This window comes from Gemmatimonadota bacterium (assembly GCA_040388535.1).
In the GTDB taxonomy this organism is placed as follows: domain Bacteria; phylum Gemmatimonadota; class Gemmatimonadetes; order Gemmatimonadales; family GWC2-71-9; genus Palsa-1233.
Genome location: JAZKBR010000002.1, coordinates 56,316 through 113,986, shown reverse-complemented (window position 1 = coordinate 113,986; position 57,671 = coordinate 56,316). Strand labels below are relative to the sequence as shown.

Annotated in this window: 42 protein-coding genes (2 of these 42 cut by a window edge); 32 read left to right on the top strand and 10 right to left on the bottom strand. The window is 63.3% G+C overall.

The genetic code is table 11. The features are described 5' to 3' along the window. From V4558_04085 to V4558_04065, 5 genes are all read left to right on the top strand, one after another. Positions 1–346: the 3' portion of a hypothetical protein gene (locus V4558_04085; protein MES2304658.1), read on the top strand. The gene continues 227 nt to the left of window position 1, outside the view; the window shows 346 of its 573 coding nt (coding positions 228–573); its start codon lies beyond the left edge, outside the window; it ends in the stop codon at positions 344–346. Positions 347–411: 65 nt separating this feature from the next. Then, on the top strand, positions 412–1,011 hold the full coding sequence (locus V4558_04080; GenBank protein ID MES2304657.1) for a hypothetical protein: 600 nt from the start codon (positions 412–414) through the stop codon (positions 1,009–1,011). 154 nt (positions 1,012–1,165) lie between these two features. Next, on the top strand, positions 1,166–1,891 hold the full coding sequence (locus V4558_04075; protein ID MES2304656.1) for a hypothetical protein: 726 nt from the start codon (positions 1,166–1,168) through the stop codon (positions 1,889–1,891). 92 nt (positions 1,892–1,983) lie between these two features. Next, positions 1,984–2,835, top strand: a complete 852-nt coding sequence (locus V4558_04070) for a hypothetical protein (protein MES2304655.1) — start codon at positions 1,984–1,986, stop codon at positions 2,833–2,835. 288 nt (positions 2,836–3,123) lie between these two features. Continuing rightward, entirely contained in the window at positions 3,124–6,636 is a 3,513-nt protein-coding gene (locus V4558_04065) for an SIR2 family protein (protein MES2304654.1), read from the top strand. Positions 6,637–6,750: 114 nt separating this feature from the next. Here the strand turns inward: V4558_04065 and V4558_04060 are convergent, their stop codons facing one another. Beyond that, the gene (locus tag V4558_04060) at positions 6,751–6,960 is read right to left on the bottom strand and encodes a helix-turn-helix transcriptional regulator (protein MES2304653.1); all 210 of its coding nucleotides are present in this window, start codon (positions 6,958–6,960) and stop codon (positions 6,751–6,753) included. 102 nt (positions 6,961–7,062) lie between these two features. Here V4558_04060 and V4558_04055 point away from each other — a divergent pair, with 102 nt between their 5' ends. Beyond that, positions 7,063–7,560 (top strand): hypothetical protein, encoded by a 498-nt coding sequence (locus tag V4558_04055; GenBank protein MES2304652.1) that lies wholly within the window; start codon positions 7,063–7,065, stop codon positions 7,558–7,560. A gap of 325 nt (positions 7,561–7,885) precedes the next feature. Here V4558_04055 and V4558_04050 read toward each other — a convergent pair whose 3' ends face one another. Further along, a complete protein-coding gene (locus tag V4558_04050; GenBank protein ID MES2304651.1) occupies positions 7,886–8,515 on the bottom strand; it encodes a cation transporter in 630 nt (209 codons plus the stop codon). A 94-nt stretch (positions 8,516–8,609) separates the two neighbouring features. On the opposite strand from V4558_04050, the gene V4558_04045 reads away from it, so the two are divergent. The 11 genes from V4558_04045 to V4558_03995 all read left to right on the top strand — a co-directional run bounded on the left by V4558_04045 (position 8,610) and on the right by V4558_03995 (position 24,353). Beyond that, entirely contained in the window at positions 8,610–8,981 is a 372-nt protein-coding gene (locus V4558_04045; protein ID MES2304650.1) for a hypothetical protein, read from the top strand. Positions 8,982–9,105: 124 nt separating this feature from the next. After that, complete coding sequence (locus tag V4558_04040) at positions 9,106–10,440, top strand: TolC family protein (GenBank protein ID MES2304649.1); 1,335 nt, start codon at positions 9,106–9,108, stop codon at positions 10,438–10,440. A gap of 13 nt (positions 10,441–10,453) precedes the next feature. Continuing rightward, positions 10,454–11,713 carry an efflux RND transporter periplasmic adaptor subunit gene (locus tag V4558_04035; protein MES2304648.1) on the top strand — a complete coding sequence of 420 codons (1,260 nt, stop codon included), beginning with the start codon at positions 10,454–10,456 and terminating at the stop codon, positions 11,711–11,713. 2 nt (positions 11,714–11,715) lie between these two features. After that, positions 11,716–14,871, top strand: coding sequence for a CusA/CzcA family heavy metal efflux RND transporter (locus V4558_04030; GenBank protein MES2304647.1), 3,156 nt, complete (start codon positions 11,716–11,718; stop codon positions 14,869–14,871). Next, positions 14,858–15,439: a cation transporter gene (locus V4558_04025; protein ID MES2304646.1), complete on the top strand. Its 582-nt coding sequence runs from the start codon at positions 14,858–14,860 to the stop codon at positions 15,437–15,439. The genes V4558_04030 and V4558_04025 overlap by 14 nt, the downstream gene beginning before the upstream one ends. A 77-nt stretch (positions 15,440–15,516) precedes the next feature. Continuing rightward, the gene (locus V4558_04020) at positions 15,517–15,846 is read left to right on the top strand and encodes a hypothetical protein (protein ID MES2304645.1); all 330 of its coding nucleotides are present in this window, start codon (positions 15,517–15,519) and stop codon (positions 15,844–15,846) included. Between the two features lie 56 nt (positions 15,847–15,902). Continuing rightward, a complete protein-coding gene (locus tag V4558_04015) occupies positions 15,903–17,258 on the top strand; it encodes a TolC family protein (GenBank protein ID MES2304644.1) in 1,356 nt (451 codons plus the stop codon). Continuing rightward, a complete protein-coding gene (locus tag V4558_04010) occupies positions 17,258–18,445 on the top strand; it encodes an efflux RND transporter periplasmic adaptor subunit (GenBank protein MES2304643.1) in 1,188 nt (395 codons plus the stop codon). Before V4558_04015 ends, V4558_04010 begins: the two co-directional genes overlap by 1 nt. A 1-nt stretch (position 18,446) precedes the next feature. Then, complete coding sequence (locus V4558_04005) at positions 18,447–21,572, top strand: efflux RND transporter permease subunit (protein ID MES2304642.1); 3,126 nt, start codon at positions 18,447–18,449, stop codon at positions 21,570–21,572. Beyond that, the gene (locus tag V4558_04000; protein ID MES2304641.1) at positions 21,562–21,927 is read left to right on the top strand and encodes a P-II family nitrogen regulator; all 366 of its coding nucleotides are present in this window, start codon (positions 21,562–21,564) and stop codon (positions 21,925–21,927) included. Before V4558_04005 ends, V4558_04000 begins: the two co-directional genes overlap by 11 nt. Then, positions 21,924–24,353 (top strand): heavy metal translocating P-type ATPase, encoded by a 2,430-nt coding sequence (locus V4558_03995; protein ID MES2304640.1) that lies wholly within the window; start codon positions 21,924–21,926, stop codon positions 24,351–24,353. Before V4558_04000 ends, V4558_03995 begins: the two co-directional genes overlap by 4 nt. A gap of 61 nt (positions 24,354–24,414) precedes the next feature. On the opposite strand, the gene V4558_03990 is transcribed toward V4558_03995, so the two are convergent. Continuing rightward, positions 24,415–26,391, bottom strand: a complete 1,977-nt coding sequence (locus V4558_03990; protein MES2304639.1) for a copper-translocating P-type ATPase — start codon at positions 26,389–26,391, stop codon at positions 24,415–24,417. Positions 26,392–26,905: 514 nt separating this feature from the next. Here V4558_03990 and V4558_03985 point away from each other — a divergent pair. The 5 genes from V4558_03985 to V4558_03965 all read left to right on the top strand — a co-directional run bounded on the left by V4558_03985 (position 26,906) and on the right by V4558_03965 (position 34,721). After that, positions 26,906–28,225, top strand: a complete 1,320-nt coding sequence (locus V4558_03985) for a TolC family protein (protein ID MES2304638.1) — start codon at positions 26,906–26,908, stop codon at positions 28,223–28,225. Continuing rightward, on the top strand, positions 28,222–29,559 hold the full coding sequence (locus tag V4558_03980) for an efflux RND transporter periplasmic adaptor subunit (protein ID MES2304637.1): 1,338 nt from the start codon (positions 28,222–28,224) through the stop codon (positions 29,557–29,559). Before V4558_03985 ends, V4558_03980 begins: the two co-directional genes overlap by 4 nt. Before the next feature lie 6 nt (positions 29,560–29,565). Further along, the gene (locus V4558_03975; GenBank protein MES2304636.1) at positions 29,566–32,841 is read left to right on the top strand and encodes a CusA/CzcA family heavy metal efflux RND transporter; all 3,276 of its coding nucleotides are present in this window, start codon (positions 29,566–29,568) and stop codon (positions 32,839–32,841) included. Continuing rightward, positions 32,838–33,362 carry an SRPBCC family protein gene (locus tag V4558_03970; GenBank protein MES2304635.1) on the top strand — a complete coding sequence of 175 codons (525 nt, stop codon included), beginning with the start codon at positions 32,838–32,840 and terminating at the stop codon, positions 33,360–33,362. The genes V4558_03975 and V4558_03970 overlap by 4 nt, the downstream gene beginning before the upstream one ends. Before the next feature lie 318 nt (positions 33,363–33,680). Then, positions 33,681–34,721 (top strand): zinc-dependent alcohol dehydrogenase family protein, encoded by a 1,041-nt coding sequence (locus tag V4558_03965; protein MES2304634.1) that lies wholly within the window; start codon positions 33,681–33,683, stop codon positions 34,719–34,721. A gap of 45 nt (positions 34,722–34,766) precedes the next feature. On the opposite strand, the gene V4558_03960 is transcribed toward V4558_03965, so the two are convergent. Both V4558_03960 and V4558_03955 read right to left on the bottom strand, forming a co-directional pair. Beyond that, positions 34,767–36,182 (bottom strand): ATP-binding protein, encoded by a 1,416-nt coding sequence (locus tag V4558_03960; GenBank protein ID MES2304633.1) that lies wholly within the window; start codon positions 36,180–36,182, stop codon positions 34,767–34,769. A 1-nt stretch (position 36,183) separates the two neighbouring features. Continuing rightward, complete coding sequence (locus V4558_03955) at positions 36,184–36,861, bottom strand: response regulator transcription factor (protein MES2304632.1); 678 nt, start codon at positions 36,859–36,861, stop codon at positions 36,184–36,186. 250 nt (positions 36,862–37,111) lie between these two features. Between V4558_03955 and V4558_03950 the strand changes: the two genes are divergently transcribed. The 5 genes from V4558_03950 to V4558_03930 all read left to right on the top strand — a co-directional run bounded on the left by V4558_03950 (position 37,112) and on the right by V4558_03930 (position 42,584). Beyond that, a complete protein-coding gene (locus V4558_03950; protein ID MES2304631.1) occupies positions 37,112–37,930 on the top strand; it encodes a hypothetical protein in 819 nt (272 codons plus the stop codon). A gap of 22 nt (positions 37,931–37,952) precedes the next feature. Continuing rightward, on the top strand, positions 37,953–39,371 hold the full coding sequence (locus V4558_03945; protein ID MES2304630.1) for a hypothetical protein: 1,419 nt from the start codon (positions 37,953–37,955) through the stop codon (positions 39,369–39,371). 35 nt (positions 39,372–39,406) lie between these two features. After that, complete coding sequence (locus V4558_03940; GenBank protein MES2304629.1) at positions 39,407–40,786, top strand: copper resistance protein CopC; 1,380 nt, start codon at positions 39,407–39,409, stop codon at positions 40,784–40,786. Between the two features lie 88 nt (positions 40,787–40,874). Next, a complete protein-coding gene (locus tag V4558_03935; protein ID MES2304628.1) occupies positions 40,875–41,468 on the top strand; it encodes a DUF305 domain-containing protein in 594 nt (197 codons plus the stop codon). Positions 41,469–42,458: 990 nt separating this feature from the next. Continuing rightward, positions 42,459–42,584, top strand: coding sequence for a hypothetical protein (locus V4558_03930; GenBank protein ID MES2304627.1), 126 nt, complete (start codon positions 42,459–42,461; stop codon positions 42,582–42,584). A gap of 1,005 nt (positions 42,585–43,589) precedes the next feature. On the opposite strand, the gene V4558_03925 is transcribed toward V4558_03930, so the two are convergent. The 4 genes from V4558_03925 to V4558_03910 all read right to left on the bottom strand — a co-directional run bounded on the left by V4558_03925 (position 43,590) and on the right by V4558_03910 (position 47,989). Next, positions 43,590–43,802, bottom strand: a complete 213-nt coding sequence (locus tag V4558_03925) for a helix-turn-helix domain-containing protein (protein ID MES2304626.1) — start codon at positions 43,800–43,802, stop codon at positions 43,590–43,592. A 101-nt stretch (positions 43,803–43,903) separates the two neighbouring features. Further along, positions 43,904–44,341, bottom strand: coding sequence for a hypothetical protein (locus V4558_03920; protein ID MES2304625.1), 438 nt, complete (start codon positions 44,339–44,341; stop codon positions 43,904–43,906). Continuing rightward, positions 44,341–45,576 carry a site-specific integrase gene (locus tag V4558_03915; GenBank protein MES2304624.1) on the bottom strand — a complete coding sequence of 412 codons (1,236 nt, stop codon included), beginning with the start codon at positions 45,574–45,576 and terminating at the stop codon, positions 44,341–44,343. The genes V4558_03920 and V4558_03915 overlap by 1 nt, the downstream gene beginning before the upstream one ends. A gap of 289 nt (positions 45,577–45,865) precedes the next feature. After that, a complete protein-coding gene (locus tag V4558_03910) occupies positions 45,866–47,989 on the bottom strand; it encodes a prolyl oligopeptidase family serine peptidase (GenBank protein ID MES2304623.1) in 2,124 nt (707 codons plus the stop codon). 223 nt (positions 47,990–48,212) lie between these two features. On the opposite strand from V4558_03910, the gene V4558_03905 reads away from it, so the two are divergent. Beyond that, positions 48,213–51,782 carry an ADOP family duplicated permease gene (locus V4558_03905; protein MES2304622.1) on the top strand — a complete coding sequence of 1,190 codons (3,570 nt, stop codon included), beginning with the start codon at positions 48,213–48,215 and terminating at the stop codon, positions 51,780–51,782. 36 nt (positions 51,783–51,818) lie between these two features. Here the strand turns inward: V4558_03905 and V4558_03900 are convergent, their stop codons facing one another. Continuing rightward, positions 51,819–52,799 (bottom strand): diguanylate cyclase, encoded by a 981-nt coding sequence (locus tag V4558_03900; protein MES2304621.1) that lies wholly within the window; start codon positions 52,797–52,799, stop codon positions 51,819–51,821. Between the two features lie 202 nt (positions 52,800–53,001). On the opposite strand from V4558_03900, the gene V4558_03895 reads away from it, so the two are divergent. The 4 genes in view from V4558_03895 to V4558_03880 are tightly spaced (at most 30 nt apart) and all read left to right on the top strand, a layout consistent with a single transcriptional unit that may run on beyond the window. Continuing rightward, positions 53,002–53,391 (top strand): hypothetical protein, encoded by a 390-nt coding sequence (locus V4558_03895; GenBank protein ID MES2304620.1) that lies wholly within the window; start codon positions 53,002–53,004, stop codon positions 53,389–53,391. 3 nt (positions 53,392–53,394) lie between these two features. Then, complete coding sequence (locus V4558_03890; protein ID MES2304619.1) at positions 53,395–55,830, top strand: ABC transporter permease; 2,436 nt, start codon at positions 53,395–53,397, stop codon at positions 55,828–55,830. A gap of 30 nt (positions 55,831–55,860) precedes the next feature. Beyond that, positions 55,861–57,000 carry a histidine kinase gene (locus V4558_03885; GenBank protein ID MES2304618.1) on the top strand — a complete coding sequence of 380 codons (1,140 nt, stop codon included), beginning with the start codon at positions 55,861–55,863 and terminating at the stop codon, positions 56,998–57,000. Further along, positions 56,997–57,671: the 5' portion of a LytTR family DNA-binding domain-containing protein gene (locus tag V4558_03880; GenBank protein ID MES2304617.1), read on the top strand. Its footprint extends 108 nt past the window's final position; the window shows 675 of its 783 coding nt (coding positions 1–675); its start codon is at positions 56,997–56,999; the stop codon falls past the right edge of the window. The genes V4558_03885 and V4558_03880 overlap by 4 nt, the downstream gene beginning before the upstream one ends.

Genomic DNA, 57,671 nt, shown 5'->3' with positions numbered 1-57,671 from the left:
GTCCGACCGCGCAGTCGATCTGTTTTTGTACCTTACGGAGGTCGAGGAGACTGACCGTGCCCCAGATGGGGCAGTGGAATCTCCTGTGTATTTTTTCGACGCGATAAGAGCACGCAAGCCAGAAATCAGCACTCTCGCGCCTTCGCTAGCTGTTCAGATCGCGTTGATTGACGACCTGCAAAATCGCGGACTTTTGCTCCGAGAGCACACAATGCGATGGGGCGGTGCTGGGAGTACTGGAGTCACGTACATTGTCGGGGACTTCACTCAGGTCATGCGTCGACTTCTGCTGCGCGCGCGTAGTGTGCTTCCAGACATTCCACCGATTGAGGGTGAGTCAACCTGAGCGAGAGCTTCAACGGCCAGCAGGTTTGAAAAGAGGTGCGAGTATCCCCCTAGCGAGACGTTCCGATGCCCAAAGTCATTCCACTGCGATCAACTGACCATCAAGGCAGAGAGTTGGCTGTGCCTCACGGAGAGGCGTACCGGGCGATGCGTGGGTTCTTGTTCGACGTAGAGCGGGCCGAGGCAGAGTACCGGCAGGAGGTCGAAGCAATCAAGGCGAAGCTTGGCGTTCATGCCACCTACTCTGACACGCCGGCAGTTATGCGGTATTCCGCCGCAACACAGCTCTTTGCTGCAATCACCGTGGATGCCCTTATCAGTCTCTACGTCGTACTTAAGTATGGCGGCGAGAACCACGACAAGGTGCTCCGCATGGGTAGCACTGAGAAGCGCCTGAAGGCAGTGTTCGCTGGCGTAGGCAAGGTCCTGCCTGAGGATGCGGAGATCTTTCGTCTGTTGCGTGATATTGCGACTTCGCGGCATCGGATCGCCCATCCTCACAGCGCGGAGTACGTACAGGGCCGCGCCGGAAAGTCGCCCCAGCCTGACCGGCCATGGTCCGACGACAGCGGTGCTGCAGCACGGGAGGCAGTTCAGCGCGTCGATCGGGTCATCCAGCTGCTCATGTCACTCGATGAAGAGTGTGCGGTCTTCTTCTCCGCCTAGCCATGGCACACGGACCGTTGCGAACCTTGGCGAACTACCTGACCCAACTGCCGCTGGGTCGAGCCCGGCTCGCGTCACAAACGATGCCCAACATGCGAGATTGTGCAGGGGCGGTGCGATGATTGGAGAGTGTGTGCTGTGTCACGCAGTCACGGTGCTGCGCAAGTCACATATCATACCTGAGTTTCTCTACCGACTTACATACGATGAGAAGCACCGATTCGTCTTGGTCAATCGCGATCCTGACACACACCCGAAGGTATTTCAACAAGGTTTGCGTGAGGATCTGCTCTGCGACGGCTGTGAGGTCCGCCTCAGCCGGTACGAGGGACATGCGAGTCGCGTCATAGGCGGCGACAAGAGGTATACCGTCTGCACTTATCAAGACCGGTATGTCATCCAAGGGGTCGACTACGCGAGGATGAAGCTTTTCTGGATGTCGGTGTTGTGGCGTATGAGCATTTCTGCGCTTGAGATGTTCAGGGCGGTGCGACTTGGGCCGCACGAAGACACAATCCGGAGGTGCCTCGATGCTGAAGACCCTGGAGGTCCCCTCGACTATCCGGCGCTTTTCCTAGCGCCTACCGTTGTACCTGGTCTGGTCCTCCGATCTCTTCAGTCCCCCGAGCCGTTCCGCATTTTGGGCCACAAGGGCTATCGCTGGGTAGTTGGGGGAATCGTGGTTGTGTTCGTGGTCGACCGCAGGCGGCTCGACGCTTCGCTGGAGGAACTAGTGCTCGGGCGTGAAGGAGAACTCGTTATTATCCGAGATCGTGATGGTTCAGCCGCGAAAGTATTCAATCAGTTGATTCACGGCATGGAGTCGCTCGCTAGAGTGCACCGACCGGACTCGAGGCCTGCCGGCACCCAGCGGCGTTGAGTGAAGCGAGCTCAACGCTCTTCAGGGCAGCTGGACAGGAATCGTCGAGCGCCCGACAGGTTGCCGACGGCTTCCTTTACCCGGAGTGGAGCATGTGGGGCGAAATCCTGGCGTCAGATGAAGTGGAGTACTGCGCTTCTCTGCTGAGCCGACTTGGCGATGTGCCGTGGTGCAAACCGTTGGTTCAGCGTGTCGAAGCGCTCTGGCCACCCAAGTACACAGACAAGAGCTTCCTCTTTGAGCTCCGATTCGCAGCAGAGATCCATGACGCAGGATTGGAAGCGGAGTACGAATTTGCGGCAGGAGTCGGAGACTCAACTGTTGACTTTCGAATGGTGCACGAAGGAACGGAGTGGCTCATTGAACTCGTAAGCGTGATGACGAGCGATGCTGTTCGTGAGGCGACGGTGGAGGACGGACTTAAGTTTTCAGTGTCGCTGGGCTCTGGTGCTCAAGACCCTCGCCAGAGTCTAGCGGGCGAGATGATTCTCGTACAACAGAAGATCGGCGGGAAGGTCCACGCGAACGGCGGCCCAACAAAATTTCCGCCACCAAGAATGGGGACCCGACAGCTAGTGTATGCGGATGTTCGAGGATATGGGATAACTGGTGGCGATGTCTGGGACTATCGCCAGATCGCCTACGGCCCCGAAGGTCTGATCGGGTCTGGAGTACCCTTCGGTGCTCAGTGGAAGTCTCCGACAGGGGAAGGTGGCGGTGTGCGCGGCTTGTTCCAACAGGAGAATACGAGCCAACGATCGGCCCAACTGGTTCGGGAGCGACTGCATTTTATCGGATTTTCGGCGAATGATGTCTACGCACCGGGTGCACTCAGGGCCGACACCCTGCTGCTCGCCAATCCCGGTCTGCTTCTCGGTGAAGGGGAGGTCAGGGCTGCCTACGAAGCCTATCCACTTCGTCGAGGATGGGGTGAACGGCTTTGATGGCGTTCGGCGGGACTCGCACCTCTAGCATCATGGCCGCCGCGGGTGGATGGAGACTTGGCCTTCTTGTTTGGAAGAGTGACAGTCTCACCGCGATCACCCGGAGCTAGAACGAGCGAGCCCGCCCTGGGTGAGATGCGGGGTGATGCCGGAGTTGGATCAGCGATTATCTAGTTCCTCTACGCCAGAGAATCCATGCGAGTAGCTCCGTCGCTCACTCTCCCTGATGAGCTAGAACGGGCTCGAGCGGCGGGCGAGCTTGTGGTCTTCGCAGGCGCTGGAGTGTCGATGGGCCCGCCTGCACTCATGCCGAGCTTCAAGGCCCTCGCAAAGGAGATCGCCGATCCACCGATCCCACTGGAGCCTAAGGATGAGGGTGCCCTTGATCGGTACCTGATGCGCGCTGAGCGAGCATCGGTCATGGTGCACGCGCGGGCGCGGGCGAACCTGCTAGCTCGGCAGGGCGGCCATACTTCGATTCACGAACACCTCGTGGCGATCTTCGGCAACCCCCACGATCTCAAGTTGATCACAACGAACTTTGACGGGCACTTCACGACGGCTGCCGCAAAGGTGTTTGCAGGGGCGTCGATTCCCCACTACATCGGACCGGCACTCCCTCCCGGCAGAGGCTTTCGCGGGATTGTACACCTTCACGGTTCCCTCGGCCGACCAGAAGATCGTCTCGTCTTAACCCAGCAGGATTTCGCAGCAGCCTATATGACCGACGGCTGGGCTGCGCGTTTTCTAGTGGGAGTATTCGCGGAACGAACAGTCCTCTTCGTGGGTTACAGTTTGGGCGACCCGGTCATGCGCTACCTACTTAGCGCTCTACCCAGCACGCAGAGGTGGTATGTCCTTGTGCCGGAGCACGAGGTGTCGAACTGGGCCGACCATGACATCACAAGGATTGCCTTTGGCACACGCGCGGATGGCGACGCGTTCGGCGACTTAAGGGATGGATTGAAGCAGTGGGCTTGGATCGCGAGTGGCTCAGTTGTCGACCATGACCGCGAACTGCGGCAGTTCATCGTGGCTGGACCATCGGCATCACCAATCGACTCAGACTACGTGTTGGTTCGCCTCTCCACTGCCCAGGGCGGGCTCACCTTCTGGGAGAGTGCGACCGATCCCGCATGGTTCGCTTGGGCTGCAACGCACAATTTGCTCTCATGTCTGATCGATCGCTCGGCGGAAGGTCCAGACGCCGCGAACTGGTCGCGCTGGGCTCTGCGAAATTTTTGTAAAGGCTCCAACCCGCCACTGCTGGACTTCTTCCGCCGCAAGTCGCTCACGATTGGCAAGCAGTTTGCCCGTGAACTCCTGTTTCACCTGATCGGACAGCTACCGTCGCTTGAGAAGACTACTACACGTCAGCTGGTCGCATTGCTAGTCAACCATTCAATCTTCCAGGATCTCCAAGGGGAAAACGCAGAGGAGTTGTTTAAGCGCCTTGTAGAACAAAGAATGGCCGACGAAGCGCTGGCAGTGTTGGCGTGGATCACGCAGGTTCGGCTCGCGCCGTTGAGCTCACTTGACTTCGCGTTCGAGGACAAACGCACCGACGACGAGAAGCTAGCACTTCAGCCGCTGAGTGTTGAGGTCGCTACTTGTTCGGAGCCGGATGATATACGCAGGGCCATTGAGGTTGTTGGAGACACCTTGGCAGCGCTCGAGCCAAGCCGACTGGTTGCACTCGGGGTACAGCGCATTGTCGATACCTATGCGCTTCTCGGGCTGGCAAGTGGAGAGCGGGGTGGCTTCGATGGACCGAGTTACGGCAGAACCGCAATTGAGGACTCGGACCAAGATGCGGTCGCGCAAGTGGAGGACGTATTTGTCGAGATCGTCCGGGCGGGCCTTCACCACTGGGGGACAACCGATTCCCCCCTGCTCTTGGAGTTTGGGAATCTTCACATTCGAGACGATCGACGACTTTTGAAGCGTTTGGCACTCTACGCCCTCACGGACAGCGGCTATTCCTCGGACGAACTCCTCGATCGAGCGGCTACCGACGGCTGGGCGAAAGACGAATGGATTCGACCGGAGTTCGCACGCTTCCTGCGACTCAGGTATCCGGAAGGAAGCGAAGAAGTGAAAGTACGCTTCCTACAGACGTTTCGTGAGGGAATTTCTGGTGAGGGTGTTGACGACACCACCGACCGCCGAACGTTCAATCTGAGTCGAATCCTGCTTCACCTCGCTGGTGATAGCCCTTCAACCCAGGAATTCGCGAGGATTCAGCGCGAAGCCCACCCTGATTGGGAAGAACCGGAGTACGACGGCTATCTGCGGCGTATCTCTATGTCGTGGGGAAGCGATGTGCCATCACCCATAAGCGCTGCCCAGATGTTGCAGCTTACCCCTGCGGAAGCTGTGCGGGCAATCGAAGTGGCGTTTTCAGAGGCGCAGGAAACGCCCGGAGTTTCCGGGAAAGGCGAACCCTTGCGTGGCGCGATTCAGGAGGCTGTGAAAGGCAATCCCTCGTGGGGCGTCGACCTCATGGTGTTTATCACTGAGGGGACGGCCTTACCGCTGATCTCAACGGCGATTCTCTGGGGGCTATTCGACGCACCAATCACAGTCGACAAGCAAATCGAAATGCTGCGCGCAGCTATCAGCTGGGTATGGCCAGAAGGCGTCATACGGCCATTGAGTGCCCTTGTCGATCATTGGGCTAGGGCAATTCCAGGTGAATCGGACGTCGCGCTTCTTGATGCTCTCGATGAGATAGCTGACCTAATTTACGCCAGGGCCGGGAACCTCGACTCCGCAGTTCCCAACGAAAGGGGGTGGGTCGATCGCGCAATCAATCATCCTGGCGGTCACGCAGCTTCAGTGTGGCTGACTGTCGCGCACTGCCGTGACAAGGTTGATGGCCGATATGTGTTGTCGATCGACCACGCCGAACGCGTGCGGTGGGAGAAGGTGGTCGCTGAACGCAATACTGCGGCCGCATACGCCCGTGTATTTCTTGGTATGGCAACTGATCGGCTGAGCGAGGGGGACAAACCGTGGGCCGTGGCCACCATCTTCCCAGCTTTCGATCCCGTGACCGGCGAGGACGTCGCTGGCCCTATGTGGGATGGGCGCTTGTCACAGCACCGTTGGTCGTGGACAACGGTGGAAGGGCTGCGGCCCTATAGGAAGGCGATGTTCGCCGCGAGTGAGTCCTTGCTCCCTTGGCGGTCTCGGCAAATTGGGGAGTGGGTTGCTTTCCTGGTTGCTGAGCCACTGAAGTCTGAGTTTGGGCTTACTGACTTGCAGTTCTTCATTCAGCACGCCGGGCAAAACAACCGGGATGCCTTCACGATCGCGATGCCCGTGCAGCTCGATCGACTTGAGCCGAAGGCCCGTGAGTCGCTCTGGTATGAAGCATTGAGGCCGTATTGGCGAGACCGGAGGACGAACGTCCCGGTCGCTTTCACCCCCGCCGAGGTGGCCGCAATGATCGGGTGGGTCACAAGTCTCCCCGAGGTCGCACCGGATGCGGTCGCCGAATTGCTCCAGACACCTGGTCAGTCGCTTCGGAAGGTGGATCGATACTTGAGACAATGGAAACTAGACCCCGCTTGGATCGAGGCTCATCCCGAGGAAACTGTGGCAATAGTTGGCTGGTTGGCGTCGCGGGACTCGATTTCGACATGGTTTGCAGACGACTGCGTGGCATTTCTTGAAGTGTCGCTTGCGGCGGGCGCTAAGCAGGAGGCGGTGCTGCGGGCGGCTGACGCCCTAGCTCAACTGCCGTGCGCCGCCGCCGTGACACTCTTGACGAAGGTGCGCCAAGATGCGGAACAGTAGCGAGTGATGTTCCACTACCCCTGCAGCACGGCGGATTCTCCATCGGCGTGTGGTCACCGGGTGCCATAGGGAGCTCTCGGCCCGTAGCGATCGGGAGTAGGGCGAAGTAGACCTTTAAGGAACGAAAAACTTAAGAGATTTGCGGTATAGCTTCGCGAACGCATCCAGCTCAATCACATCAATCCGCCGTTCCCCCGACTCCATTCGAGACACCCGTGACTGCGGTATCCGCAGGGCCTTGGCCACGTCCGCCTGGGTCAGGCCGGCGGCTTGCCGGGCCTTGATCAGCCGCAGCAGGAACTCGCGGTAGGCGGGGGTATGCACACTTTGCATACCGTTGACGGACGCACTGGCGATTGGTTATGCAAACATTGCATATTCGATCGCCTCCCTGAGGGAAGGCACCAACCCCCTAGGAGGCTTCCGATGCGATTCGCCCTCACCACCTCGCTACTGATCACCCTGCTGACCTCCCAGGCCTCGGCCCAGACGAGAGTCTTCGAAGTGCCGGTGCCCGCACTCGACAGCGCCCGGTTTGAGCTGACGGTGGCCACCGATGGGGAAGTGTGGCTCCTTGGGCGGGGCGCTACCTCCGCCGTGCTCGTCAGAACCTCAGGGGCTCTCATTCGCGCATGGGTCGCCGCCACTGACAGCAGCTTCGCTCGACGTTTCACTGCGGCCATCGGGGAGCGGGTCACGACTGGAGCACCGGACCTCCGGAGCCTTGATGGCCTCTCTCGCCTGGGATGGGAGCGGTACACCCGACAGTCGGGCGATACCTATCGGATGTTTCTTTCCAGCGACGTGCGTACCTCGGGTGGTCCGGTCCTATCTCCCGTCACGTCGCAGCAATTCACCGAATTCATGAGGTCCATGCGACGGGCCCTCGCGATCAGCGATTCAGTCGTGGCGGCGCGTCGCTGAGGCGCGGTATGTGATTGGCGTTGTTCGTCATTGATCGAGGAAGGGCGCGATAGACTCTCGCGAGTGTCGTTGATTTGGCCGTTTCGGTGAGAAATCGATCAAATACCGAGGAAAACGCTACGAAAGTCGCCCTCAGAGCGCTCCAAGTCACAAGTATTTTGTCGATAACTTCCTCGCGATAAGTCCCGGAAATGGCGCAGGAAGTGGGTTTTGCTTTTAGAACGGGGTAATTCTTTTACGCAGTATAAAAGGCGCGAGCGCGAGGAACCGATTACCTACACTCGGGCGAAAGCGGTGGGGTGCATCGAGGACGCTCTTGGGCTGATCAGGCGCAGTCTTGGCACCCGTCCTTGCCACGCAAGCCCTCGAAACCTTCCTTGAACATGATCGGTGTCATTGCAAGCGCAGATACTGGATCGGCCCACCACCACCCCAGGAGTGCGTTCAGCCCGACGCCGACCAGGGCGATTGCTGACAGGTAGGCGCAAAGCGCGGTCTGAGTTGCGTCGGCCTGCAAGGCTTTGCTGGACAAGGCGCTCGCTACGGCGCGCTTCTGCCCGGTGAGCCAAGGCATCACGATCACAGAAACAGTCAAGAGCAGGAGCCCTACTGTGCTCCGGTCCGGTTCCTCGCGTGTGAGCAAGGCCGCGACAGCCTCGTATCCCACGTAGAGGGCCAGGGCGAGGAAACTGCTCCCGATAATCTTTCGGGTACGAAGCTCGACGTGCGCACGGCGAGACTCGTCGTGATCAATCCGGAGCCGCCACTGCGCCGCGCCGCTGGCGGTCACCTCTATGACACTATCGATTCCGAACCCGACGAGCGCAACGCTCCCGGCGATCACTCCGGCTGCGATAGCCACAACCGCCTCGACAGCGTTGTAGCCAAGGGTCAGGTAGTTGAGCGCTAGACCACGGCGCACGAGCGCAGGGCGATCCGGGGCGAGGTCGGACATACCGGAAGCTAGCCGGAACCGATGCCCGACTATGGCAGTCGAGCCCGGCGCGATCGGCCCAACCCCAATAGTGCGGTTGGTGTTAGAGTTCAGGATGCGCCGCCTCGCCGCCCTCGCCCTTTTGACCCTGCAGCTCTGGTCCCTCGCCGGGACTGCGCTCTGCTCGGCCGGCTGCGTGTCTGCGACGTCTGGTGGAGACCCGGACTGTCCCGATGCGGCCACCATGCATTCGCCGGCGACAAGCGCGGTTGGTGCAGGTAGCACGGTCGTGATGGCGGAGGCGAAAGTCACCGGGGTAACCGATTGTGCCCTTGGTGCCGGTTGCTCCAGCCTCGTGGTGAATGCCACAGCGATCTCGGCACTCGAGTTCAACGTCAGCCCATCCCAAGGCCTGGCTCGATGGACCCTCATCCTCCCGGTCAGCATCGAACGCTCCGCGCCACCCCTCCCACCTCCCAACGCCTGACCCTCTCCCAACAGTCCTGACCCTGCGGTAGCCGCTCAATTCACTGAGTTTGCTCACCGAGGGCTCCCTGCCGTCGCGGAGCGTTTGCTTCGCCGACGCACGACGCCGTTGTGATGAGGTCATTGTGCCCAAGATCCCGCGATTCCGATCGCAACGCCTGCTCCATGGTTCGCTGATCGTAACTCTCGCCTCGCTCCCTTGCGACGCCCTGCTGGCGCAGTCGTCGAGCGCGCCATCCGTCACCCTGCTCGATGTGGTGAACGCGGCGCTCTCGGACCACCCGACGCTCGCCGCCTCGCAGGCTCGACTGCGCGCGGCGGTGGGAGCTCGGTCAACAGCTGGGGCCCTCGGCAATCCTATGCTGATGGTTCAGCGCGAAAGCGGCCTTCAGCCGTCATCAGCCCTGAGCGGTGGGCGAGATGGAGAGACGATGGCCACGGCCACGCTGCCGCTGGATTTCCTCTATCAGCGCTCTTCACGCGTGGCGCAGGCGAACGCGGAGACTCGATCGCGCGAGGCCGGGGTCGCGACAACCCGAAACACACTACTGCTCAGCGCCGCTGGGGCCTATTACCGATCGGCGCTTGCCGAGGTCGATCTCACAGCCACACAGGCCCTCGGATCGTGGCTGGACTCCTTGGTGGGCTATCAGCGGTCGCGCGTCGCGGAGGGGGCAGCAGCAGGCGTCGACCTGCTTCGGTCCGAACTCGAGCGCGATCGCGTGCGTGTCGATATCGCGATGCTCAGCGCAGACGCAGCTCGCGCGCGTATCGAGCTGGGCAATTACCTCCGGGATGGGGCAGCTGCACAGGTAGCCCGGGTCGCCAACCCACCTGAGCATCCCTTTGACAGTGGCCTCCTTGGCCCCCCGACTTGGCAGGCACGACCGGAAATCACGGCGGCGCGTGAAAGACTCGCTGCTGCTGAAGCCGGAGTCTCGATTCAGCGGCGGCAGGTGATTCCGCAAGTCGATGCAACCGTGGGGCTCAAGCGGATTGTTGGAGTGAATTCCCTTGTCTCCGGCTTCTCGTTGCCGCTGCCACTCCTCAATCGCAACGGTGGCGAGATCGCCCGGGCACGAGCCGATCGTGATGAGATGGCCGCCGAACTTGCGTTGGCGGCTCGGGGCGCTGAAGTGGAGGCCGCTAGTGCAGCGGCATCAGCCCGCATTCTCTCCGAGCAGGTCGAGGCGTTCCTGCCACGGCCATCGATCGACTCGCTCGGCTATCTCGGGCGAGCCGAACAGGCGCGTCGGATTGCAATGGCGGCCTATCGGGAGGGTGGGACGTCCCTCGTGCAGCTTCTGGACGCCGCTCACGCCTGGACCGATGCCCGGATGGCCTTCTACCGCACGCTCTACGCTCAACACCTGAGCGTCATCGCACTGGTTGTGGCTCAGGGCGGCGACCTCTCTCTCACGATTCCCGGTCTGATTGCGCCTGCTGGCGCTCAGCGATAGGCGAGAACCCCTCATGCGATCTTCGATTGCCTGCCGTGCATTCCCCGCGATCCTCGCGACGCTCTCGCTCTCCTGCGGCTCAGCTGAGCGCAAACCCGATCCGGCTGTTTCGGACTCGGCGGCTGCGAAGGCCGCCGCTGAAATGGCGGCGATGCCCGGGATGGGCGCACAGGACAGTGGCGCTGCGACATCGGACACCGTGAGCCTCACAGCTGCGCAGGTTGCCCACGGCAATGTGCGTTGGGGGCAGGCCACCCCTGCAACCATTGTGGGGAGCGTCACAATTCCGGGTGAGGTGGTCCCCAATGAGGATCGCACGGCGCGACTCGGCGCGCCGGCGCGTGGCCGAGTGGTCACCGTCCACGTTACCCAAGGGGATCGGGTGCGGCGTGGGTCGCCTCTCGTCACCCTTGAGAGCGCAGAGGCCGGTGCAGCACAATCCGACCTCGCGAAGGCCAAGGCACAGCTGAGTTCTGCACAGGCGCAGGCCTCGTATGCTGCCAGCGCTCGCGCGCGAGCAGAGCGACTGCTTTCGCTAACTGCCATCCCTCGACAGGAGCTGGAGCGTGCGGTGGCCGACGATTCGTTGGCCCAGGCAATGTTGCACCAGGCAGAGTCCGAACTGCTCCGCGCGCAATCGGCCGCCCGAGCCATCGGGGCAGATGAAGCGTCCCCGGGCAGGATGGTGCTCCGATCGCCAGTCGATGGCGTGGTGCTGCTGCGGACGGCGGTGCCGGGCTCCGTTGTTGAGGCGGGAGCTCCGCTTGCAGCGGTCTCCGACCTGACGACCCTTTGGGTGACGGCTTCAGCTCCTGAGGGGCTGAGCGACATCCGTCGGGGTGCTGCGATTCGCTTTTCTGTCCCGGCGATTCCAGGCGAGAGCTTCAACGGGAAGATAGAAGCAGTCGGCCCCGGGCTTGATGCTGCGACGCGAACGCTTCCCTTGCGCGCCTCCGTCAACAATCGGGATGGTCGCTTGCGACCCGAGATGCTCGCCACCATCACAGTCGACGGTACCAGCCACGGCGAAGGAGTCTCGCTCCCGGATGATGCTGTTCAACTCCTTGCCGGGCGGACGGCTGTCTTCGTCGTGACGCCCGACGGTAAGGGAGGCGCGCAGTTCGCTGCCCGAACGGTGGTGGTGGCATCACGAAGCGGCGGCAAGGCGGTGGTTGCGACTGGGCTCGCGGCGAGTGACATCGTGGTGCTGCACGGCGCGTTTGCCGTGAAGGCGCAGCTCCAGAAGGGCAGCATGCCCGACATGGAGATGTGATCATGGGATCACTGATCGATCGGCTCATCCACCTCTCGCTGCGACATCGGGTCGGCGTGGCGATAGCTGCTGCCGTCGTGGTCGTCGCAGGTGGCTGGGCCTTCGCCACGCTGAATACCGACGCCTTCCCTGATCTGACTCCGAATCAGGTTCTGGTCATGACGACGGTGCCGGGACTCTCGCCGGTCGAGGTGGAGCAGCAGGTCACCTACCCGATGGAAATCGCGATGCTCGGCCTCCCGCGTACCCTAGGGGTGCGATCCGAGTCAAAGGTGGGGCTCTCGGTGGTCACGGTGACCTTCGAGGACAAGGTCGATTTCTACTTCGCGCGCGCGCAGGTCCAACAGCGGATGCAGGATGCGCGAATGTCGTTGCCTGAAGCCGCCGAGCCGATGCTGGGGCCCCCAGCCACCGCGATGGGCGAAGTGTTCCAGTACCTGGTTGAGGCCGATTCCACCGGAAGTCCAGCCGCCGACAGTCTTCGGCTGCTGCAACTGACGAATGTGCAGGAGTACATCATCCGGCCGCTGCTCCGGACAGTCCCTGGGGTGGCGGACGTCAACAGCTGGGGCGGAATGACCCAGCAGTTCGAAGTGCTTGCGGACCCCACCAGGCTTGCCGGATACAACGTCACGCTGGCCGACCTCGAGCGGGCACTTGCCGACAACAATGCCAACTTCGGCGGCGGCTATGTCGAGGACCGTGGTGAGCGGTTCACACTGCGGGGGCTCGGGCGCATTGCCGATACGACTGACATTGGCAACGTGGTGTTGAGGACAGGAGTGAGTGCGACACCAGTTTATGTGCGAGATGTCGCGCGGGTGGTTGTTGGGCCAGGCAGGCGATACGGTGCGGTCACTCGCGATGGCCACGGCGAAGCCCTCTCGGCGGCGATCCTGATGCTCAAGGGATCGAACGGACGCGAGGTCGTTCAGCGAGTGCGCGCTCGTCTGGAGGAGATCAAGCCTCTCCTCCCCGAGGGAGCGCGGATTCGGCCGTTCTACAGCCAGGGCGATGTCGTCGATCGAACGACGCAGACAGTGTTCCGGAACCTGCTGGAAGGCGCACTCCTGGTGGTGCTGGTGTTGTTGCTATTCCTTCGCAACCTGCGCGCGTCCCTCTTGACGGCATCCGTCATTCCGTTGTCGCTGCTGATCGCCTTCCTTGCGATGCGTTACGGCGGGATGACTGCCAATTTGATGAGTCTCGGCGCGCTCGATTTCGGGCTCCTCGTCGATGCCTCGGTAGTCGTTATCGAGAATATCGTCCGACGGTTGCGGAGCGAACCCGGAGCTTCGGAGGCTCGCCGTGCCGAACTGGTCGCGGAAGCCACGACTGAGGTGGGTCGGCCGGTGGTGTTCGGAGTGATGATCATCCTCGCGGTGTATCTCCCGGTTGGTGCGCTCGAGGGACTCGAGCGCAAGATGTTCATCCCGATGGCGTTCACCGTCTGCGCCGCCGTACTAGGTTCGCTGTTTCTCGCACTTACCTACGTGCCGGCGATCGCCGCGTCGATCCTGACTCCGGAGCGCCTTGGCCTTGGCGCATCATCCTCGCACGCTGAGGATACCGGCTGGTTCCTGACACTCCGAAGCCGCTATCAGCGCGTGCTCGACCAGGCGCTGGCCCGTCCGAAGCGCGTAGTGGCCGGTGCGGTATGCCTCCTCGCGATAGCGCTCGCCTCGGTTCCGTTCCTCGGGTCCGAGTTCATGCCCAAGCTCGATGAAGGGTCGCTCCTGATCGAAACGCGGCGCATTCCGAGTACGTCGTTGCCACAGGGAGTAGCGATCTCGGGTGAGGTGGAGCGAGTTCTCAGGAAGTTTCCAGAAGTCGCGAGCGTGGTCACGAACCTCGGGCGTCCCCACGAGGCCACAGAAACGATGGCGCTCTTCCAGGGCGACGTATATCTCCTCTTGAAGCCCCGGCGCGATTGGCAGGTGGCATCGCTCGACGATCTCATTGCCGCAATGGATTCTGCGCTCGCCGATGTGCCTGGGCTGGAGTACGAATTCAGCGCACCGATGCGAATGCGGCTTGCCGAGGTAGTCTCCGGGGTGAAGACCGACCTGGGTGTCAAGCTTTTCGGCGATTCATTGCCACTGCTGGAGGCCAAGGCCGAGGAGGTTCGTGCCGTGGTGGAAGGCATCCGTGGTGCGGAGGATGTCTCGGTGGGCGTCGGGGCAGGGGCAATGCAACTCGAGGTGGAGCTCGATCGTTCGGCCATCGCACGGTACAGCCTCAATGTCTCCGATGTGCAGCAAGCAGTGGAAACTGGTGTCGGAGGTGCCGAGGCTTCGGAGGTGATCGACGGCCGCCGTCGCTTTCCAATAGTCGTGCGGCTGGACGCCCCCTTCAGGGGAACGCCGGAGGCGGTCGGGCAGACGCTGGTGCGGACTCCAGCGGGCGGGACGGTCACACTTTCCCAGGTCGCCAAGGTGCGGACGGTCGAGGGCCCTGAAGCCATCAACCACGAAGGTGGGCAGCGCTTTGTCGTGGTTCAGGCGAACGTACGCGGTCGCGACCTGGGCTCGTTTGTGACGGAGGTTCAGCAGGTCATCGGCAACAGAGTGAAGCTGCCGGCCGGCTATTACGCGGAATACGGCGGGCAATTCGAGAACCAGGCACGCGCGACCAAGCGGCTGGCCCTGATCGTGCCGATCGTGCTGCTTGTGATCGCTGCTCTTCTCTACGCTTCGTTCGGCTCGCTCAGGCCGGCGCTGCTCGTGATGCTGAACGTGCCCTTCGCGCTCGTGGGAGGGATCGCAGCGCTCTGGTTGCGTGGTTTGCACCTGAATCTCAGCGCACTCGTGGGGATGATCGCGGTGTTCGGGGTGGCAATTCTGAATGGTCTGGTTCTGGTGAGCTATGCCAACCAGTTGCGGTCAGCGGGCGCGTCGGCGCTCACCGCGATGCGGGAGGCTGCGTCGGTGCGGCTTCGACCCGTCCTGGCCACGGCAACGGTGGCATCGGTAGGCTTCTTGCCGATGGCGCTCTCTCACGCGTCGGGGGCGGAGGTGCAGAGGCCGTTGGCGACGGTGGTCATCGGCGGCGTGGTGTCATCAACGCTGTTGACCTTGCTGGTCCTACCCACCGTGTACGGCTGGCTAGCCCGCGCTGAAGGCGCGGCTGGCAGGAGCGCAATGAGTGACTCGGAGTGAAGTGATCCAGCGGCGCATTCTCCTGACTCTGCTGGCGCTGAATGGGGGAATGTTCGTGCTGGAGATCCTCGTTGGCTGGGCCGCGGAGTCGATGGGGCTTGTTGCCGATGGGCTCGATATGGGTGCAGATGCCGCGGTCTATCTTCTTGCACTCCTCGCGATCGGTGCATCTCCAATGAAGAAAATACGCGCTGCACGATTCGCGGGGCGCGTCCAACTTCTGCTTGGCGGCATAGCGATACTGGAAGTGGGGCGACGATGGCTCGTTGGTAGTGCACCCGAGCCTCGGGTAATGATCGGTGTCTCCCTATTGGCGCTCGCGGTTAATGCCGTATGTCTCGTCCTTCTCCACAAGCACCGCGAGGGCGAAGTCCATCTGCAAGCGGCCTGGCTCTTCTCGGCCACTGATATTCAGGCAAACCTTGGCGTTCTGGTCGCGGGAATCCTCGTATCGCTTCTTGACTCGGCGGTTCCTGACCTTCTCATCGGCCTGGTTGTCTGCTGGCTCGTCTTCCGGGGGGCGCTCCGCATCCGGAAGCGGGTTCGGCTTGCTGAGGCCGATTCCTGAGCAGCCGGCCGGGCCGCAGGTGGTTGAAACACGCAGCATTTCTTGACTTCGCCCGGCAGGGCCGGTAGGTATCCCTGATGCGTGACCGCCTGCTCTTCTTCCTGATGCTCTGCCTCCTCACGCCGATCGGGCCTGAGCTGGGGGAGTGGGCGTTCCATTTCGCGGGTGAAGGCGATTTCGTTCACGCCAGCGCCCCGAGCCACCCTGGCTCGATGCCAGAACCGGAGCACGGCTGCTCCACTACGCAGCACGTCTGCGGTTGCCACTCCGGGCTGTCGATCGTGCCCGATCGTCGCCTCATTGTGAGTTCGCCGACGACCCCACCAGCAACGCCTCCCGAAGCGCTCCCCTGTTCCATCGCCCCACAGGCTCATCCCGAGCCCGGACTGCGGCCTCCCATCATCTGATCTCCAGTACCTCGCGCCGAATCGTTCAGACCCACGCGTTGTATTAAGGAGATGCTATGCAGACCGGCACCCGGTATCGGTGCCTGCTGCGTGTTGTCCTGCTCCAGCTCTGCTGGATCGGGGTAGCCCGCGCAGCGCCATACCGCCGCACCCTCCCACCCGCTGTACCGGGTGGGCCAACGTACGTATCCGACACGCTTCGACTGACCCTCGAGGGCGCTCTCGCCCGAGCGCGTCGCGACAATCTCGAGCTGCGCTCCGCGCGGCTCGACACGGCGATCGCGCTCGGGGTAGAACGCCAAGCCCGCCTCTGGCCTTTCAATCCAGTGGTCGACGCGCTCTCGGCAGGTGCCGCGGGCGGAGTGGACTATGGAGTGAGTCAAGAGGTTGAGTTTCCGGGAAAGGCCGGCCCGCGTCGTACGGCTGCCCGTGAGGGTGTCGCGCGCGCTCGTGCTGCCAGCGCCAACGCGGAACGACTGACCCTTGGAAATGCGGCGCGCGGGTTCTATCGACTGGTCGCTGCCGGCCGTCGTCGCGAGGTCGCTGCCGAAGTACTCCAGCTGAACCAGCGGCTCGCGGACGCAGTCACGCGACAGCTTGCCGAAGGTGAAGTCAACCGAATCACCTACAACCTCGCGGCCATCGAGCTCGGTCGGTCACGTTCCAACCTGCTGAGCGCGCAGCGCGAGGAACGGATCGCTCGACTCGCTCTCGGTCACTTGCTCGGCATTTCTCCTACCGTTGAGATAGTGCCTGACGTGAACAACGAGTCGGACCTGAATCTCGACCTGCTGCCACCGGACTCCTTGGCCCAGGTCGTCACACCTGCGGACACCTTCGATGTAGTACAGCTAATCGCCGTTGCACTCAGCCGTCGCCCCGACCTGACTGAACGCACGGCCGCCGCTCGGCAGGCGAGTGCCAACGCCGCTGGCAGCCGGCGTGCGGCGCTGCCGAACCTCCTGCTTCGACTAACATCGGAAGAGATCGGTCCTGGAGAACGGACCCTGCGGCCCGGTGTCGGAATAGCCGTTCCGCTCTTCAATCGGAACCAGGGCGATGCGAGCGCCTTTGCGGCTGCTGCGACGCAGGCCGAACAGGACAGCAGGGCCATTGCAGCACGGGTGGCGGTGGAAATCGAGGGAGCTGTGGCTGACTATGTGGCGGCGGCCGCCGAGGTGGCCACACTACGCAGCACGGTGCTTCGCGCTGGCCGCCAGAATCGCGAGTTGTCGGAAACCGCCTATCGCGAAGGTAAAATCGGACTCCCCGAAATCCTCCTCATTCGCAATCAGGCGATCAGTGCTGAACTCGACTACTGGTCGGCGTGGCTCGCCGAGCGCGAAGCGCGTGTCACGCTCGCCGAGGCCACCGGCCAAGACCTATTCCCCAGCAGTGCAGGAGTTCCATGATGCAGGACTCTACCGAGAAGGGAACCACTTCGGCGCGCCTGCTCTGGGGTGCTGGAAGCGTGACGGTACTCATTGCGGGATACCTGTTGCTCCGAAAGCCTGCGGCACCTCCTGTGGTACCAGAACCCCAGGCCCCCGCACTGGATAGCGCTGTAGTGCTCGACACCACAGCACAGCGGCTCGCCGGAATCGTCATCGACAGCGTAAGGCTCATCGCCGGGACTGCACTCTCAGCGAATGGTGTCATCACCTTCGATGCGAACCGGGTGTCGGCGGTTGGATCGCGAGTCGAGGGGAGGGTGGCCACAATCAATGCCGATCTGGGGAGTGAAGTTCGCTCAGGGACGGTGTTGGCCACGATTGAAAGTTCGGAGATCGGTGAGATGCGGGGTGACGTCGAGCGCGCGCGAGTGCGGCGTTCGGTCGCGCAGCGCAACTTCGAGCGTGAGGAGCGACTCTTCAAGCAGCAGATTTCTTCGCAGAAGGAGATGCTCGAGGCGGAAGGGGAATTTCGGACGGCCGAGGCCGACTACAACAGTGCCGTCGTTCGACTTGAGGCAGTCGGTGCGGATGTCAACGGGAAGGGCTCTTCCTTCGGATTGCGGACACCCGTCGCTGGCGTGGTGGTCGAGCGCAACGCGACGCCTGGACAACTGACCGGCCCATCTTCCAACCTCTTCACCGTTGCCGATCTTCGGCACGTCTGGATCACGGTGGATGTGTATGAGCGTGACTATGCTCGCATCAAGCAACGGGCTGCCGTCACGGTCACTCCGAGCGCACTCCCCGACGACACGTTCGAAGGACGTGTCACCTACTCCGGCGGGGTGATGGATCCGACCAGCCGCACGTTCAAAGTGCGGGTGGAGGTCGAAAACCCGAAGCATCGATTGCGCCCCGGGATGTTCGCTTCGGTCGTGATTGCTACCCCCAATAATGCGCAGGGAGCGGAGATGCTCGCGGTGCCGGAAGCCGCGATTCAGGACCTGAATGGCCAGCCGGTAGTATTCGTCGTCGGCAGCCAGCCCGGTCGCTTCATGGTCCGGCGCGTCCTCCCCGGAAAATCGGTCGGCGGTGGGTTGATCACTGTGACGCAAGGTCTCGAGCGCGGTGACCGCATCGTCACCACGGGTGCATTCCAGTTGAAGTCGGAACTGCTCAAGTCGACTTTCGCCGGAGACGAGTGAGATGATTGACCGGATCATTTCTTTCTCGTTGCACAACCGGCTGCTCATCGTTCTGATGATGCTCGGAATCATCGGGGGTGGGTACGTCGCCCTCCGTGGGCTGCCGATCGATGCTTTCCCTGACGTTTCGCCGGTTCTCGTGCAAATCAGCACCGAGTCCCCTGGGCTGGCTCCAGAGGAGGTCGAGCGCCTTATCACCTATCCGGTCGAGGTCGCGATGAACGGCCTGCCGGGGGTGGAGCAGGTGAAATCGATCTCCGCGTTCGGAATCTCCCAAGTGAGCGTGTACTTCCGCGACAACGTCGACATCTACTTCGCCCGGCAGTTGGCGCTCGAGCGGCTCACAGCGGCTCGAGAGCAGATCCCGCCTGGCTTGGGCGACCCGGCGCTCGGCGCAATTACCACCGGCCTCGGTCAGGTGTACCAGTACGTGCTTCGTGGTGACGGCCGGTCGACGGTCGACCTAAGGAGCGATCAGGACTGGATCGTGAAGTACAACCTTCGCGGCGTGCCGGGCGTGACCGATGTGCTCTCATTCGGTGGTGATGTCAAGCAATATCAGGTTCGCATTGACCCGCGTGCGCTCCTGCAGCATCGACTCACCCTGTCGGACGTTCGCCAGGCTGTATCAGCGAACAACCGGAACGTCGGCGGCGGCTACATCACGCGTGGGCCGGAGGAACTGCTGATCCGGGGCGTCGGCCTTGTGGAAGACCTCACTGATCTCGGCAATATCATCGTGGCAGAGCGGGGCGGCAGTCCGGTGTATCTCCGCGATCTCGGAGAGCTCGTCCTTGGCCCGGAGGTCAGGCGCGGCGCGGTGACGTCCGATGGAAAGGGCGAGGTGGTAACCGGCATCGTCCTGAAGCGAATCTACGAGAACACATCCGATGTGATTCGCGCCGTCAAAGCCAAGGTTGAACAAATCAACAAGTCGTTGCCAAAGGGAACCCGGATCGAGCCGTACTATGACCAGTCGGAGCTGGTCGAGCGCGCAGTGAGCACCGTGCGGGATGCTCTCCTGGAAGGCGCGGTCCTGATCGTCGTCATTCTCTTTCTCTTTCTTGGCAACGTCCGGAGCGCGCTCATTGTCGCCTCGATGCTGCCGCTTTCGTTGCTGCTGGCCTTCGCCTTGATGCGGTACGCAGGAATAAGTGCAAACCTGATGAGCCTGGGTGGGCTCGCCATCGCGATCGGTATGATGGTCGACGGCGGAGTCGTGATGGTCGAAAATATCTACCGTCATCTCTCCGAGGAGGCGGCCCACCCTACCGCCTGGTCGGGTGCTGGCCCGGATCGCCCGCCCCAGGCCGCTGGGGAGTCAAAGGGACACCAGATCTTGCGGGCCGCTCGGGAAGTGGGCCGACCGGTGGTGTTCGCCATTGCGATCATCATTCTGGTGTTTCTCCCGCTCTTCACTCTGGAAGGCGTGGAAGGAAAGATGTTTCGGCCGATGGCATTTTCGATCGCGTTCGCAATGCTCGCGTCGATGATTCTCTCGCTCACCGTGATCCCAGTGCTGTCAGCGTTCTTCCTCAAGGGGGGAAGTGAGGAGGACACCTGGATCATGCGGGTCCTCAAACGCCCTTACCTGCCGATGCTCGGCTGGGCGCTCGACAATCGCAAACGCCTGCTGTTTGGTGCTGTTGCGGCCCTCGGGATCAGTCTGGCCGCCGTGCCGTTCATCGGTACCGAGTTCGTACCCGCCCTCGAGGAGGGCTCAATTCTCTATCGGGCCACATTGGCACCCTCGGCCGGACTTGATGAGGGCATCCGCACAGCGTCGACATTGGAGACACTTGCGAAAGGCTTCTCGGAGGTCGACCGGGTTGTCTCCAAGATCGGCCGGGCGGAAGCTGGAGGCGATCCCGAGCCGGTGAACAACATCGAGGCGATCGTGACACTTCGGCCCGAAGCGGAATGGAAGTCGGGTCGCAGCAAGGCCGAACTGGTTGAGGCGATGGAAGCCAGCTTTGCCAAGCTGCCTGGCGTCGCAATGAACTTTACCCAGCCGATCGCGAACCGCGTTGATGAACTGCTCAGCGGCGTCAAGGCGCAGCTGGCGATTCAGCTCTTTGGCGATGACCTGGACAAGCTCGTGAACACGGCGCAAGCAATCGAGCGCACCGTCAAGGGTGTCCCCGGTGCAGCCGACGTCCAGACCGAGCAGGTCACCGGCCAGCCGCAAGTCCAGATCCGGATCGACCGAGGGGCAATTTCGCGGCACGGAATAAACGTCGACGACGTGCAGGAGGCGCTGGAGCTTGCGGTGGGCGGGGAGAACGTTGGGCAGGTCTTCGAAGGAGTCCGGCGCTTCGATATCACGGTCCGACTCAAGGAGGAGTTCCGCCTCGACGTCGAGGCGATTTCGAATCTCCTGGTGCCGACGCCCAGCGGCGAGGCACACATCCCGTTGCGGCAACTCGCCGATATCCGGACAGTCACTGGGCCCAAGCAGATCAGTCACCAGGACGGGCAGCGACGGATCGTCATTCAGCTGAATGTCCGGGGCCGGGATATGGGTGGCTTTGTTGCCGAGGCGCAGCAGCGAATCGCGTCAGGCGTCACCCTCCCGACCGGTTACTTCCTGAGCTGGGGTGGTCAATTCGAGAATCAGCAGCGGGCGATGAAGCGGTTGGCGATCATCGTTCCCATCACGATCGGACTGATCTACCTGCTTCTCTTCGCCAGTTTTGGTTCCTTGAGACAAGCGGCGCTGATCATCCTGAACGTCCCTTTCGCGCTTATCGGAGGGATCGGCGGACTGATTGTCTCCCGTCAGTACCTCTCCGTTCCGGCTTCAGTTGGTTTCATCGCGCTCTTCGGTGTCGCGGTCCTGAACGGCGTCGTGTTGGTGTCCTATATCAACTCTCTTCGAGCTGAGGGACGCAGCATTCGAGATGCGGTTTACACCGGAACCGTCCTGCGATTCCGTCCCGTGCTGATGACGGCCACGGTGGCAATCCTCGGATTGCTCCCGCTGCTATTCTCGAGCGGGGCAGGGTCCGAGGTCCAGCGACCGCTTGCTGCGGTGGTGGTCGGTGGGCTGTTGACGTCAACAGTGCTGACGCTATTGCTTCTCCCGGCACTCTACGGCTGGTTCGAGGGATCAACCAATGACAACTGAAACCCCCAGCAGGGATCTCTGGCTCGTGGTGGCGATGGTGCAACCGTTCAAGGTTGACGTCATCGTGCTCACGCTAGCTCGGCACCCGGCCTACGATGGGATGACGCTGACTGATTGCCGTGGACTCCCTACCATTGCCGGTCGCGGGAGTGCAGCCCGCGGGGAAGAGGATGAGCCTCAGCCGCGAACGAGGCTTGAGCTTCTTGTGACTGGCCGTGTGCAGGCGGAGGCAATCGCGGATGCCATCGCCCACGCGGCCCACACGGGCCGCTACGGTGATGGAAAAGTGCTGATCCTGCCGGTACAGGAGAGCATCTCGATTCGTGAATTCCTCCCCGGAGTGGATGCTGTATGAGCACAACCCTCAAGGTACGAATCGACATCCCGGTGCTACTCCCGGACCTCCCCGATGCCCGCGACGCGTGTGTTGAACGACTGACGACGATGTTGGCGTCGTATCAGGGCGTGTCACAGGCGCACGTCGGTTCGGTCGACTCGGAGGATGAATCGACGCCGGGAAATGTGCTCTGTCTGCACTATGACCCGGACGTCATTACGCTGGCCAGACTTCACGACCTCGCTCGCTCCACTGGAGCAGTCCTGACCGCGCGTTTCGGTCACGAGGTATTCTCGGTTCGCGTCATCGGCAGCGAAGATAGCGGGCGAGGTATGGAGCAGAAGCTCCGTTCGCTCACCGGTGTGGTCAGCGCCTCGGTCAATTTGCCCGCGCAGCGCGTCCAGGTGGAATGGGATCGAGAGCTCGTAACTGACGAGGTGGTGCAGCAGGCGGTTGAGTCACTTGGTACAGGCGCGCCGACGCCGGTCGCGGGCAACAGCTGTTGTGGGCCTCGTGACCCGGCTCCACCTGCCGCCTCGTGGTATCGTCGCAATCAGGAGCTGGTCTGGAGTCTGATCGCGCTTTCGGCCCTTGCATTGGCCTGGGGAGGGGAGCGGTGGCTCGCCTTGCCGCGTACCGCAGCTCTCGCTCTCTACCTGACAGCCTACGCCTTTGGTGCGTGGGACCTCACGCGACACTGGGTGACTGCTCTGCGACGCGGGCAGCTGTCCTTTGATATCGACCTGTTGATGCTGGTGGCGGCCCTTGGTGCTGCTGTTCTGGGGCAATGGGCTGAAGGTGCCTTCCTGCTTGGGCTCTTCTCCCTGGCACACGCATTAGAGCACTACGCTAACGATCGTGCTCGCCGGGCAATCTCGGCCCTCGCCGACTTGGCTCCATCGACGGCCCGCGTTCGGCGCGGTGACTCGATCGCCGAGGTAGCGGTGGAATCCGTTGCCGTCGGCGAAATTGTGCTAGTGCGTCCCGGGGAGCGAATTCCGGTTGACGGCGATGTGGCCAGCGGTTCCTCGGCCGTGAATCAGGCACCAATAACCGGTGAATCAGTGCCGGTTGAGAAGGCGGCCGGCGATCCCGTGTATGCAGGCACGGTGAATGGCGACGGGGCGATGGAAGTTGCCACCTCCAGGCGTGCTGGAGATCGCACACTCGATCGTGTGATCAAGTTGGTCGAGGAGGCGCAGACCCAGAAGGCACCGACCCAGAGATTTACCGAGCGCTTCGAGCGGGTCTTCGTGCCGGTGGTACTGATCGCTGACGTGCTCCTCATCGTGGTTCCAGCGCTCTTCGGCTGGTGGACATGGTCCGAGTCACTCTACCGCGGAATGTCATTGCTGGTCGCAGCGTCGCCGTGCGCCTTGGCTCTCGGCACCCCATCGGCGGTGCTCGCTGGCATTGCTCAGGCTGCACGTCACGGCGTGCTGGTCAAAGGCGGAATGCATCTCGAGAATCTCGGGATCATCCGGGCCTTGGCCTTCGACAAGACCGGTACTCTCACCGAGGGGAGGCCGGAGGTCACTGACGTACTCCCTTCCACTGGAGTCACCGCAGAGGAGTTGCTCGCGATCGCGGGGAGCGTCGAGACCGAGTCACAGCACCCCCTCGCCGCAGCAGTCGTGCGGCGCGCCTCCAAGGACGGGATTGCCCTCCAACAAGCCGGCGCGCTGGAGAGCGTCACCGGCCGGGGAGTTCGATCGTCGGTGGCGGGCGAGCGGGTCGAGATCGGCACCCTGAAACTGTGGCAGGACGGCGGCGTCACCGTGCCAGGAGAAATCGTCGAGAAAGTTGCTACGCTGCAGGCCGGCGGCCGCAGCATTGTCGTGATCCGAAAGGCTGAGAAGTGGCTAGGGGTGCTCGGGATCGCCGACCAACCTCGCAAGGGCGTTCGCGCCGTCCTCGACCGGCTTCGCGGACTCGGCGTTTCGCCGTTGGTGATGCTCACGGGTGACAACAAGGGCGTCGGCGACGCGATCGCTCGTGAGGTAGGCGTGGACGAGGTGCGCTCCGAACTGCTCCCGGAGGACAAGGTGGTCGCGGTCAAGGCGTTGCTCGCGACACACCGCTACGTCGCGATGATCGGCGACGGAGTGAACGATGCGCCCGCCCTGGCCCACGCCACCGTCGGCATTGCAATGGGGGGAATCGGCTCCGCGACAGCACTGGAGACTGCCGACGTGGCGCTGATGGGTGATGACCTCAGCACGCTCCCGTTTGCGATCGGTCTTTCGCGAGAATCGCGAAGGGTTATCCGTCAGAACCTGTATATCTCTCTCGGGACGATCGTATTGCTGATCCTCTCGACGAGTACGGGGCTCATCGGAATCGGTCTCGCTGTGGTTGGGCACGAGGGGAGTACGTTGCTGGTGATTGCCAATGCTTTGCGGTTGCTACGCTACAGGCGCGGGCTTCCGGTGCAGGCGCACTAATTCTTTGACGCAGTAAAAAGGGCGTGCGCGCGAGCGGCTGCGATCCGGAGCATTGCCACCGTCAGAACTTGGCGCGGCGCAATGAGACGGCGTTCAGCGCCACGATAATCGACGAGGCCGACATCAACAGCGCCGAAACCTCCGGACGCAATGACCAACCCAGCGATCGATAGAACACTCCGGCCGCCACCGGGATCGCCAGGATGTTGTACACGCTCGCCCAGACCAGGTTCTGTTTCATTTTGCGGACGGTGGCCTTGCTGAGGCGGACCGCTTTGGCAATGTCTGCCGGGTCGGACCGCATCAAGACGACCTGTGCTGCCTGGATTGCGACATCCGTGCCGGCCCCGATGGCAATGCCGATGTCGGACTGGGCGAGCGCCGGGGCGTCGTTGACGCCGTCACCCACCATCGCAGTGAACTGTCCGGCATCCTGCAGCTGCTTCACATAGCTGGCCTTTTGTTCCGGTCGCACCTCAGCGAATACCTTTTCGATTCCCACCTCAGCGGCGACTCGCTCCGCAACCGGGCGCAGGTCTCCACTCAAGAGTACGGGTGTAATTCCCATCTGACGGAGTTCCCGGATGGCACCGGCGGAACTTGGCCTGATGGCATCGGTGATGCCGATGACCCCGATCGCTCGGCCAGCGAGCGCCACATAGGTGATCGATCGACCAGCGGCGGCCAGCCGATCGGCGGCCTCGCGCACCGGCGCGAGGTCGATGCCATCCTGTTCGAGCAACTTCGCGTTACCGGTGAGCAGAATGTCATCGCCGAGACGGGCCTTCAGTCCGAAACCCGCAAGGTTTTCGACGTTCGTTGCAGGCTGCGCCGGCGTTGCTCTGCGCTCGGAGGCAGCAGTTGTGATGGCGAGAGAGAGTGGGTGGCTCGACTGGCCCGAAGCGGCGGCAGCCGCACTGAGCACGGACGCCTCATCGACGCCGGCTGCAGCGGCAACGTCGGTCACGCTTGGCTTTCCCTCGGTCAGGGTACCGGTCTTGTCGAGTACGATGGTCTGGATTCTGCTCACGCCCTCGAGTGTGGCAGCGTCCTTGATCAGGATGTTGTGCTTGGCACCGAGCCCCGTCGCAACAGCGACTGCCGTGGGTGTCGCGAGGCCCAAGGCGTCCGGGCAGGCGATGACCACCGCCGAGATCGCAAAGGTCAACGCCGTCAGAAACGGCTCGTCTGCCACAAAGCGCCAGCCCAGAAAGGTGAGTACTCCGGCTGACACCGCGACGACGACCAGGATCGCTGCCGCGCGGTCGGCAAGACGCTGACCCGGTGCCTTGGAATTCTGGGCGGTGGCCACGAGCGCCGCGATCTGGGCGAGCACGGTATCGCGACCGATCCTCGTCGCCCGCATTGTCACAGCTGCCGTGACATTGATTGACCCACCAACCACCGCATCACCGGAGTGTCTCGCCACCGGGACGCTCTCACCGGTCACCAATGCTTCATCAACGTCGGTGTTACCCTCTGTGAGTTCCCCATCGACGGGAATCTTGTCCCCAGGCCGGAGTCGGAGCAGATCCCCGGTCACTACTTCACTCGTCGGAACCTCGACCTCGTTCCCGTCACGTAACACACGAGCCATCGGTGGCACCAGGTCGAACAGCGCTCGGAGCGCATCGGAGGTGCCGCGACGGGACTTCATCTCCATCCAGTGACCGAACAGGACGAAGGTCACCAGCATCGTCGCCGCTTCGTAATAGGCGACGGGATAGCCGACGATGGTGAGGTAGACGCTGCTCAGGTACGCTGCGAGGACGCCAGTCGCAATCAGGACCGACATGTCGAGCTTTCGCTTCCTGAGGGCGTCGTAGCTGCCGACGATGAAAATCCAACCGCACCACCAGACGACGGGTGTCGCGAGGGCCAGCCCGAGCCAGCTGCTGAGCGGTGCCTCGACCAGCATGGGAACACCCGGCAGGTGCCCGGCCAACAGCGCCGTCGGGACGGTGAAGGCGAGCGCCACCCAGAACCGACGGCGCATATCCGATTCCATCGCCTTCGCGTGCGATGGATCCGCCATCATCGCCGCATGGTCGTGTCGGGCAGTTGTTCCTCCCGATGGTGCGGAGGCACCGTGCTGATGATGTGAGGTCGCGGTCATTTCTCGTAGGTCCTCAGGTGGACGCATTGGTAGAGTCGTCACTGCGATACGGCAAAACTACTCCCCTTGGGAGGTGCAGCTTTGCGGCCGCCTGCACACACGACGGCATCGGAAAGATGCACTGGCGTGTGGCCCGGAGAACTGAAGCGGGTCCGGGAGGACGAGAATGGCAACGTGGCACAGGGTGGAGCTCGGCGTCGACGCCCCGTGATGCAACTCTGTGGGACAAGACCGAGCTGGCGGCGTGAGGTCACGGGAACTCAGCGTGGTGGTGCACGGCGGGACAATCGCTCGAAAGAATGAGTCCATTCCCGGTTCAAGAGATCTTCATCTGCGGTTCACGATTCGCACCGAGTACCTCATGCTAGCTTGCTTCCTGTCGTCGTGGGTGTGACCGAGTACCAGGCGCGTGCTCTGGCAAAGGGGAACCGTAGTGGTGAGAGCGCTTCTGATCCTGACCGTAGTCTGCACGCTCGGCGTCTGCTGGATCGTCACTCCGCTTGGGGCCCAGGTCTCACCAGGCGATCGGGTGCTGCACCTCGCCGATGTGTATCAAGCGCTCGGCAGCGGGAATGCGCAGATCGAAGCGGCACGGCAGATGGCCATCGCCGCCGAGGCGCGTGTCAAGCCAGCGAGTACCCTCTCCGACCCGCAAATCCAGTTTGGCCTCATGAATCGGAATCTCCCCGGCTTCGGTCTGCAGGATCCGCTTGGAATGAACCAGGTGCAGGTGATGCAGATGATTCCGATCGCTGGTCAACTCGGGCTCACAGGGCGCGCGGCGGCAGCACGGGCGAGTGCGGCCCGCGCCCGCGCCTCCGATGTTGGCTGGGAGCTCCGCGCGCGGGTCGCGATGGCATTTTACGAGATCTACCAGCTCGATCGCGCGATCGAGGTGAACGCTGCGACTCGGACACTCCTGCGCGATATCGCAACGACAGCGCGCACGATGTACTCGGTGGGCAGGGGTCGCCAAGCAGACGTGCTCCGGTCATCCATCGAGATCGACCGGATGAGTGAAGAGGTCGCGCGGATGAAGGCAATGCGAGAGGCGGCGGCCGCGCGACTCAATGCCTTGCTCGACCGACCTGCCGATACCGATGTGCCGACACCAGCGCTTCCCCGGTTTCCCGAAACGATTCCCTCCGCCGACTCGCTGGAACGGCTGGCACTTGCCGGTCGTCCGATGCTCCTCGCTGGCGAGTCGGAGGTTGCCGCCGCCGTGGCGGCGGAACAACGCGCTCGCCGCGAGATCTGGCCCGACCTCCAGCTCGGCGCGATCTACGGCCAGCGACCCATGGCAAGCGGCACTGACCGGATGGTCAGCCTGATGCTGGGATTCTCGGTGCCGATCTGGGCTGGCCGCCGCCAGTTCGAGATGCGTCGCGAAACCGAGGCGATGCGGCTCGGTGCTGAGGCGGAATTGCGCAGCATGCGAGCAGACACTCGGGGGAGGCTTGGCGAACTGGCTGCAGCGGTACGACGCAGCCGCGCGCTCCGCGCCCTCTACAACAGCAGCATTCTGCCCCAGGCGGAAGCGACCGTGAGCGCAGCACTGTCGGCATATCAAGCCGGCGAGGTGGACTTGCCGATGCTGCTTGAAGCGCGGATGACGGCATACCGCTATCGCCAGCAATTGTCCCAGCTGGACGCCGATGAGGGGACGGCCCTGGCCGAAATCGAGATGCTCCTCGGTCGAGCCCTCTTCGACTCGGCGGTCTCCGAACCAGTGAAGTCGCAGGGAGCCCCACGATGATTCGGCGCGACGAGCGTTCACCAGACGGAGCCGACCTGTCGCCATTCCGTTCCGCTGGTCGGCGTCGGATCGGCCGAGTGCCGGCATTGGTGATTTTTGGTGCCGTGCTGTTAGTGGCGTTCCTCGCGGTCCGACTCGCAGGTCGGCGGACGGAACCGCCAGTGGCCTCCAACAAGCAGGCCGATGCCGTGTCGCCCACCGAACAGAGCGCGATGCCCGTCAAGTTGTCGGATGAGCAAGCCCGTCGGATCGGCGTCACCTATGCCCCGGTACGACTGGGGGCGCTTGGGCGGGTCGTGCGCACCGTCGCGGTGGTGGCGTACGATGAGACTAGAATCAAAGCGGTGACGGCGCGTGTCGATGGCTGGGTCGAGCGCCTCTATCTCGACTTCAACGGCGAAGCGGTGCGGATTGGCGATCCGCTCTTCACTCTCTACTCCCCGATGCTCGTCTCGGCCCAGCAGGAGCTCCTCCTCGCCAAGCAACTTCGCGAGCGGGTCGCCAACGGCTCAGTCGACGCAATTCGCGGGGCGGACGAACTCCTGGCATCGGCGAGGCAACGGCTCCTGTACTGGGACGTGCCTGCGAGTGATGTCGAACAAATCGAAGCAAGCGGTACCATCCGGAAGGCGCTCACCTTCCGGTCGCCGGTGCGGGGGGTCGTGATCGAGAAGTCGATTATCGGCGGCCAACGGATCATGGCCGGTGAGACGCTGTTCCGGGTTGCGGACCTCAGCATCGTCTGGCTGGAGGGGGAGATTTTCGAGCGCGACCTCCCCTCGGTCCGCCTTGGTCTGGAGGTAGTCGCCGAATTCGCGGCGTTGCCCGGTGCTCCGCGCAGTGGGCGCATCACATACATCTACCCCACGCTAAATCCCGAAACACGGACGGCACGAGTTCGGGTTGAGCTGGCGAATCCTCAGCTTGCGCTCAAGCCCGGGATGTACGCGACCTTCACCTTCGCTGCAATGACCGAGCCCGTCCTCAGCGTGCCGCGCTCGGCCCTCCTCTCCACGGGAAAGCGGGACCTGGTGTTCATCCGCCGTCCGGATGGTGCCCTCGTGGCACGCAATGTCACCGTTGGCCTGGCGACCGATGAACGCATCGAGATCCTCACCGGCCTGACGCGATCGGATACGGTCGTGGCTTCGGCGACCTTTCTGGTGGACGCCGAGTCGAATCTGAGCAGCCTACTCGGAGGGATGGGGAATATGCCCGGGATGGGCGGCTCGGTGGCCCCGTCAACCACCCCCGTCCGGCCGGGGAAGGGTACGGCACCTGTCGTCGGGAAGCCGGCCCCCAAAGACACCATGCGCATGAAGATGCCGGAATGACCGGTGATGCTTAGACGGCTCATCGACTGGTCGGTGTCAAACCGGCTCATCGTCCTCATCTTCACGATCGCGGTGATTGGCGGCGGAATGTGGGCCATCAACCGTACGCCGCTCGAGGCGTTGCCCGATCTCAGCGATGTGCAAGTGATCGTGCAGGCCGAGTACAACGACCAGGCACCCAGGATCGTTGAAGACCAGGTCACCTATCCCATCGCGGCCGAGATGCTCAAGGTGCCGGGGTCGCGAACGGTGCGTGGTTACTCGTTTTTCGGGATCTCCTTCGTCTACATCATCTTCGAAGACGGGACCGACCTCTATTGGGCACGCTCACGAGTCCTTGAGTACCTGAGCGGCATCAAGGGAAAGCTTCCCGCGAACGTGACCCCCACACTCGGGCCCGACGCGACCGGTCTGGGCTGGGTGTATCAGTACGCCCTCGAAGACACCACCGGGCGCAAGAGTCTCGCCGAATTGCGCAGTATCCAGGACTGGTACCTCCGGTATGCACTGACGGCGGTGCCCGGAGTCTCGGAAGTCGCGGCGCTCGGCGGGTTCGAAAAGCAATATCAGGTGGACCTCGATCCAGCCAAGCTGCTCGGCTATCGCATCCCGATCACCGCGGTCATGGCGGCAATTCAGAATGCGAATGCCGATATCGGGGCCATGGTGGTGGAGCTGTCCGAGCGGGAGTACATGGTGCGCGGATTGGGCTACCTCAAGTCGCTCGCCGATATCGAGAACGTCGTCGTCGGTGCCACCGCCAGTGGGACACCGATTCGCGTCGCCGAACTGGGTCGCGTGAGCGTCGGTCCCGCTGTCCGACGAGGGATTGCGGAACTGGACGGACGTGGGGACGCCGTGGGCGGGATCGTAGTGATGCGCTTCGGTCAGAACGCGCTCGCCACGATCGGCCGGGTCAAGGCGAAGATTCAGGAGATTCAGCGGGGGCTTCCTGAGGGTGTCGTGCTCACCCCGGTCTACGATCGGAGCGATCTGATCAACCGGGCGATCGAAAATCTACGTGGCAAGTTGCTCGAGGAAAGCCTGGTCGTTGCGGTGGTCTGCATCGTGTTCCTGCTCCACGCCCGCTCGGCCCTGGTGGCCATACTGACATTGCCGCTCGGAATCCTGATGGCGTTCATTGCGATGCGGTGGGTCGGCGTGGGGGCCGACATCATGTCGCTCGGCGGTATCGCGATCGCGATCGGCGCAATGATCGATGCCGCCATCGTGATGATCGAGAACATGCACAAACATCTGGAACGCGCCGTGGACGCCAAGGAGCACGCCGTCGGGCGGGAGCCGGCGGGACGTGCCCTGGATACCGGAGTCCTCACCACTGAGGAGCGATGGCAGGTGGTCCGCGAGTCCGCCAGAGAGGTCGGTCCTGCGCTGTTCATCTCCCTGCTCATCATCACAGTGTCGTTCATTCCGGTATTCACACTGGAGGGGCAGGAAGGCCGGCTCTTCAAGCCCCTCGCCTTTACCAAGACCTTCGCGATGGCCGCCGCGAGCCTCCTTTCTCTCACCATCGTGCCGGTCACGATGGGGCTCTTCATCCGAGGGAAGATCTACCGGGAACGCGCCAACCCCATCAATCGCTGGCTCATCGCGGTCTACCGACCGGTCATCACCTTCGTGTTGCGGAGTCGTTGGCCGGTCGTGGGTGGAGCGGTGGTGGCGCTGGTGCTGACGCTGATTCCCTGGTCGCGCATCGGCGGGGAGTTCATGCCGCCGCTCGGCGAAGGCACCATCCTCTTCATGCCGACCACATTGCCCGGGGTGAGCGTGGCGCGCGCGAGGGAAATCCTCAAGGTCCAGGACGGGATACTGAAGAGTTTCCCGGAAGTTGATCACGTCTGGGGCAAGGCGGGGCGCGCCAACACGGCGACCGACCCCGCGGGGCTCGATATGTTCGAGACGACCATCACCCTCAAGCCCGAGTCGGAGTGGCGTGAGGGGATGACGTATGACGCCCTCGTGGCGGCGATGGACTCAGCGGTGCGGCTGCCGGGCATCACCAACGCCTGGACGATGCCGATCAAGGCGCGTATCGATATGCTCGCCACCGGCATTCGCACGCCGGTGGGAATCAAGTTGTTCGGCCCCGACCTGGCCGAACTTGAGCGACTCGGGAAGGAGGTAGAGCGTGCGGTGCAAATGGTGCGCGGCACTCGCAGCGCCTTCGCCGAGCGGGCGGTGTCAGGCTATTACCTCGACATCGATATCGACCGCGCTGCGGCGGCGCGTCACGGTCTCAATATCGGCGACGTGCAGACGGTGATCGCGACTGCGGTCGGAGGAATGGTCATTACCCAGACCGTGGAAGGACGTGAGCGTTACGGCGTCCGGATTCGCTACCCGACAGAACTGCGCGATAACCCTGAGCGGCTGGCCGCGGTCCTGATCCCCACGATCCACGGGCTCGCCCCCGGCCAGGGGACCTCGGCAGCCGCCTCGATGGGCGATGCCGCCACGAGCGGCGGAGGGGAGGCGTTCGTTCCACTTGGCCAGATTGCAACCATCAAGCAGGTCGCTGGCCCGATGGTCATACGTACCGAGGGCGCTCAGCCAACGGCGTGGGTGTACGTGGACGTGGTTGGGCGGGACATCGGCGGATACGTGGCAGACGCCAAGAGCCAGGTGGAGCGGGCGGTGACGTTGCCCCCCGGATACACGATGGTCTGGAGTGGACAGTTCGAGTATATGCAGCGGGCGAAGGAACGGATGAAGCTGGTGATTCCGGCGACGCTGGCGATCATCTTCCTGCTGCTCTATTTCAATTTCAAGAGCGTCGGCGAGACGCTGATCGTGATGCTCTCTCTCCCCTTCGCCCTGGTGGGTGGCATCTGGCTGATCTGGCTGCTGGGCTACAACTGGTCCGTGGCGGTGGCCATCGGGTTCATCGCGCTTTCCGGGGTGGCGGCGGAAACCGGGGTCGTGATGCTGATCTACCTCGACCATGCGTGGGCCGCTCGTAGCAAAGCCACAGGGAGCCCCTCCCTCCGCGACCTGTACGAGGCAGTCATGGAAGGAGCCGTCGAACGCGTGCGACCCAAGATGATGACGGTGACGGCCATCATGGCAGGTCTCCTTCCGATTTTGTGGGGGTCAGGAGCGGGGGCGAGCGTAATGAAGCGAATCGCGGCACCGATGGTGGGCGGGATGGTCAGCAGCACCATCCTGACGCTCGTCGTCATCCCTGCGGTCTACTCGCTCTGGAAGGAACGCGGTGTGAGGGCCGGTCCGCTCGCAACGTCGCCTCCGGCGCTGGCAAAGTGAAGCGCTTTCATTTTCGTCATCGCAAAGGTCACTGCCCGGAGCTGCAGCATGAGGAACACAGCGGAGCGATCCACGCCTCGGCCGAACGGGTCTTCGAACTGCTAGACGATCAGACGCGCCTGACGGAACATATGAGCAAGCGCTCGTGGAAGCTCGGGTGGGGGAAAATGGAGACGGTGCTCGACGCGCAGCGCGGGCGCTCGGTGGGGTCGCACATCGTCCTGCGCGGGCGGGTATTCGGGGTCCGTTTGCATCTCGATGAGGTTGTGACCCGCCGCGATCCGCCGCTCGGCAAAACCTGGGAAACAGTCGGCGAGCCGCGGCTACTCGTGATGGGGCCATATCACATGGGCTTCGACCTCGCGCCAGTCGGGGCGCAGACGAATTTGCGTGTCGTGATCGACTACGAGCTTCCGGCCAAGGGGATCTCCTGGGTCCTGGGCCGGCTTCTGGGACGATCATACGCGCGATGGTGTACGCGGCGGATGGTTCGGGAGGCCCAGCACGCCTTCACACGGTAAGCAAACTTTGAAGAAGCATCTGTTCATGCTACGTCACCCGGGACTGTTCCTCAAGAAATGTTCACTGTCGACTCACCGGCCCCTTACGCACATCGGATACGTTTTCAGGCGATTCGATCGGATCGCATGTGCAGGTGATCCTGCCAAGAGGCCTGCGATGTCCGGCAACCGAGTAGCTCACGCTCCACGGGACGAAAAGTTCAGCTCGCACAGCACGACCACACCATCAAGGTGCACACCATGAAAACCATCGACCCGCCGCTCAACAGGGCGCAACCGCAAAGACCTTTGCCGGATGCTGCTGGCGTCAGTGCCGGGATGCACGCCCTGGTCTACAACGGCCCGGGCCAGCGAGCCTGGGAAGCCCGTCCGAAGCCGGCTATACAACTTCCCACGGACGCCGTTGTCCGAATGACAACCGCGTCCATCTGCGGAACGGACCTGCATATCATGAAGGGGGACGTACCGACCGTCGAGCCGGGGCGCATCCTCGGGCACGAGGGCGTCGGCATCATCGACTCAGTTGGCTCGGCGGTGACAAATTTCGCCGTCGGTGACCGCGTCATCATCTCGTGCATCACGTCCTGCGGCCAGTGCGACAACTGCCGCCGCGGGATGTACTCGCACTGCCGCAACGGGGGCTGGATTCTCGGTCACCTGATCGACGGCACCCAGGCCGAGTACGTGCGGATCCCGTATGCCAGCACGAGTCTGCACCGTCTTCCGGAGGAAATCGACGAAGCAGCCGCAGCGATGCTCAGCGACATTCTCCCGACAGGGTATGAATGCGGTGTCCAGAATGGCGAAGTCAAGCCGGGTGACGTCGTTGCCATCGTCGGTGCCGGTCCGATCGGATTGGCCGCGCTGCTCACGGCGCAGTTCTATTCGCCGGCGGAGATCATCGTGATCGACGTGGATGAGGCTCGGCTGGCCGTGGCGAGCAAGCTCGGCGCAACCTTCACCGTCACCAATGCGGATGGCAAGGCGGCCGAGCGAGTGATGGAGCACACCGCGGGGGCCGGCGTGGATGTCGCCATCGAGGCGGTGGGCACTCCCGTCACCTTCGATATATGTCAGGATATCCTCGGTGCTGGCGGTCATCTCGCCAATATCGGCGTGCATGGCCGTCCGGTGTCACTCAAGCTCGACCGACTGTGGTCCCACAACATCACGCTGCGTACCCGACTGGTGGACACCGTTACGACACCGATGTTGCTCAAGGCCGTCGTCGCTGGCCGGGTCCACCCGGCTACCCTGGTCACGCATCGGTTCGCGCTCGCGGACACGATGAAGGCGTACGATACGTTCGCCAACGCCGCTGGCGAGCACGCGATCAAGGTCATGCTCGTGGCTGGCTGAAGGCTCGGGCGGCGCGACGGAACGGAAGAACGGGAAACCGGGGCGTCACCGCGCGGTAGTATCTCCGGCGGAGTTGGCCGCCGGTAGACTGAGCCGAAACACTGCGCCGGGAGAATTACCAAGAAACTCGAGACGACCCCCGTGCGCCTCGGCCCCCGCCTTCGCAATAGCGAGGCCGAGTCCGGTGCCGTCGCCGCGCCGCCGGGCGGGATCTCCTCGGAAGAACCGCACGAACAATTGCGGTAGATGCTCGGGTCGGATTCCGGGGCCGTCGTCCCGAACCGTGACCGCAATGTGGGCCTCTTGAACGAGTTCGATAACGACGTGTCCATCTGGTGCGCAGTGCTTGACGGCATTGTCGACCAGGTTCGTCACGATGCGATCGAGCAAGCGTTCGTCCCCCCACCCAACCGCGTCCACCGTTACGGTGGTCAAGTGGACATGGCGAGCTGCCGCCGCCGCCTGGAATCGAGCCGCGACCCGATCGATCAGCCCACGCACATCGACCTCCGCGACGTGCTCGAGCGGGAGGGCGGCATCCGAACGCGCCAACACCAGAAGATCGCTGGCAAGCCGCGTCAGCCGTTCCACTTCCTCGCGACAGCGCACCAGCGTGTCTCGGTACTCCTCCACGGTCCGGTCCCGCTTCAACGTTACGTCGATGTCGCCTTTCAGGACGGTGAGCGGGGCGCGTAACTCGTGGCTGGCATCAGCGGTGAATTGCCGTTGGACCTGGAAGGCGCGATCGAGCCGATTCAGCATCCCGTTCAGGACGGTCACCAGGCGAGTGAATTCGTCGACGTCCGCGTGCGCCGTAATCCGCTCCGACAGCGTGCCCTCCGAAATCGCCTCGGCCTGCGCCGTGATCTCCCCAGTCGGTCGAAGTGCCGCCGCGGCCAGCCCCCGGCCAAGGGCATAGCCCCCGACGGTTCCGAGCAGGGTGAGGAATACGACAAACAAGGCGAAGCGCACAAGTGTCTGGCGTAGCGGCTCAGTGGGTGCGGCGACCTGCAGGAGATGGACCTGGTGCGCCGCACCGACGAGCGACATCGGATACACCACACTCCGGATCGGACGCCCGCGCCAAACCTGGCTCACACTCGCCACTTGGCCAGCTCCCGCCTCCTCGAGCGCCGAGGCTGGGAGGGTGAGGTTGGCTGTCAGGTTGCCGCTGCGCACGACGGGCTGCCCGTCGTGGCTCCACAGCTGAGCGTACCGAATCAGTTCCACCGAGGGCCCTTCGCGCGCGGCGAGCAAGACGCCCTCGTGGAACACAAAATCTGAGCCGCTGGTCGCGGCTCCTGCCTGCGCCTCCACCTCGGCAAGGTGCAGGAGTGTGCCGTCCAGTTGGCGATAGAGGATCGTGCGCAGCGCGAGTGTGCTGACGATGCCAGCAGCGGTCAGCAGGGCCAATGCTCCGAGGGCCACTCGGACGGCAAGAGCAGCCCGAAACGACCGCATTCTACTGTCTGCCGTGTCGCAGGGCGTAGCCAGCGCCGCGAACGGTCTCGATGACTCGCGGGTTACCGTGCTGCTCGAGCTTCTTGCGGAGGTTCGAGACGTGCGCGTCGATCACGTTTGTCTCGGGGTCAAACGACATATCCCAGACCTTTTCGAGCAACTGCACCCGCGTCACCACCTGCTCTGGGAACAGCATGAAATACTCCAGGAGTCGAAACTCTCGAGGGGACAAGTCGATCGCGCGGCCGCCCGTACGCACTCGCCGCTGGAGGCGATCGAGCTCGAGATCGCCGAAGCGGAGCACACCGCTCACCGGTCCAGTCTGCCGTCGAGTGAGGGCGTTTACTCGCGCCAACAGTTCGTCGAAGTCGAACGGCTTCGTGAGGTAGTCGTCGGCACCGGCGTTGAGGCCGCGGATCACATCGGGAGTCGAGTCGCGCCCCGTAAGCATGAGAATCGGTGTGCTGATCCCTTCACGCCGCAACTCGCTGGAGAGCTGCAATCCGTTCCGCTTGGGGAGCTGGATGTCCAGGAGAATCAGGTCGTAAGGGTTGAGGTGACCCAGAAACGATCCCTCCTCGCCGTCGACCGCGACGTCTACCGCGTGGCCCTCCTCCTCCAGTCCTTGCTTGAGGAATCTGGCTGTTTTCGGGTCATCCTCGACGACTAGAATGCGCATACCTGCCCCGAAGTCTGATGAATTGGCTTGATCAAATGGTAACCGGGCCGATGCTACGCCGCCCCCTCCGACAATTCCACGAAACCTTAATCTGTGCTTGATGCTGCCATAACCTTTGGCCGGGTAACCTGAGGGATGGAGCGTCGCTCCGGCCGGACCACTGTATCAGGGGCAGAGCACGATGTTACGCACCGCGAATGAGGTTGCGGCAGCAGGTAAGGGCTTGAGGCAGGGAGCATCGCGACGTTGGTTGCCATCCGTGGGGCTCGGTGGTCTGCTGCTACTTGTGACCATCGCTCGTCCGGCGACGGCCCAGATCGACTACCGGAACCTCGATGACGACCGCCCAACTGTCACTGAAGATGCCTATCCGGTCGAGCGCTATGCGTTCGAGCTGTTGATGCCGTATCGCTTCGAGCGAATGGTGGGTGGTAGCCGACTCCACCTCACGGTACCCGAATTGGCGTACGGCCTGATTCAGAATGGACAGATCGGCCTGAAGCTCCCGTTCGCGACGCTCACCGACGGCTCCAGCGTCGCCGAGCCCGCCGCAGGGTCGCGATCCGGTCTGGCCGGTGTTTCACTCTTCGGGTTTTACAATTTCAACACCGAGCGAGCACGGGTACCTGCCTTGGCCTTGCGGGCCGATGTGTCATTCGGGGTCGGGCCGCTAGGGGGCCACGGCACCCGGGTCGCTGTGAAAGCCATCGCCACCAGGAGCTGGGGTGCGACACGCTTGCATTTGAATGTCGCGCGAGGGCTCGGATCGGAAGCCAGCCTCCGGCCGGTCGATCCACTGAGTCGATGGAGCTACGGCGCAGCGATCGACAGGACGTTTTTTCGGCAGAGCCTGATGTTCATCGGAGAAATCACAGCGCGCCGTACGACCGAGGGAGTCCCAACTGAGGTCAACGCCGGATTTGGCCTGCGCTACCAGTGGCACGCGACCACGGTGTTCGACGCAGGCATTGCACGACGCCTCCGCTCCGACCTCGGCCCGGACGTCGCCCTCACTGTCGGGTTGTCGCACGCCTTCGCAATTCCGGGGCTGATGCCTCGGGGCCGCTGAGACATTACAGGAGGTGGATGTCGTGCCCACGAAGATTCATCGCGCAATCAGGCGCACTGCGTGCGGGACCATCGGGGTGGCCCTCCTGGCCATCACGGTTGGCGCACAGGATCAGCGCAATGAACAGTTCTACTTTCCCGGTTCGTTCAATTGGCAATTCCTGAGCACGTATCCCGAGGCGGCCCGGCTCTTCAATGCGTTCGACTATGGGCATGCGGTGCTCTACGAGAAGCTGCTCACCAAGCCGGGCAACCTGCATTCGGAACTGGAGGGTCGGCAATTCGACTTCCTCACCAAAGATCTCCTCATTCGTCCGCCGCGATTCGCCATCGTCGAGGAGGCTGTGGAACCAACATACTCCAAGCTGGTCTGGCAGGCGAAGCAGATGTTCGACTGGGCGCACCTGCTCCACCGGCAGATCTATGACGCGTATTCCGATGAGCGACTCTCGCCTGCGGAGCGAGATGTCTTGATCGAACGGCTCACCGACTATTACCTGACGCGGTCGGATTACGCTTTCCGCCCGGTGCCGAAGTCGATGGCGTTGATGGACGAGCAGTATTACAGCCAGGTCTTTCGCAAAGGGTACCCAAAGTTCAATGGTCTCATCTGGTCGTACCACTGGCTGCAGGTGGGGCTGTACGAACCGCTGATCATCGGTGCGACGCGTGCAGAACGAAAAGCCGGGGTGCAGGCGACGCTGGCACGATTCTGGTCGATGCTCAAGGACGCACCCGTCAACTTGCCCAAGACGATGCCGATGGCTTCTGCGATCGCGCCGCGATTCAGTGCGGCGCATCCGCGCGCCGCAGTGATTTTCGACAACCTGCACATGATGCACGACATCATCTCCGACATCCTCGCGGCGGATGTGGTCCCTCGCGCAGACAAGCGGAAGGTGATCTACGAGGCGCTGGCAGAGTTCCGTGATACCACACGCAACGTGATGACCATGAAGGAGTGGCATGAAATGGGGTCGATGATGGGGGGAGTCGGGGCGATGGGCGGTCCCGCGACGGGGCTGCTCTTGCGTCCCTCGTCGAGCGAGCCGGTGGAAGGGATGGCCGGGATGCAGCACGGTGCCGCGTCATCTAGGGACTCCTCGATGCGGGGGATGCCTGGGATGGCAACCCCGCCACCTCCGCAGATTCGTCCGGTAAGCCGCGACTCTACCCCGGCTGCGCCATCCATGCCGGGGATGACGATGCCGAATGTTGATGCCGCGCGACGACAGCTGCTCGAGGCGATGTTGCGCGATCCCGTCATCAGTCGCCGGCTGCAGTCCGATGCGATGCTGCGGCGGCTGAGGGCCGCACTCCCCGCGCCAACCACTCCACCTTCGGTGACACCCCGACAGAGTGCGGTACCGAAACCTCGCGTGCGACCCGACACGACCGTCACGAAACCGATACCACCAATGCCGGGGATGAAGCACCCGTGAAAGGGAATGCAGCTCGAGTTTTTCCCCTCGCCACGTTGGGCGCGGCACTGCTGCTGCTGACCCAGCCATCGATCGCGCGCGCCCACCCCTTCCTCCGTCGGTCGACACCTGCGGCTGCCGACTCCTTAGTCGCTTCACCACTGCAACTGCGGCTCACCTTCAGCGAAGCAATCGAGCTGCGCTTCTCCCGCCTCGAGCTGGTAGCTCCCGATGGCACCATGGCGGCATTGGGTCCGCTCGTCGTAGTCCCGGACTCGCTCGGCACCATCGTGGCTACGCTCCCGCGTGCTCTCGGGACTGGTGAGTATCTCGTGCGCTGGCAGGTGGCAGGTGATGACGCCCACGTTGTCAGGGGTGAATACCGCTTCGTGGTGGGCAGGCGCGTGCGGGCGGGCGGGGAGGCCGCTGCCGTAGTTGTGCCTGCGGCCGAAGCAGTGGCGCACGAGGGTCACCATCTGGCTGAATCGGTTTGGCCGGCGTTTGACGCCTCGGATCCGCTTTTCGTCGGAGTGCGATGGTTGATGTACCTGGCCCTCGTTGGCATCGTTGGTGCCGCGGTCTTTCAAGCGGCCGTCCTCGGGCGCGTTGCGCGGCGCTGGACAGCCCTCGGGATGCCACCCCGCGGGGAGTTGACGGTGTTGAGCGCCGCCGTCGGGCAGATCGCCGCTCTTCTGCTCCTCGTGACGCTACCTCTTCGGCTGGTCGCCCAGTCGGTGGCAATGCACGCGCCGGGACAGGCGTTCCAGGCCGAGATAGTTGGCGGGATGATCGCGCACACGATGTGGGGGTGGAGCTGGTTGGCGCAGCTGGCGCTCACACTCGCTGCCGTAGTCTTGTTCCGTCGGGCCCGCGCGACGTCGCATTGGATGCCGGTGCGCGTCGTGACGTTATTCCTCGCCTTCACTCCCGCATTCTCGGGACACGCCATTGCTGCCGAACGACTGGTCCCGCTTGCTGTCCTCTCCGATGGTCTGCATATCCTCGGCGCTGCCGGATGGTTGGGAACCCTTGCTGTGATGCTGATCGTCTCCATAACAGCGGCAGTGGGGTCGACAGAGGATCATGGCACTTTGGCAGCTGAACTGGTCACCGCGTACTCTCCGGTCGCGCTTACCTGTGCTGCACTTGCGGGGCTTACCGGGGTCGCCTCGGCGTGGATTCATATCGGACACCTTTCGGAACTCTTGACGACGGCCTTCGGGCGCGTGCTGTTACTCAAGCTGACGATTCTCTCGTTGGTCGTCGCTACGGGTGCCTACAACTGGCGACGCGTCCTTCCCGCGCTCGGAGACCGAGTCGGAGCAGCCCGGGTGGTTCGATCAGCCAGTGTGGAGGCGCTCATCGCCATCCTTGTGCTTTTCGTCACGGCCGTCCTCGTCTCCCTGCCGACTCCGCTCGCCGCGGGCGGTCCATGACGGCAGTTCCTCCCCTGCCAGCGCGCTCCCACCCAACGGACGACGACCAATGAATCGCATCACCTCGCGAGCTTCCCGAAATACCGCTGTGCGACGTAATGCCCAGCTTACCCTCCTCCTGTTGATCGCTGCCTGTGGCAGCAAAGTCGAACGCAAAGCGGTCGATAGCACGGCGACCGGGGCAGCCCCCGGCACCGTCGCTCCAGCCTCCGCCATGACGGGCGGAGCGATGGAAGGAATGGCGATGACTGGCGACGCCAATCACGATTTCCTTCGGATGATGAGCGACCATCACAAGGGCCTCATTGCGATGGCTCACGAGACGATGGAGGAAGGGCGGGGGACCGCCGCGTCCCGCAATGACGCGGGTAAAATGGATGCCCAGCAAGATGAGGAGCTCAAGAAGATGGTCACCATGCTCGACAAGGATTACAAGGATCCCTATGAACCCAAGGTGGTCCGGGCTCACGGCGCGATGCTCGACACGCTGCTCACGAAGTCCGGGAGCGCGTACGCCTCAACCTTTTATCGCCTCGTCATTCAGCACCATCGCGAAGCACTCACGCTGATCGATGCGTACCTGCCAAAGGCGACGCGACCTGACCTCAAGGCGATGGCGGAGCAGATGAAGCGCGACCAGACGCGTGAGATCGCCGAGTTCACGAGCAAGGCAACCCCCTGACACTGACTGCTCTACCGGTGCGCCAGCCTTGAATCAAGGCAGGGGCGGCAGGCGTACCGGCTCCCTCACTGCCCCTGCTGTGGAGATGAAGTATGACGACCCATCAGGATCACGGAACGATGCAGGAATGCATCGAAGCGTGTCAGCTGTGCCACGATACCTGCGAAAGCACTCTCAAATATTGCCTGGACAAAGGCGGTGCTCACGCCGAGGCAGATCACATCCAATCGTTGAAGGATTGTGTCGAGAGCTGCGCGAAGTGCACGACGGCAATGCAGGAGATGTCGCCGTCAGTCGAAGCCGTCTGCCGTGAGTGCGCCGAGCGTTGTAACAAGTGCGCCGACTCGTGTGAAGCATTCGGCGATGATGCAACCATGCAACGGTGCGCGGAAGTATGCCGAGCATGTGCGCAGGCCTGCGGAGCCATGGCCTGAGTTGACGGCCTGAAAGCCGGTCGGGGCAGGCCGCAGCAGGTATGCGTCAGCCTGTTCCGGACGGCTCAACGATTGCTGATGAGGCAGGCCTCGCCGCCAGAACGTACGTCGCCCGAGCCACCCTCTCGATCCGACCTCGAGCTTTCAGTCGCAGGAGATAGGTTCGCACTCGATGACGGTAGTCCGGTCGAGCGCCCCAGTGCTCCCTGTGGAACCGTACAACAATGGGGAGCGGGGCGATTTCGTCGCACAATTCGGTGAGGGTCCAGTAGTGTGCTGGACGCTCCGCCATCACGGCCAGGATCGTCTCAGTCCACGTCCAGGTTGGCTGCATTTCGCTTGCTCCGTCGTCCATGGCCTTCGATTCGGCGGATTAACCCTACTCAAGGGTTTGAAACCTCCTAGAGAAGCTTCACGACCAACGAAGCGATCCCCGCTCAGTATTTTCGCGTTGAAATCAATCTTCCGCAACCAAATTCGGGAAACCAATTCCGTGTGAACGCCAGAGGGGTTGCTGGCTTCGCAGGGCCGCGACATCGCGACGCTCGAGTTGTGGATGCTTTCGACCGGTACCGGGCTCATTGGAATCGGTCTCGATGTCGTCGGCCGCGAGGGGAGTACGTTGCTGGTGATTGCCAATGCGCTGCGATTGTTGAGGTACCGGCACGGTCTCCCACCCTAGATTGGCTAACCATGGTTCGGCTCTAGGCAATTCTTACACGCAGTAAAAAACGCGCGCGCGCCCGCCCGAAGATTTAGCTAGCGGCCCTTTCCGGGGACCAGGTCCCGCTTGTCACGCATCATGGCGCGATCTCCCTTTCGCTTCTTGAGCCTCCTAGAGGGCGCGCACACCGTATGAGGCTCTATGCGGGGCCCCGTAGGCTCGCCCAGGGCAAGAGCGGCCTGAGTTGCCATCGCGGCAGGCAGTGATGGCCGGGTGATTTCGAGGGGGCCGTTGCGGCCCGATGTGCGTGGACGTCTGTGCTGGTTGCAGCCGCGGCGGTCTACTGGCCCCGGCCCGCCGGCCGCGACTGGCCGCAAGTAGGCCCGAAGCGCGCGGAGCGACCAGCGAAGCGATCGACGACCGAGATGAACACCTAGAGATCTGATTTCAGGTCTGTACACGGTACACAAAGAAATCTGGCAATAGCTAGCGACCTGGCGGGCGGTCAGGAGCTGGTCCCTTTCCACGGGTCGATACTTCACTCGATCTTGGCGTCTGGACATCGCGATCAATCTCCATCAAATGTGGTCCGCTAGCGGAGGGTCGAAGCTTGTACGGTGGGCGTGCGCCCGGATACCCCAATGTGGTTTGGCCCCTGTAAGGCCTTCTTGCTTCTCGAAGGGCTGGTGCGGCACCGAATGCACGTCGTGTTGGCCGGAGCGGCTCGGCCGATAGTCCTTGGTCACCGTCGTGACGACCACATCCGCTCTGGGTTGCGAGGCCTTTCTGGGCGATTGGCAATCCTCGCATGGTTTCTACGCCGCCAGGGGCCGCAAGCGTCCCGGCGTCGCTGGACTGCTCCCCCCTCGAGCGTGTCGAGGCGTCGCAGTCCGGTGGGGGAGAAACCCGTATCATGAAAGCCCCCGTGCATCCTCATCCCGTTGTTTCGCAGCTTGCCTTCTCACGCTGCCCGGCCACAACGGTGGCAGAAGACCGGTCCAGCCCTAGCCTGTCTTCGGTGAGCTAAGCCCGGGTAGTTGGGCTATTCGCGCCCTCGATGATCCGGAGAATGTCGCTGAGGCGGTACCGGACCGCTCGGCCGCCAACCTTGACGAACGGAACGCGGTTGGGGTCGCGGCAGCGCCAGGTGCTCAGGGTGGCAACCTCAACGCTGAGCAACGCGGCGGCCTGGGCTGGCTTGAGGAGCGGGGGTAGTGAAGCAATATCGATCGACATAGCGAGTGGTCTCCATCGAGTGTGAACCTGCGATGAAGAGCAATCTTGTCAGGAGGCCGTTGCATGTGGCGGGCACATGCAACGGCAACCTGAGGTCCAGGTTACGTTTTGGCGATTCTGCTGACCGTCGAGGCGCTCACTCTGAACCGCTTTGCTATCTCTTTCTGGGTTGGCTTACGACCGCCTGGCTTCACAGCATCCCCGCTGGTGACTGCCTTGCGAATTTCGGCGTTTCGGGCCGCTGTCTTGGCCCGCTGCATCTCGGAGTGGATTAAGCCTCCCCTTCGTGAGGCGAGGTAGACCTTACGTCCGCGTTTCCCGTCCTCCTCGGCCCAGAGCATTAAGGCCTCTTCTTGTGTCATTTGCTTCACTTCCGGTCTGATGGCGATCCCCCTGTCCGTGGCATCCTCCAGATAGTCTGCCTCGGCTCGAAGCTCCCTCACGGTCTGTCGCTGCATTTCCAGCCAATGCCGATGCCAGGCTTCGGGGTCGCCGATGTTGAACCCACGCTTTTCCTTATTGCTCGAAGGATCCGACATCAGCTCACCTCCATAAAATCGGGAGTGAGTTCACCACGAGCTGCAGCAGATGGAGCCCGAAGTTTCGGACGCTGGGACTCGGTCGCAGTAGCGAGGAGGTGCACGGTGGTTCGGTCGACAACGGCGCGCAGCGTTGCTGCCGTTGCGTGAGCGTAGACCGCCGCAGTCGTTGAGAGCTGCCGGTGCCCCAACAGGGCCGATACAAGGGCGAGGTCGGTACCGGAGTTGAGGCAGTAGGTCCCGAATGACCGGCGTAGATCGTGGAAGCGGATATCGGGAAGCCCGGCGCGGTCGAAAACTCGCCGAACGCGGGGCTGCCACGAAGTCTGGTAGGGGTACTTCGGGTTCGCTCGTCGGGCGGGGAAGATGTAGTCCGACGATTCACGATTTTCCTCCGCGCGCCGACGCAATATCGCGATGGCATCCGCACCGAGAGGCAAGACCAGTGGGAGGCCGTTCTTTGCATCCGCCCCGGAGATGCTCCAGAGCTGGGCGTTCAGGTCGAGCTCAGACCAGCGCATCGCCGCGATATTCCCGCGGCGCGCCCCCGTCGACATCCCTAGGCGAATAAAATCCCTGAGGTCCGCATCCGCCTCTGCCTCGAGCGAGGCGAGCAGCCTGGTGGTCTCGTGGCCCTGAAGCACCCGTGTTCGTGGCGACTCTGCGAACCGCTCCACGAAGGCGCAAGGGTTTTTCCCTCGGAAGCCGGAGCGGATGGCCCGGTTGTAGAGGGCGCTGAGCAATCCGAGGCAGCGATTTGCGGTGACCTGACCGGTGGAGCGACCGAGAGTTCGGTGCCATCGCTCGACATCCTGCTCAGTGATGCTTCCTAGGGGGCGATCTTTGAACGAGGCGAGGTGCTTCCACCGACTTGCCGCATCGTCCGGCCGCTTTCGGTGTGACTTGGAGTGCTCGAAGTAGGAGGCCCAGACCGCACTCAGGATCGATCGCCCGTCAGTCGCTCCCCGCGCGGGCACAACATCGAGACCTGCCGCAAGATCGAGGTCTTTCCTTCGTGCAGCATCCCGCGCATCGTCGAGGGAGACGCCAGGCCATCGACCGAGGGTCACTCGTCTTGCCCGCGCACCGACCCACCGGAACCAGGAGAGCGAGACCACCCCCTTTGGGGTTACTCTTGCTCGGAGGGATGGCACCGCCTGGTCTTGGAGCTCTATCCTCTCGGCGGGCGGATTTTTCGAGAGGTTGTTGAGGGCACGTACCGTGAGCGTGGACACACCTGCCTCGAGTTTTGGGGTAAGGTCAGGGTCAGGACGACCCTGAAATGGCTATCAAGCTTACCCCAACCCGAACAAACACGGAAGGTCCATAGCAACGCCCTAACTATATATAGCGAAAGGTGATATGTTTTCCCCGGGGATCACCGACAATCTTGATCTTCGGTGTGTTTTCGGACTCTGGAGCAGAAGACTCCTGGTTCGACCCCAGGCGGGGCAATAAGCAGCAGCTTAAACGCTCATCCCGACGGGGGTGGGCGTTTTTGTTTTCCCCCGGCAGAACCGCTGCCTAGGGAATCGCCGCCCCGCCATCCATCAACTGCCGGGTGAAGTAGACGTACCCCAGGGCGTTCGTATGGGCCTGCTGGATCGCATTCGCCCCCGAACCGTGGCCTCCCTCGATCACCTCATAGTACAGATATGGCATCCCAAGTTCCGCCATCTTCGCGGCAAGCTTTCGCGCGTGCTGAGGGCCCACCCGATCATCCTTCGTGGTAGTCCAGATGAACGGGGTGGGGTACTTCACCCCCGGCTTGAGGTTGTGGTACGGCGAGATGCTCGCGAGGAAGGCGCGCTCGTCGGGGTTCGCCACGCTGCCATACTCGCCAACCCACGAGGCGCCGGCAGCGATCTGCTCATACCGCAGCATGTCGAGCAGCGGTACGGCGATCTGCACCGCGTTCCACAACTCCGGGTGCTGGTTCATCTCGACGCCCATCAACAGTCCACCATTCGATCCACCCACGATGCCGAGCCGGCGAGGCGACGTGATCTTGCGGGCAATGAGATCCTGCGCCACGGCAGCGAAGTCGTCGTAGATCACCTGCCGCTTCGTCTTGAGACCGGCCTCGTGCCACGCCGGACCGAACTCTCCGCCGCCGCGAATATTCGCGAGCACGAGTGCACCGCCCCGGGTGAGCCAGAGCTTGCCAGCGTTCTGATCGTAGTACGGCGTGCTGGATACCTCGAAGCCGCCGTATGCCGTGAGGATAGTTGGTGTCGAGCCGTCGAGCTTCATCGTCTTCGGGTGGGTGATGAAGTACGGGATCTTCGTGCCATCGGTCGAGGTTGCCTCGAATTGCTCGACCATGAGGCCCGACGCATCGAAGCGAGCTGGCGTCGACTTGAGCACCTTCGCCGAGGCTGTGGCAGCGTCGGCGATCCAGATCGACGTCGGATTCAGGAATCCCGTCACGCCGAGAAAGGCGAGATCGCTGCGGGAATCGGCGGCTGCCACGTAGGTGGCCGCGTTATCGGGGAGGGCGATGGCCGTGCGGTGCCAGTGGCCGTCGGCGCTGCGCGCGAACGAGAACACGCGTCCCTTCACATTCTCCGTCATCCCCACGAGCAGGCGGTTTCGCGTTGCTGACGCACCGGCGACGGATTCGCGCGGGCCGGGCTCGACGATCGCAACCGGAGCGAGCGCGTCGGGAGTCTTCATTGCGGTCGCCACCGAGAACGAGGCGAGGCCACCACTCTTTATCGTCGTCGCGCCAGCGTGCCAGGCCTCGGAGAGCGCGACCACCAGCTGACCATCGATCATCGCCGAGAAATTCGCCTTCAATGGCATCGCGAGTCTTGCGACGTCGTGGGCACGGACGATGTACAACTCAGATTCGAAGAAGGAGACAGAGCGGGTGATGATGGTGGCCCTTCGGCCAGCGCCGTCGACGAGGGTGCCGGCGCGAGCCGAGACATCGGCCTTGGTGCCGCGAAAGAGTTCGACCGCGGTCGAGAGTGGCTGCCCGCGCGCGAGTCGCTTGACGATGAAGGGGTATCCTGACGCCGTGACATCGCCGGGGCTCCATTCGCGCGAAACAACGATGGTGTCACTTCCCATCCAGGTGACGTCTTGCTTCCCCTTCGGGAGTGAGAATCCGCCGGGCACGAAGTCACGGGTGACAAGATCGAACTCGCGGACGGTGGAGGCGTCCTCGCCACCATCGGAGAGTGAGATGAGGCAACGCCGCTCTGCAGGCGGCACACAATCGGCGCCCTGCCAGACCCAGTTAGCGTTCTCGCGCTTCGCGATGGCGTCGAGATCGAGCACCGTGCTCCACACCGGCTTCGGCGTCCGATAGCTCGCGAGTGTCGTGCTCCGCCAGATGCCACGAATGTGGGCCGAGTCACGCCAGAAGTTGTAAAGCCTGCCACCGATGAAGTTGACGCCTGGGATGCGGTCCTGCGCCTGGGCCATCTTCAGGATTCCCTGATAGAAACCCGCGTAGCGCGGGTCTTTCTCGAGCAAGTCCGTGGTCTTGCCGTTCTCGGCCTTGACCCACGACATCGCTCGTTCACCGCTGACATCCTCAAGCCAGATGAAGTGGTCGCTGGTATCGGGGCGAGAGACCTGGGCCGCGGCGGGCCGCAGGGAAGTGAGCAGGAGGGCAAGAACGAGCAGCGCTCGGCGCATGGGGATCCCTTCAGGAAGAGGGGTGGAGGAAACAGAAAAAGGGTAACTCCGAATGTGCGGCCCCGCTCCACCACTCGCAGCGTCGCGATTTCTGTCACAGGTTGGGACGATCTGGGTGAAATCGAACGTTCCGAAACACTTTGTGCGAGAAGGCCCTTTCCCCGCCACAGCGACTCCATAACTTAGGCGCGACCAGGCTCATCGGCCCTAACCGTGCGGTCTCATGCGCATTCGCCTCCATCACACCCGGCTGCAGCAATTGCTGGCGCAAAGCGCGATCAGCCAGAATAACTGGGCGATGCGGCTCGGCCTCTCCAAGGGCCATCTCTCCAATCTGCTCGCCGGGAAGCATCTCTATCCGTCGGCCCGGACCCGGGAGCGAATGCTTGAGGTGCTCGCCGTCCCCTTCGAGGCGCTATTCGAGGTCGAGCCCGGTCACGAACTGCCGGAGCATGGTATCCAGGGGGCTTTGCGCGATCAGTACCTGATCGACATCGAGATTGGCCAGGGTGGCATGGGGATCGTCTACCTCGCTCGCGATACCCGCCTCGGCCGGCCGGTCGCGATCAAGATCGTCAACTCCGAAGTGGTCAGTGGCGTGGGCAGCAAGGCGCTGCTCAAGGAAATCATCAACACCAACCGCCTGCAGCATCCCAACATCCTGCCGATCTTCGACGCCGGTGAGGCGGAGAGTTCTCCCTATTACGTGATGCCATATGTGCGGGGCGGGTCACTGCGCGATCTGCTCAAGCGCGAAGGACGGCTACCGATCGATCGCGTGTTGCGCTTGCTCGCAGGCGTCGCGGCCGCGCTCGATCACGCCCATGCCCTGGGCGTGCTTCACTGTGATGTGAAGCCCGACAACGTCCTCCTCAGCGAGGAGCACGCCTGGTTGATCGACTTCGGAGTGGCGCGGGTGATCCAGGCCGAAGTCTGGGCGGAGGGATGGCACTCCGAGTTCGATTCCGGGGCAGGGACACCCGCCTATGTCTCGCCGGAGCAAGCAAGCGGCGATCCGAACCTCGATCGTCGCTCCGATGTATACAGTCTCGCCTGCATGACGTACGAGATGCTGGCGGGGCAGACCCCGTTCGCCGGCACCACCACGCTTGCCACAGTGGCGAAGCGATTCACCGGACCTCCACCTGTGCTCACGCAACAGGTGCCTTCGATTCCGATCGAGCTTTCCGAAGCGCTGTCGCGGGCGATGTCGGTCGACCGTGAGCGACGGACGGCAACGGCGGGGGAGTTCGTCGCCGACTGCGCGCGGGCGGTGGTCGTGGCGGCCACCAACGTCGGAGCACCTGCGCGGACGCCCCGCGTTGATTCCACCTCAACTGTCACGGAGCGGATCGGTATGCTGAGTCGCAATCTGCGTCACACGCTGCGCGGCATCGCACGCGCGCCCGGTGTGGCTGTTGCCGTCGCCCTCACACTCGGGCTCGGCATCGGCGTCAACGCGGCAATGTTCGGGATGATCGATCGACTCTTCTTCCGCGCTCCAGCCGGGGTTCGTGCGCCGCACGAGCTGCGGCGGATGTACGTCAGGCGCAATTTCCTCGGCCGCGAGGTGACCAACAGTTCGCTGGCGTTTCCCACCGTGGACGATCTCCGATCGGTCCCGGCGACCAAGGCGACTGCCGCCTTCTTCTCGACGTCGCTTTCACTCGACCGGGGGCGCGAGGCGACCACGGCCGCCACGCTCATGGCCACTCACGACTTCTTCTCGCTGCTTGGTGTTCAGCCGCTGCTCGGGCGGTTCTACAGTGCCGAAGAGGATGCGCAGGGCGCTGCAGGGACCGCAGTGCTCACGTATGATTTCTGGCAGCGTCGTTTTCAGGGCGACAGAAACGTGCTCGGCCGGACCCTTCGACTCGGCGGTGGCAGCTATATCGTCATCGGCGTCACGCCACGGGGGTTCAACGGGATCGATCTTGAACGGGTCGATCTCTTCCTGCCACTCAAGACCGCAGCACACGAAAACATCGGGGGCGACTGGGAACACAGCCGCGGGATCCAGTGGGTGCGGGCATTGACGCGCCTCGCCCCCGGCACATCGGAGCTCGCGGCCACAGCTGCGGCGACTACCCAGCTGCGGATGGCGCAGGCCGGGGTGCGCCGCGCCGACCCCAAGGCCGCGGTGGTCGCGGGACCGCTGCTGGTGGCGATGGGCCCAGAGGCCAGCCGGGAACACAAGGTGTCGCTGTGGCTTGGTGGCGTTTCGCTGATCCTGCTGATCATCGCTTGCGCCAATGTCATGAATCTGCTGCTCACCCGGCTGACGCATCGCGATGCGGAACTCGCCATCCGGGCAGCGCTCGGAGCGAGTCGAGGCCGACTGGTTGGTCAGATCGTGGTGGAGACGCTGGTACTCTCGCTGGCGGCCGCACTCGTCGGCCTCTTCCTCGCTCAGTGGGGCGGCATCGCCCTCGCGCGGACCCTGCTCCCTGATGTCGCCCTCGCGTCACCGCTGACGGACGTACGGGTGATCGGCTTCACGCTGGTCACGGCGTTCGTGGCCGGCCTGCTCGCTGGAGTGGTCCCGGCCTGGCGGGGGAGCAAGCCGGACCTGATCACGGCACTCAAGGTTGGACGCGGTGGTGCGCGCAGCGGGCGATCGGTGCTTCAATCGGGCTTGCTGATATTCCAGGCCTCATTGTCGGTCGTGTTGCTGGTTGGTGCCGGGCTCTTCGTCCGCAGCATGCGCCAGATTCGCGGCCTCGATGCCGGGCTCGACCTCAACCACCTGATGATGGCGAGCGCGGACCTGCGCGGCACCGGCCTCACGCCGATCCAGCAACGGAATGCCCAGCTCCGGGTGATGGAAAAGCTGCGGCAGCTGCCGGGCGTCACGGCCGTCACCGCCTCGAACTCGATCCCATTCAATACCAGCTGGGCCGAGGATCTCTCGATTCCTGGTGTCGATTCCATTCCGTCGGTGAGGAGCGGGGGCCCCTACATCAACATGGTTGGCCAGGATTATTTCAGGACCGTCGGCACCGGCCTCCGGGACGGTCGTGCCTTCGATGGCACCGACCGCGAGGGGAGTGCGCGCGTGGCGATTGTCGGCGAGACGATGGCGGAACTGATCTGGCCGAAACAGAGTCCGCTGGGGAAGTGCCTGAAGATCGGTGGTGACACCATGCCGTGCACCACGATCGTGGGGGTTGCGAAGGACGCCCCTCGCTCCTCGCTGCTGGATCGCGCCAACGCGCAGTACTACGTCCCGGCCGAGCAATACCAACCCGACGTGCCATATGCTGCCTTCTTCATCCGCACGGCGGGGAATCCGGCGCTTCTCACCACGCCGGTGCGCCGTACGCTGCAGGAGATGGCGCCGGACCTGCCAGTCGTGGACGTGCAGCCACTCTGGGAGTTGGCGGCACCCGAGACTCGATCGTGGCAACTTGGCGCGACACTCTTCACACTGTTCGGCGTGCTCGCGATCGTGGTCGCCGCCATCGGACTTTACAGTGTCCTCTCCTTCGCCGTTGCCAGGCGTCGCCGTGAATTCGGCATCCGCACGGCGCTTGGCGCAAGCGTCCCCAACGTCATCGCCCTCGTGCTCTCGTCCGGTATGCGCCTGGTGGTGGTCGGGCTCGTGGTGGGCCTCCTCATTGCGCTTGCCGCTGGGCGGGCCATTGCGCCGCTGCTCTTCGACACCAATCCGCTCGATCCGGTCGTCTATGGGGTGGTGGCCGGCGTGCTGCTCGTGACCGCGGTGTTCGCATGCCTGATGCCCGCCTGGCGGGCGGCGCGGGTGGCCCCCATGGAGGCACTCCGGTCGGAGTAGGAGCGGCGCTCACCCCGCGCGCTGCGGGTCACGCACTCAATCGGCGACCTCTACGCGATTCCGACCCCTGGACTTCGCCAGGTACATCGCCTTATCGGCACGCAGCAGGCACTCCTCTGGTGTGGTATCGGCGGCGTGACGCATCGCCACCCCCACACTGATGGTGGCGGCGATCATTTCGCCATTGACGTTCAGCCGCGCCGCCGCAACGGCTTCACGCAGGCGCTCGGCAAATATCAGGGCACCCTTCAGGTTCGCGCCGGCCAGCAGCACGGCGAACTCCTCGCCGCCAATCCGGGCGAAGAGCGAGGTCTCGCGAACGATCGCCCGACAGGTGTCGCACACGACCTTGAGCAGCTCGTCACCTGTGGCGTGGCCGTGGCGATCGTTGACCTGCTTGAAGAAATCGAGATCGAATTCCACGATCGCGACCGGCTTCTGCTCGCGCACGGCCCGGGCAAACTCCAGCTTTGCTCGTTCGTCGAAATAGCGGCGATTCATCACGCCGGTGAGCGGATCCTGTCGGGCGAGCGCCTCGAGTTTGGCCTGTGCCTCCTTCCACGGCGTAATGTCGCGATAGAACCAGACGCGGCCCAGATACTGACCGTGCTTGCCGCGTAGCGCAGTGGAGTCGCGTTCCAGGGTCCGACCGTCCTTCAACTCGAGCTCGCAGTGATCATCGAGTTCGGGAGAATAGTGCAGCTCGCGGACACGGTCCCGGAAGGCGACGGGGTCCTTGAGCTGCTTCGCGATGCCGGCGAGGAGCGGGTCATCGACGGTGCCGATCGCGCTCCCCACGTGCACGCCTCGCATCCGACCCGGTGGAATCCTCCAGAGATCGATAATCTGCTGATTGTACGAGACGATGGTCCCGTTGCCATCGATCACCACGATTCCTTCGGGTGAAGCATCGTTGATGGCGTTGAGAAGCGATTGCTGGAAGTCGGGGTCGGTAGCCAATGCTTCCGCTGACTTCGCCGATGCGCTCGCCTGCGGCTCGTTCTGGCCGTCAGTCATTGGCGTATAGCCTTCCGCGCATCGAGATCATCCGGGATTATGCCGTGGTGTACGGCCGGGCGCCATAGCGGACGGGGGATTCCGTGTTTTCACTGCTCCGCTCGTCGGATTCCCTGCTTCGTCGTTGCTGGCGCGCAATGGCGCTCTCTAGCTTGGCTGAACTGCATTGTCCCTGCGGGTCAGTCACCCTTGGAGAATTACCATGTTGCGAATCCTTCGCACGATTGTCCCGACCCTGCTCCTCGTTTCGGTTGCGGCGGCCCAGAACCCGGCTTCCCCGGCCCGTCCCAGTGGCGCGGTCACTCCCGGCAGCTACACCCTCGAGATTGCTTTCGGCGGCGGAATACTCGAAGGGCTGCTGACGGTGCCGGCGGCGAAGGACAGCGCCACGCTGGTGCTGATGGTCGGTGGCCACCAGTCGCCAGTACAGCAGACCAAACGACTCGGCAATCAGCTGGTCCTCGACAGCAACACTCCCAGCCAGAAGATCCACTACGAGCTGCTGTTCGAGGGCGAGACGGTGAAGGGCGCCTTCACCTTTGGTGAGAACGAGGGCACGCTCACCGGCCGGCGCCGCGCGCCGGGCAAGTAAGCCATGCGGCACGATCTCTGGTTTGCACTCAGACGGATCCGGCTGCGTCCGCTGCATTCCGCCGTGGTGGTGCTGACACTGGCATTGGGGATCGGGGCGTCGCTCGCGGTCTTCGCGGTGGTCGATGCGGTGATCTTGCGGCCACTGCCGTATCCCGATGCCGGCCGACTGGTCAGCATCACGCAGACCATTCCGGCGCCCGGTTTTCCGGAGCTGTCGCTCTCCGACGTGGGCTACCGGCGAGTGGTCTCGGATGGCCACACCCTCGCGGCCGTTGGGGCATGGCAGACGCGTGACGCCAATCTGGTGCGGACGGGTGAGGCACGTCGCCTGGTGCTCGCGCCGGTCACGGCGAGCCTCTTCACGGTGCTGGGCGCGCAGCCGCAACTCGGTCGCGTCTTCACGGCAGAAGAGGATCGGCCCGGCGCCGAGCGCGTGGTAGTGCTGTCGGACTGGCTCTGGCGTTCGGCATTCAATGCCGATCCGAAGATCGCGGGCAGTGTAGTGAATCTCGAAGGGGAACCATTCACGGTGGTGGGCGTGCTCGGACCGCGCGTCTCGTTCCCGTCACGCGACATCGCGGCGTGGGAGCCGCTGCGGCTGAGCCCCACCGCCATCAACCCGACCAACAACAACTATTCGGTAATTGCCCGGCTGAAGCCGGGCATCTCTCGCGAGAGTGCGGCCGCTGACATCACGGCGCCGCTTCGCGCTGTCGGACGCGAGTTTCCTGGTCCGCACGCCGGTTCCGCGCTCGATGCCGCCGGGTATCAGGCGCACGTTCGCCCGTTGGCGGACGCAATCGTCGGCGACGTCCGGCCGGTGGTGGTGCTGCTGCTCGCGGGTGTGCTGATGCTGCTGACGCTCACCTGTGCGAACGTGGCCAACCTGCAACTCGCGAGCGTCCTGGTGCGCAGCGAAGAACTCGCGGTGCGAGCGTCGCTGGGCGCGACCCGCACCCGCCTCGTGCGAGGGGCACTCATCGAGGGGACCCTGCTCGCTTCGCTCGGCGCGGCACTCGGCTATGGCATCGCTATCGTCGGCGCACGGCTACTGTCATCGCTGCTTCCGGCCGGCATTGCAGCCGATGGAGCGGTGCTCGGCACTCGGGCGCTGGTGGCAGTCGTGATCGTTGTGCTCATCATCGGTGCTGTCGTTGGCGCGGTACCGGTGATGGTGGTGGCGGGACGTGACCCGGCGCAGGGCCTTCGCGACCGCACCGCCGGCGCGACACCCGCGTCCGCGAATGGGCTGCGGCGAATGCTCGCCATCGGGCAGGTCGCACTGGCCGTGTTGCTGCTGCATAGCGCGGTGCTGCTGATCGCCTCGGCGCGCGCGGTGCGTGATGTCCGGCTCGGCTTCAACGCCGGTTCGACACTCACGATGCGGATCAACCTGCCGGATGCAACGCTGCGCAATCGCGTCGCACGTGAGACGCTCCTACGGCGACTCCTCTCCGAGATTGGCCAGCAGCCGGGGGTGAGCTCGGTCGGGCTGGTGAACGCGTTGCCGCTGACGCGCGGTCGGGAGGATGCCTCGATGGCCGTGGAGGGGCGCCCCTTCAAGGCCGACGGCACCGATCCGATGGCCGACTATCGCGTCGCCACTACCGGGTACTTCGCTGCCATGGAGATCCCCGTCCTGCGTGGCCGACTCTTCACCGATGACGATGCCAACGAACGGAACACGCCGATCGTCATCAGCGCGGCGCTGGCGAAGCGACTCTTTCCGGATGGCAAGGATCCGGTCGGCACTCGCCTCAAGTTCGGACCGTTCTCCCCGTGGATGCCGATCGTCGCGGTGGTTGGCGATGCGAAGAATCGCTCGCTCACCGACGAGGCCCGCCCTGAGTTCTATACTCCGGGCCTCAGTACCTGGTCGGATCGCGCGTTCCGGACCGAGATCACGATCGTTGCCCGCACGCGCGGCGATGCGGCTACGCTGGTGAATCCGATTCGGCGGATCGTCACGGCGGCCGCGCCGGATGTCGCGATCTACAATGTGTTCACGATGGACGAGATCGTTCGCGATGCGCGGGCGCGGATGACGGTGACGACCCAGCTGATGTCAGGGTATGCATTCGCCGCGCTGCTGCTGTCGCTTGCGGGAATCTTTGCGGTGCTCTCCTACCTCGTCACTCAGCGCCGGCAGGAGCTGGCGGTACGGATGGCGCTGGGTGCATCGCCCCGCGCGATCATCACGCTCGTTGCCCGCGAATCGGTCGTCCTGGTCGGCGGCGGCGCGGTACTCGGGCTGATCGGAGCCATCGCAACGGCGCGGCTGCTTTCCGGGCTGCTCTACGGCGTTGGCGTGCTCGACCCTGGCGCCGTGCTGCTCGTGGTCATGGGGGCGGTGCTCACCGGTTTCATCGCTACGCTGGTGCCTGCCAGACGCGCATCGCGCGCCGATCCGAGCGCGGCGCTTCGCAGTGGTGGCTGAGCCGGGGCTGGCGCGGGCTATCTTTTCTCGATGACTGGCCTGCGCGAAGATACCAGGGCGGCTGAACCGGCTGCGATCGAACCGCTCGAGGGTTCGCTCCGGCTGCAGGCCATGCTGATGGGACTCGCGCTAACGGTGCTCACCATTCGCTCGGCGGAATGGGGGGCACTGATGTCGCCGGGGGAGACTCCCGTACCGTGGGGCAAGCTCTTCGTCACGGAAGTTGCTATCTGGCTCGGCTGGTCGTTGTGGGCCGGGCTGGTGATTCCGCTGGTGCGACGGCTCGTCGAGCGGCCGCCTTCACGGACCATCACCACACTCTCCCTGATCGGGCTGGTCCTCACCCCGGTGCTGGTGGTGCCGTTCCTGGCCGCGCCGGTGTTGCGGTTCACGTTCGGCCATCAGGGTGGCGGTTTCCTTGATGCGTGGCGGCACATGGCGCGCCACAACGCCCTGACCAATCTGATGCTCGGCGTCACCGTCATCGGTGTGGCCTACAGTTACCTGAGCCTGCGACGTGCCCGACGGCTTGAAGTCGCGGCCGAGCGGCTCAATGCGCGCCTCGCCGATGCACAACTCGAAAGCCTTCGCGCGCAACTCGACCCGCATTTTCTCTTCAACGCCCTCAACAGTATTGCGGTGCTCGCGCGACGCGGGAGCAACCCCCAGGTCGAACAGATGGTCAACGCGCTGGCGGGATTGCTGCGCCACTCGCTCGAATCCTCGCGCGCGCAGGTGGTCACCCTGGGCGTGGAACTCGGTGCACTCGAGCATTACCTCCGGATCGAGCAGGTACGCCATGGTGAGCGGCTGAGTGTTCACGTCGATGTGCCGGAGGAACTCCACCCGTGGTTGGTACCGTCGTTCCTGCTGCAGCCGCTGGTCGAGAACGCCATCCGGCATGGCTACACCGATCCGACACGGCCCTTCTCGCTGCTCGTGCGGGCCGAGGCTTCGGGCGCCGGATTGCGACTCACGGTGCTGGATGATGGCGCGGGAATGGGAAGCGGCCAACAGCGGGAAGGTGTCGGCCTTGGCAACACTCGCGCGCGGCTCGCGGGGCTCTATGGCACGCGCGCCACGCTCGAGATCGGCCCCGGCACCGATGGACGTGGCGCGCGGGTGCTCATCACCCTGCCGGATGCTCCGAACGCTTCGGGCACTCCGTGAGTGCCCTGCGTGTCGTGGTGATTGATGACGAGCCGCTCGCCCGTGAGGGGCTAGCCGAGCTGCTCGAGATGATTCCCGAGGTCACGGTTGTCGGCGCCTATGCCGACGGCCAATCGGCGATCCAGGGCTTGGAAGGCCGGCAGGTCGACGTGCTCTTCGTGGATGTCCAGATGCCGGGAATGTCCGGGTTCGAACTGGTTGAACTGCTCGATCTCGACCCCTTTCCCCAGGTCGTCTTCGTGACGGCGCACGATGCCTATGCCATCAAGGCGTTCGAAATCAACGCGACCGACTATCTCCTCAAGCCGGCCACGCTCGAGCGATTGCAGCAGACGATTGCGCGACTTCGTGCGGAGGGATCTCCGCGAGACCTGAGTGGCGTGCGCCAGAAGCTGCTGGCGGTAATGGAGGCGATGCCCGCGGGGCGGAGCAGCGGCGTCGGCCGCCTGATTGTCCGCGAGGTGGGTCAGGTGATCGTGGTGGCAACGCGCGATGTCGACTGGATCGAGGGTGCCGACTACTACGCCAAACTGCACGTGGGCCCCAAGGTCCATCTGTTGCGCGAAACATTGGCCTCCCTCGAGGAGCGACTTGATCCGAGCCGCTTCCTGCGGGTGCATCGTTCGGCGCTGGTGAATCTCTCGCGGGTCAAGGCGGTCGAGGCCGGCGAG

Coding starts and splice junctions, on each gene's coding strand:
- V4558_04030 (MES2304647.1), top strand. CDS start 11,716: ATGGGATCACTGATCGATCGGCTCATCCACCTCTCGCTGCGACATCGG.
- V4558_04000 (MES2304641.1), top strand. CDS start 21,562: ATGACAACTGAAACCCCCAGCAGGGATCTCTGGCTCGTGGTGGCGATG.
- V4558_04035 (MES2304648.1), top strand. CDS start 10,454: ATGCGATCTTCGATTGCCTGCCGTGCATTCCCCGCGATCCTCGCGACG.
- V4558_03920 (MES2304625.1), bottom strand. CDS start 44,341: ATGTCGGATCCTTCGAGCAATAAGGAAAAGCGTGGGTTCAACATCGGC.
- V4558_03905 (MES2304622.1), top strand. CDS start 48,213: ATGCGCATTCGCCTCCATCACACCCGGCTGCAGCAATTGCTGGCGCAA.
- V4558_03895 (MES2304620.1), top strand. CDS start 53,002: ATGTTGCGAATCCTTCGCACGATTGTCCCGACCCTGCTCCTCGTTTCG.
- V4558_04045 (MES2304650.1), top strand. CDS start 8,610: ATGCGCCGCCTCGCCGCCCTCGCCCTTTTGACCCTGCAGCTCTGGTCC.
- V4558_04010 (MES2304643.1), top strand. CDS start 17,258: ATGCAGGACTCTACCGAGAAGGGAACCACTTCGGCGCGCCTGCTCTGG.
- V4558_04005 (MES2304642.1), top strand. CDS start 18,447: ATGATTGACCGGATCATTTCTTTCTCGTTGCACAACCGGCTGCTCATC.
- V4558_03965 (MES2304634.1), top strand. CDS start 33,681: ATGCACGCCCTGGTCTACAACGGCCCGGGCCAGCGAGCCTGGGAAGCC.
- V4558_04070 (MES2304655.1), top strand. CDS start 1,984: ATGTGGGGCGAAATCCTGGCGTCAGATGAAGTGGAGTACTGCGCTTCT.
- V4558_03980 (MES2304637.1), top strand. CDS start 28,222: ATGATTCGGCGCGACGAGCGTTCACCAGACGGAGCCGACCTGTCGCCA.
- V4558_04065 (MES2304654.1), top strand. CDS start 3,124: ATGGGCCCGCCTGCACTCATGCCGAGCTTCAAGGCCCTCGCAAAGGAG.
- V4558_03960 (MES2304633.1), bottom strand. CDS start 36,182: ATGCGGTCGTTTCGGGCTGCTCTTGCCGTCCGAGTGGCCCTCGGAGCA.
- V4558_03925 (MES2304626.1), bottom strand. CDS start 43,802: ATGTCGATCGATATTGCTTCACTACCCCCGCTCCTCAAGCCAGCCCAG.
- V4558_04050 (MES2304651.1), bottom strand. CDS start 8,515: ATGTCCGACCTCGCCCCGGATCGCCCTGCGCTCGTGCGCCGTGGTCTA.
- V4558_04020 (MES2304645.1), top strand. CDS start 15,517: ATGCGTGACCGCCTGCTCTTCTTCCTGATGCTCTGCCTCCTCACGCCG.
- V4558_04080 (MES2304657.1), top strand. CDS start 412: ATGCCCAAAGTCATTCCACTGCGATCAACTGACCATCAAGGCAGAGAG.
- V4558_04055 (MES2304652.1), top strand. CDS start 7,063: ATGCGATTCGCCCTCACCACCTCGCTACTGATCACCCTGCTGACCTCC.
- V4558_03995 (MES2304640.1), top strand. CDS start 21,924: ATGAGCACAACCCTCAAGGTACGAATCGACATCCCGGTGCTACTCCCG.
- V4558_03910 (MES2304623.1), bottom strand. CDS start 47,989: ATGCGCCGAGCGCTGCTCGTTCTTGCCCTCCTGCTCACTTCCCTGCGG.
- V4558_03890 (MES2304619.1), top strand. CDS start 53,395: ATGCGGCACGATCTCTGGTTTGCACTCAGACGGATCCGGCTGCGTCCG.
- V4558_03955 (MES2304632.1), bottom strand. CDS start 36,861: ATGCGCATTCTAGTCGTCGAGGATGACCCGAAAACAGCCAGATTCCTC.
- V4558_03885 (MES2304618.1), top strand. CDS start 55,861: ATGACTGGCCTGCGCGAAGATACCAGGGCGGCTGAACCGGCTGCGATC.
- V4558_03930 (MES2304627.1), top strand. CDS start 42,459: ATGCTTTCGACCGGTACCGGGCTCATTGGAATCGGTCTCGATGTCGTC.
- V4558_04015 (MES2304644.1), top strand. CDS start 15,903: ATGCAGACCGGCACCCGGTATCGGTGCCTGCTGCGTGTTGTCCTGCTC.
- V4558_03900 (MES2304621.1), bottom strand. CDS start 52,799: ATGACTGACGGCCAGAACGAGCCGCAGGCGAGCGCATCGGCGAAGTCA.
- V4558_03975 (MES2304636.1), top strand. CDS start 29,566: ATGCTTAGACGGCTCATCGACTGGTCGGTGTCAAACCGGCTCATCGTC.
- V4558_03990 (MES2304639.1), bottom strand. CDS start 26,391: ATGATGGCGGATCCATCGCACGCGAAGGCGATGGAATCGGATATGCGC.